Consider the following 57,671-nt stretch of genomic DNA (forward strand, 5'->3'; position numbering starts at 1 on the left):
ACCAAAACCAGTCCAAGCGCCAGCCAAATCGTTGAATTCATAACAACCCCTTTTCTCCGCATCAGGTTCGAGCAGGACCAACCCTTTGGATATCTCTCTGCCAGAAAACGGCAAAAAAAAGCCCGGAGAAAGAACCCGGGCTTGGTGAGACGTCAGTTAATGACTATCAGCGGCGTGGTGCCATGCTGCTGTCCGGTGACTTCATGTAGCGGAAGAAGTCGCTATCCGGGCTAAGAACCATGACGTCCTGATTACTACTGAAGCTGTTTTCGTACGCGCGCAAGCTACGAACGAAAGCATAGAAATCAGGATCTTCACTAAATGCGTTAGCAAACAGTTTCGCGGCTTCAGCATCCCCTTCACCGCGGGAAATTCGGCCCTGACGCTCAGCTTCAGCCAGTGTACGGGTAACTTCATAGTCTGCCGTCGCTTTCAGCTTTTCAGCTTCTTCCTGACCTTGTGAACGGTGGCGACGTGCTACCGCTTCACGCTCTGCACGCATACGTTGGTAAATTGCGTCAGAGACTTCAGTTGGCAGGTTGATTTGCTTAATTCGCACATCGATAACCTCAATACCCAGCGCAGCCATACTGTTAGGGTTGATATGAGGTTCGTTGGTCGTTGTCTCTTTCTCAACACGCGCAGCAGCAGAAGCAATCGCATTATCGGCTTCGGTCGTTTCACCGGTACCGGTATTCAGCGCTTCACGCACGTCAGACATCAGTTGACCACGCGAGTCGGTAACAATGCCTTTCACATCCAGACGACCAATCTCGGAACGCAGACGGTCACTGAATTTACGTTTCAGCAGCACTTCAGCCTGAGAGATGTCACCACCGCCCGTTGCCAAATAGTAGCGGCTGAAATCGCTGATACGCCATTTGAGGTAGGAATCGACAATCAGGTCTTTCTGCTCTTTAGTGATAAAGCGGTCAGCCTGGTTTTCCATCGTCTGGATACGTGCATCCAGCATTTTCACTGAGTCGATAAACGGAATCTTGAACTGCAATCCCGGTACATAGATCAGCGGCTTATTGTCGTCATCACGCAATACTTTGCCAAAACGCATCACAATGCCGCGCTGGCCTTCCTGCACCACAAACAGTGACGCATAGACCACCATCAGTACCAGGATCAAGATAAATAGTAAGGGCTTACGCATCGATTATTCTCTCCCTACTCGAGTGAGGTCATCACGCTGCGCATTTGCTCTGCGCTGATCCATGATATTTCCATTGTTACTGCTACGCGTTTGGTTGCTATTCGTCGCACCGCTGCTGTTGCTAGGCAAACGCAGTGGATTAGCACTGCTGTTGTTGCTTTGCGTATTTTCACCGCCTTGTCCGCGCAGCATCTGATCCAACGGCAGCACCATCAGGTTGCCCCCCTTATCATTGACCAGAACTTTACGGGTATGGCTCAGCACGCGTTCCATCGTTTCGATATATAAACGCTCGCGGGTGATTTCTGGCGCAGCTTTATATTCCGGTAAGACTCTGGCAAAACGGGCAACTTCACCCTGAGCTTCCAGAACGGTACGCGTTTTATAAGCGCGAGACTCTTCCAGAATACGTTGAGCCTGACCGTTTGCACGCGGCTGCACTTCGTTCGCGTACGCTTCCGCTTCACGAATATATTGCTGTTCGTTTTCACGTGCGGCAATCGCATCGTCAAACGCGGCCTTAACTTCTTCCGGCGGGCGCGCGGTCTGGAAGTTGACGTCCAGCAGCGTGATACCCATGTTGTACGGACGAACCGTTTCTTCCAGTACACGCTGGGTATCCGTACGCACGATGGTACGGCCTTCCGTCAAAATTTTGTCCATCGTGTATTTACCAATAACGCCGCGCAGCGCGCTGTCAGTTGCCTGACGCAGGCTGTCATCCGCATTGGTTACACTGAACAGATATTGTTCTGGCTGCGTGACACGATACTGCACGTTCATTTCAACGCGCACGACGTTTTCATCTGACGTCAACATCACGCCCGACGTCGCCAGTTCACGCACCGATTCAACGTTCACCGCGCGAACAGAATCGATAAAGGTCGGTTTCCAGTTAAGCCCCGGACCAACCAAATGGCTGAACTTACCAAAGCGCGTTACGACACCGCGTTCCGCTTCTTTAATGGTATAGAAACCAGTAGCAGCCCAGATGACAACCGCAGCGACGGCAGCGATACCGACGATCCGGCCACCCAATGCTGGGCCACCAGAATTTCCACTGTTGCTTGAGCCAGAACCTTTTCCGCCACCCAGATCGCTGAGTTTTTTGCTCAGTTTACGGAAGATGTCGTCCAGATCCGGAGGCCCCTGATCTCGGCCACCTTTATTGTTATTTCCGCCAGAGTTGCCGCCATTATTGCTGCTGCTCCCCCACGGGTCGCGGTCTTGTCCGTTATTACCGGGCTGATTCCACGCCATGTTTTAGCTCCATTCTTTATGATAGGTGTTCTTCAGGTTCAATATCCCAGAGTCCGTCAGACTATTTCACCGTTCAGACTGTTTATGCCAGTCAAATCAGACAATATAGTCCATCAGTTCCTGCTCTTTTTTGCAGAGGCGGCGCCAGTCAGCAATCGGCATACGAATAACCAGACCAATTTGCCCATCCTCTTCAATCCATTCTTTTTCTATTGCCTGAAGCTGGTAAAAACGACTACGCAAGCGTCCTGCCTGTGGGGGAAGATGCAAGGTATGTTGTGCGATTTCCCCGGAAAGCCGCTCAGTCAATGCCTGAAATAGCAACGGAATACCGTCGCCGGTCTGTGCTGAAAGCCAGACCCGCACCGGTAGATTCTCTTCGTTGCGATCGATACGCGGAACGAAATCATCCAGCATATCAATTTTGTTCATTACCAACAGCGCAGGTATTTCGTCCGCCTCAATTTCCGCCAATACGTCATCAACCGCTTCAATGTTCTCGTCAAGACGAGGATCGGCGGCATCAACAACGTGCAGCAGCAGCGAGGCCTGACGTGTTTCCTGTAATGTAGCCTTAAACGCAGCTACCAAATCATGGGGCAACTGCCGGATAAAACCTACGGTATCCGCCAACACCGTATCACCAACATCATCCACTTGAATGCGGCGCAATGTTGGGTCCAGTGTGGCAAATAACTGATCGGCGGCATAGACGCCCGCCGATGTAATCTTGTTAAACAGCGTGGATTTACCCGCATTGGTATAGCCCACCAGCGAAACGGTGGGGACATCGGCACGAACCCGTGACCGGCGCCCTTGTTCACGCTGTTTTTCTACCCGTTCAAGACGCGACAGTATCTGACTGATGCGGTTACGCAATAAACGACGGTCGGTTTCAAGCTGGGTTTCACCCGGGCCACGCAAACCGATACCGCCTTTCTGACGTTCAAGGTGCGTCCAACCGCGAACCAGTCGGGTCGCAAGGTGGCGCAGCTGTGCCAGTTCTACCTGTAATTTCCCCTCGTGCGTACGCGCACGCTGGGCAAAAATATCTAAAATCAGTCCGGTACGATCGATCACCCGGCACTCGCACAAACGCTCCAGGTTACGTTCCTGAGCAGGCGTCAGCGCATGATCAAACAGCACGACAAACGCGCCAGTTTCTTTTACTGCCTGAGCAATTTCTTCAGCTTTACCTTCCCCGACAAAATACTTGGGATGAGGCGATTTACGGCTGCCAGTAACAACCTGCAAGGATTCAATACCGGCAGAAGAAACCAGAGACTCAAACTCCAGTAGATCTTCCGTATCTCTATCTTGCGAAAAGAAAATATGAACTAATATAGCCCGTTCACCTGATTCATAACGGTCAAACAAGCGAATAACCTCTCAAACGAGCAAAAAACACCACAGCGAAGGAGCCGAGCGATGCGTCCAGCTCTCCCGCGCCGTGGTGAATTGACAATACGCCTTATTCGGCGTCATCAGCTTCCTGCGACTGCTGCTGAGCAGTCGTGTTACTACCGTGATAGTTGTTGCTGCCGCCTGGATTGTTGCTATGGTGAGAGACTGGGCGAGAGGGAACAACTGTAGAGATGGCGTGCTTATAAACCATCTGACTTACCGTGTTTTTCAACAAAATCACGAACTGATCGAAAGATTCGATCTGACCTTGCAACTTAATACCGTTCACCAAATAAATCGAAACCGGAACACGTTCACGACGCAAAGCGTTCAAGAACGGATCTTGCAAAGATTGCCCCTTAGCCATTCTATATTTTCCTTATTTGTATGTTGTTTGTAACAAAGAACCCTACGGCTCTAAAATAACGGTGTAAAAAAACTTGCACGCTGAGACTCACCGATTGTACACAATCACTCAACCTATGCACTAACAACCTGTATCACCTTGTCCAGTGCTTCAGTTGGTTTTTCGCTATCCAGCCAGCAGACGTCATCCCAACCGCGCAGCCAGGTCATTTGACGCTTCGCTAACTGACGCGTCGCACAAATTCCCCGATAAACCATCTCATCGTAATCAATTTCACCGGATAAGTATGACCACATCTGGCGATAACCAACACAACGAATAGAGGGCATATCCGTATGAAGGTCATGCCGGGCAAACAATGTCCGGGCTTCTGTCTCAAAACCTGCCGCCAACATCTGATGAAAACGCTGTTCAATCCGCTCATGCAACAATTCACGCGTCGCCGGGGCGATAGCAAACTGATGAACCTGATAGGGCAGCGCGTCGCCAGACGTTTTTGTCAGTTCAGTTAAAGTGTTACCTGAAACGAAAAAAACTTCCAGTGCTCGCGAGAGTCTCTGCGGATCATTTGGATGAATCCGAATGGCTGCTACCGGATCGATCTCACTGAGCTGCCGATGCATCGCTTCCCAGCCGATTTCTTTTGCCTGCTCTTCAATACGTTGACGCACGGCGGCATCGGCTGACGGCAGAGGAGAAAGTCCCTCCAGCAGCGCCTTGAAATACAGCATCGTCCCCCCGACTAACAGGGGAATGCGCCCGGCAGCGGTAATGTCCGCCATCTCACGTAACGCATCGCGGCGAAAATCGGCCGCAGAATAGGATTCTGTCGGATCGAGAATATCGATTAACCGATGCGGGGCCAGTGCCAGCTCTTCCGCACTCGGTTTCGCCGTCCCAATATCCATATCTTTATAGATGAGGGCGGAATCTACGCTAATCAACTCTACCGGCAAATATTCTCGTAACGCCATTGCCAATGCCGTTTTTCCTGACGCCGTCGGCCCCATGATAAAAATGGCGGGCGGCAACGACACTTGTTCTACATCACTCATGCTTTAAAGCCTTGATGGCATCCTGGATGTCCATCATCGATAAAAGTTCAGACGGCGGCGTTTTCGCCAACTGCGGACAAAGCCGCTCGACATCCGCCAGTAATTGTATGGCCTGAGAATGGCTCCAGCTTTCCTGCTCACTCTGCAATCGCGTTGCCATCCACGATGCCAATTCACCAGGTTCCACCTGCTGTGTCTCAACCGTCTGATAGCCGGCCAGATAGCCTATCAGTTCAGAGATCAAGTTTTGTAAATTTTGTTGGCGCAATGGTAAAGGTACGGCACGCAATGTGGCACGCTGTGACTCAACCACGACTTCAATACCAAAACGCGCCAGCAAAGCATGATGGGCAGACAAAACGTTCAGCTCAGATTTACTCAACGTCAGGCGCTGAGGAATCAGTAACGGCTGCGCCCGCAACCCTTCTTCCGACGGCGTCAACTGCACCGCTTTCAGATAACGCTCAGCAACGGAAAGCGACAGCATCGCCAATCCCTTATGGTACTCCAACAGCGCGTAGCACGGCGGATAAACCGTCAACACTCGCCCAAAGCCGTTCGATTGGCTTTCCAGCGGTGATTCAACCGGAGCACGTTGTTTGTTATTGCTGGCTGCTGTATCCGCCGTGGTTCGATTTGGCGGTGCGTCATGCGATACCGTGGATGGAACAACCCTATCCGACGACATCACCTGATTCGACGGTACAGAAATACGCTCGCCAGACGGCGGCGGTGCACTTGCTGCGTTATCCGTCGGTTGCAGCAATGTTTTATACAGCTCACCCTGCTTTTTCTGGTACGGATTCTCTGGCTGATAGCCGGAATAGGCAGATTCTCTCGCCTGACCGGAATGACCTGCGCGCGGCGTTTTCCCACCATACGATGGCGAACTATCGGTACGTGACGGCTGGGCAAAGTGGTTTTCACCTGCGGCGATGCGGTTTTCCTGCTGCCATTGCACGGGTTTCCCGGTCTCCGGCTCTGTCATGCCAAGCGCTGGTGAGGATGCCTGTTGCAGAACGGACATCACGGCCTGATAGATAAAGTCATGCACCAACCGAGCCTGATGGAACCGTACCTCATGCTTGGCAGGATGCACATTCACATCAACCTGATGCGGGTCGATCTCCAGATACAGCACATAGGCGGGCTGCTGATCGTCACTCAGTTGATCCTGATAAGCCTGCCGGATGGCATGGTTGATGAGCCGATCGCGCATCATGCGCTGGTTCACGTAGCAATACTGCATATCAGGCAGTTGCTTGGCGCCAACCGGATCGGCAACCCAGCCATGAATGGTGAGATCGCCGTGTTGCCATGACACCGCGAGCGCATGCTGTAAGAATGTCGCACCGCAAATGCTACCCAACCGGCGCTCATACTGGCTTTTATCCGGTGCTGCACGATACTGCCGCATCAGCTTACCGTTATGATGCAGCGTGATGGCAACATCAAAACGCGCCAGCGCGATGCGGCGTACCACCTCATCAATATGGGTGAATTCGGTTTTTTCCGTGCGCATAAATTTACGGCGGGCGGGCGTGTTATAAAACAGATCCAGCACTTCCAGCGTGGTGCCCACAGGATGGGCGGCTGGCTTGACTGTCACCGCCATGTCGCGCCCTTCGGCGTAGGCCTGCCAAGCCTCAGACTGTTCGGCGGTGCGCGATGTCAGCGTTAAACGGGAGACGGAACTGATACTTGCCAACGCTTCGCCACGGAACCCCATACTGACGATCGCTTCCAGATCGTCGAGCGTGGCAATTTTACTGGTCGCATGACGCGCCAACGCCAGCGTTAATTCATCCTTTCCGATACCCGAGCCATTGTCACGAATACGGATCAGCTTCGCGCCGCCGCGTTCTATGTCGATATCAATCCGGGTCGCGCCTGCATCCAGACTGTTTTCCACCAGCTCCTTCACGACCGAAGCCGGACGCTCAACCACTTCTCCGGCAGCGATCTGGTTAGCCAGTTGTGGTGGCAACACCTGAATCGGCATGGCGTATCCCTCTTACTATCCTCAATCTATCGACATCGTCAGCATGAAGAATCAGGCAGACGGAATAACCAGCGTTTGCCCCAGTTGTACCGTGCCAGAGCGCATATTATTCGCCTGTTGGATCTCTTTCATGCTGACACCGTAACGGGCAGCAATCGCACTCAGGCTATCACCCTTTACGACCTTATGCTTCACTGGTGCTGCCTTTTTGGGCGCAGGTGTTGATACCGTCTGCTTCGTTCCTGTCGCCGGAATATTCAAGCGCTGCCCAACCCAGACGATGTCCTTGTTCAGCTTATTCACGCCACGCATAGCGGCGAGACTGACGCCATAACTCCGAGCAATCGAAGAGAGCGTTTCGCCACGTGCAACGGTATGGCGTGTGCTGCCCGCACTCGCTTTTGCCGCAGTTACGTTACCGTCTGGCGTTTCTGTATCACTTGCCGCCGACTGTAGTGGGCGGCTTTCCTGCTTTGGGAGAGATTGCATCGGGTGTGTTTGGAAATAACTTCTCAGCCCCTGATAAATCGCATTGGCGAGTTTTTCCTGATAGTCGTTACTTCCCAAGAGCCGCTCTTCCGAGACATTAGTGATAAACCCGGTTTCCACCAGCAGAGAAGGAATATCTGGCGAGCGCAACACTCCCAGACTGGCGTGCTCAGGACGTCGTTTATGCAGCCCTCCAACACGCTGGAGCTCACGCAGCACCTTGGTCGCGACGTCATACCCAACGCGCTGGGAATGACCAAATTGCAGATCCAGCACCGCCTGGCTGAGGTAAGGGTCCGCGCTGCTGTTCGCCAGCAGATCGCCCGCGCCGCCCAACAGTTCAGACTGTTTCTCATGCTGTTCCAGCCAGTTTGCCATCTCGCTGTTTGCGCGGCGGTTGGACAGCACCCAGACAGAGGCACCTTTAGCATTGCGGTTCGGCGCAGCATCCGCGTGAATCGACACTAACAGGTTTGCTCCCTGCTTACGCGCCACGTCCGAACGCCCCATGACGGAGATAAAGTAGTCGCCATCGCGCGTCAGCACGCCTTTAAAGGCCGGATCGCTATTCAGTAAGGCTTGTAACTTACGCGCGATAGAAATGGTGACATTTTTCTCCCGCAGCCCGTTCGTCCCAATCGCACCAGGATCTTGTCCACCGTGACCGGCATCAATCGCCACAACAATCCGTTCATTACCCTGTCGGGCCGGCACTCGCGTAGTAGACGACGCATTGCTATTCACGACAACAGTAGGCTTGTTGGTAAACGGATTTTTGGCGGGTTCTGCCGGCGCACTATTTTGCTGTCGTGAAGCCGGAGGCGCTGAGGCTTGCACCGTTTTCGCTTTATCACCCGTGATGGTGAAGACAACAACGTAACCCGAGCCTTCTTTTTGCGTCACCGCCCGCGTTTTCGCCGCCTGAGTCAAATCCAGCACCAAACGCAGGCTTTGTGCGTCCTGCGCGTTACTGGTTCGCACACGCTTAATCAGATTTTGCCCGCTGAAATCCAACGGCAAGCCCTGAATGACGCCAGTCTGACGAATATCGATGACCACTCTGGCGGGGTTACTGAGCGGGAAAAAAGCATAAATAGGCTGACCGCTAAAGCTCAGGCGCACCGTGGCCTGACCTGACGCATTGTCCACCTTGATATCCGACAGATTGGCTGCCCACGCCGTTCCTGCCAGCAACAGCCATACGCCGATGAACAGCTTAACCATACGACTCATCATGATTCTGTTGTTCCTGGCTGAAGAGAAAAACGTTGTAACATCGCGTCTCCCGCCGCAGAAACAGCGGACAGTTCAGCCTGTCGGCCCTGATCCTGATAGCGCAAATGCAGCTCGATATCCGCATCGGGCAGCACGCCAGCACCCTGCTGCGGCCATTCAATCAGACAAATGGCATCCTGCGTCAGGTAATCGCGGATCCCCATAAACTCCAACTCTTCTGGGTCGGCCAATCGATAGAGGTCAAAATGGTAGACCGCCAGCGGCGATAACGCATAAGGCTCGACCAGCGTATAAGTGGGGCTTTTGACATTGCCCTGATGACCGCGCGCCTGTAAGAAACCGCGACTAAACGTCGTTTTCCCCGCACCGAGATCACCATAAAGGTGGATAACACAAGCACCGTCACAGGCTTTCGCCAGCGCCGTGCCTAAAGAGATCGTTGCTGCCTCATCCGGCAGAAGTAAGACTATTTTTTTCATTCTATCTATTGTTCTAAAAACATCGGTTCTAAAAACATCGGCTCTAGAAGCATCCGCTCGGGATTAACATATCGAAACAACACAGGCAGTAAATCGGTTGCCAGCATACCTCGGGTGCCGCGTCGCGCTGCCAACCAATCGGCCGCAGCGCCGTGAACGACACACCCTGCACAGGCAGCATCATACAGCGAGAGCTTTTGCGCCAGCAAACCGCCAACGATACCCGACAGCACATCACCCATACCGCCTGTCGCCATGCCAGGGTTTCCCACATCAGCAATGGCAACCTCGTCTCGCTCGCTGACAATCACCGTTCCCGCACCTTTCAATACGACAACGCCACCATAGCGTTTTGCCAACTTTCTGGCCGCAAGTAAGCGATCACTTTCAATATCAGAGACGCGGCAATTCAGTAAACGTGCCGCCTCGCCGGGGTGAGGTGTCAGCACGCGATTCTGCCGCTTATGCGGATTGATTGCCAGCAGGTTAAGCGCATCCGCATCCCATAACATGGGTTTGTTACAATTTTCTGCCAGACGCAGTGCCCTTTTACCCCAGTCATCCTGCCCTAAACCGGGTCCAATCACCACGACATCGGCCCATTCCAGCCCCTGCCGCAGCGTCTCTGTCGTCAATTCTTGCACCATCAACTCAGGCCGGGTCGTCAAAAACGCCGACTGATACTGTTTGTGAGTAAGCACTCGCACTAACCCTGCGCCGCAGTGTAACGCCGCATCAGCAGCCATCAATACCGCACCACCTAAGCCAGCGTTGCCACCTACCACCAGTAACCTGCCGTTATCACCCTTATGTTGTCCAGCCGGACGAGGTGACAGCCATTCGGGCAGTTGCGCCACGGTCAGCCGCCGTATCGGCGCGGTTTGATCGTCCAGCCACGCCTGCAATCCTAACGAATGATAATGTAATGTTCCGACGTGCTCACGGGCGCGACCGGTCAGTAGCCCCGGCTTCAGCGCGATAAACGTCACCGTCTGCGCCGCACCGATCGTTACACCCGCACAAGCGCCAGTTTCGGCATGTAAGCCAGAGGGAATATCCAGTGAAACAATGGGAGCGGGATAGGCATTCGCCTGCGTCATTAACGCCGCATAAGGCGCACGCGGTGCAGCGGACAGGCCGGTTCCTAACAGACCATCCACAGTGAGATCGATCCCGTCCGGCCACGACGTATCGCTATCCTGCACACTAATTTCTTGAACACGGCCACCCTGCTCCAGCCAGCGCTGCCGGGCAAGATGAGCCTCGTCAGGCAGCGGCTTATCACTGGCGCAAGCAACAACATCGACCTCAATGCCCGCCGCCAGCGCCAAACTGGCGACCACATATGCATCGCCGCCGTTATTGCCATGTCCGGCCAGCACCCGCCAGCGTCGAGCCGAGGGATAGCATTGGCGAGCCACCTGAAATGCGGCGTCTCCCGCACGCTGCATGAGTTCCCACAGCGAAATCCCCGACTCGCTGGCCGCTCTGGCTTCTTCACGGCGCACCCACTCGGCGTAAAACACCGAGTCAGGCAACTCATCCTCTCGTTTTTGGTCGTGATCCGTCATCATCTGCTCTTAGTTTTCATTACAATTTTTTCATTACAATGACTTAAAATTAGCAAGCAACCTAAACGACCGCCAGCATTCCGCGCATCTCAGCAGGCATCGGCTCTGCGGCACGAATATGGTAATATCAGCACGTCTTGTTTATTTCTGTGGCCCATCATGTCATACCCCTACGATCTCAACGAATTAGCGCAACACATCAAACAATGGGGACAGGCATTGGGGTTCCAGCAGGTCGGCATCTGCGACACCGATTTGTCCGCAGAAGAGCCTCGACTTCAGGATTGGCTGGATAAGCAATATCACGGGGAAATGGACTGGATGGCGCGCCACGGTATGCTACGGGCGCGTCCGCATGAGCTGCTGCCCGGTACACTGCGCGTCATCAGCGTACGTATGAATTATCTTCCCGCCAAAGCCGCCTTCGCCAGCACCTTAAAAAACCCAGAGCTCGGCTACGTTAGCCGCTATGCGCTGGGCCGCGACTATCACAAGCTGCTGCGCCAGCGTCTGAAAAAGCTCGGAGACCAGATTCAGGAATACTGCGGTGAATTGAATTTTCGCCCCTTTGTCGATTCTGCCCCCATGATGGAACGCCCTTTGGCTGCGAAAGCCGGACTTGGCTGGGTTGGTAAACACTCACTCATTCTGAACAGAGAAGCCGGTTCCTGGTTCTTTCTGGGTGAACTGCTGATCGATTTACCCCTGCCCGTCGATCGGCCACAGGAAGAACAGTGCGGCCGATGTGTCGCCTGCATGACCACCTGCCCAACTGGCGCGATTGTCGCCCCTTACACCGTTGATGCCCGCCGCTGCATTTCCTATCTGACCATCGAATTGGAAGGTCCGATTCCTGAAGAATTTCGTCCGCTCATGGGTAATCGCATCTATGGCTGTGATGACTGTCAGCTGATTTGCCCGTGGAATCGGTTTTCACAGCTTACCGACGAGGCGGATTTCAGCCCACGTGCCGCGCTGCATACGCCGGAACTGTTGGCATTATTTGGCTGGAATGAAGAGAAATTTCTGCGGATTACGGAAGGATCGCCGATCCGGCGCATCGGCCATCTCCGCTGGCTACGCAATATTGCCGTCGCACTGGGGAATGCCCCCTATCAGGATAGTATTGTGCTGGCACTGCAAGCCCGTCTGGGTGAAAGCGAACTGTTGGATGAACATATCCACTGGGCAATTCGTCAGCAGTTGAAACGCCGCGCGTCACTGGGAATTGACGTCCAATCCACACAGAAAAAGCGACTTATTCGTGCAGTAGAGAAAGGATTACCGCGTGATGCGTGAGCCGCTCAAACTATTGTCATCAGTTTGTCGCACGCGCTGTGAATAAATAAAAAAAACCGTTGCCAATCAACTGTCACAAAAAGTACAAGCGATCGTTATAACGTTTTATAAGTAAAATTTATGAATAGATATCAATAAGATACTCTACAGTATTTTATCAATAACATAGCGTGATTAATAAATAACCAACAGACAGCCTGTGGATAAGTCTGTTAAGAAGAATATGATTTTTTGTATTAACTGATAAAAAATGATGTGGATTGAGGTAACGCTTGTGCTCGAAATATGATGCTGTGTAGACAGTAAAAAACGGGCAACAGCACAAAGCGGCGTGCATTATGAATTTCTTATTGTCCTTTGGCAAGGGCTGAGATCTAATTTTTACGATCGAAAGAAAAATTCTACGATCAAAAGCAAAAACGCGGCGACACCTCTTGATGAGGCATCGCCGCGCAGGACGTTAAGATCGTCGTCAGAGAAGCAGAAGGATGGCAAATATGTCCACCTCCACCTCCGCCCTCAACCGGCCGATGTTATGCACGGGTTCTGATCAGGTAATCGAAGGCACTCAAGGACGCTTTTGCGCCTTCACCCGTCGCGATAATGATCTGCTTATACGGCACCGTCGTACAGTCACCGGCAGCAAATACCCCTTTTACGCTGGTTTCGCACTTGGCATCGATCTCAATTTCACCGATGCGGTTTCTGGCTACCGTACCTTCCAGCCAGTGGGTGTTAGGCAGCAGGCCAATCTGCACGAAGATCCCTTCCAGCGCTAAATCGTGTGCCGTATCGGTAATACGATCTTTATAGCTCAGCCCCGTCACCTTCTGCCCATCGCCTTTCACTTCTGTAGTCTGCGCATTCAGGATGATGTCAACGTTCGGCAGGCTACGCACTTTTTCCTGTAATACCGAATCCGCTTTCAGTTCCGGTGCAAACTCAAGCAACGTGACATGCTTCACTACACCAGCCAGATCGATAGCCGCTTCTACCCCAGAGTTTCCACCGCCAATCACCGCAACGTGCTTGCCTTTAAACAGCGGGCCATCACAGTGCGGGCAGTACGTTACGCCACGCGTACGGTACTGATCTTCGCCGGGGACATTCATGTTTCTCCAGCGTGCGCCGGTCGCAATGATCACACTGCGCGCTTTCAGCGTCGCGCCGGATACGGTGATCACCTGATGCGGTTTACCCGGTTCACCGCCAGGAATGAGGGCCTCTGCACTCTGCGCATCAATCACGTCGACATCGTAGTCATCAACATGGCTCTTCAGCGCGGTCGCCAATTTGGCACCTTCCGTTTTCGGCACGGAAATATAGTTTTCGATATCGACGGTATCCAGTACCTGACCACCAAAACGCTCACCGACCAAACCGGTACGGATGCCTTTACGCGCCGAATAGACCGCCGCTGCTACCCCCGCCGGACCGCTACCGATGATTAACACATCATAGACGTCACGCTGGTTCAGCTTCTCAACCTGTTTAGCGCCGGCGCCGGTATCGATTTTAGTCACAATCTCAGCCAGGCTCGTCCGCCCTTGACTGAAGTGTTCACCGTTCAGGAAAACGGTAGGAACGCCCATCACATTACGGCTTTGAATCTCATCCTGAAACACGCCGCCGTCAATCGCGGTATGGGTGATATTCGGATTCAACACCGCCATTAAATTCAGCGCCTGCACCACGTCCGGGCAGTTGTGGCAGGACAGCGAGTAATAGGTTTCAAAGTGGAACGAACCGTCAAGATGACGAATCTGATCGAGCAATTCTTTTGCTTCTTTCGACGGATGGCCGCCCACCTGCAATAACGCCAGAATCAAAGAAGTAAATTCGTGTCCCATCGGCGCACCAGCAAAACGCGGGCCGCTTTGGGAATCTGGATTGGTAATCAGGAATGAAGGCTTACGCACTGCCAGATCATTCTTTTCAATAAAACTTACCCGATCGGACAGCTCAGCAATCTCAGCCAGCAGGGTTTTGACTTCAGCAGATTTGGCGGAGTCATCCAGAGTCGCAATCAACTCAACAGGTTTGGTTAATTTTTCCAGATAGGCTTTCAACTGGACTTTCATCGTATTGTCGAGCATCGGTCGTCCTTAATTAGGCAAGTAGGTACAAAGGCAAAATCGTGCAGGGTGCTGGCCCCAAAAGCCGGGCCAGAAAAATCGGGTGCAACGCACCCGACAAAAAAGGCCATGTTTTCTACAGTTATGTTTTCCGAGGTGTTAGCTTAGATTTTGCCAACCAGATCCAGAGACGGAGCCAGCGTAGCCTCGCCTTCTTTCCACTTGGCTGGGCACACTTCGCCTGGGTGAGAAGCAACGTACTGAGCTGCTTTCACTTTGCGCAGCAGGTCAGATGCATCACGGCCAACACCTTCTGCCGTGATTTCTACCGCCTGAATGATGCCCTGTGGGTCAACGATGAAGGTACCGCGATCGGCCAGACCTTCTGCTTCGCGCATGTTTTCAAAGTTACGCGTCAGCTGGCCCGTTGGGTCACCGATCATGGTGTATTTGATTTTGCCAATGGTTTCAGAGCTGCTGTGCCACGCCTTGTGCGTGAAGTGGGTATCGGTGGAAACAGAGTAGATTTCCACGCCACGCTCTTGGAATTCGTCGTAATAGTCAGCGACATCACCCAGTTCGGTCGGGCAGACAAACGTAAAGTCAGCCGGATAGAAGAAGAACACGCTCCATTTGCCTTCGATGTTCTTCTCAGTCACTTCGATGAATTGACCGTCTTTGAAAGCCATGTTTTTGAATGGTTTAACTTGGGTATTAATTACTGACATCACTTTATCCTCATGTGTTTTCGCATGTGGCTAAAGTACAGAAATGTGACCACCATCACCAATCCGTTGTCTTTATCGAATCAATAAGTAATACCTAACGTAGCGTAAAATCAGGGATACGCTATCTCCAAGTTCTCCTCACCGATCCTGACCGTCTTGAAGCGTGGTGTAACAGCCTCGACCTTGCCGTCTTTAATCAGTTCAATCAGCTGCTCCGTGCCCACCGAGCCAAATAATCTGGCTGCAATCTGCCACTGCCCTTTTTCATCACGGGCGAGGATCTTGCCACCTCCACCCCAACCCGCTCTGGGGAAGATGAGCACTTCGTTACGGCCATCACCGGTCAAATCAATCGCGAAGAGCAGACAAGCTGCTTCTCTACATCGATTGCCTAGATTGTCGCCCTGCAACATGCTTTCTATCCCGTCCTCCAACGGACCAACCCATTCAACCTGAACAGGACGTACTTTTGCAGGGCGTCCCTGCAACCGATCGAGCAGTACCTGACGCGCGGTAGCGTCCAGTATTCGGTCTTGCTTCAATTCTTCAGCCAGCCAGGTAAACTGCTGCCTACCCGCTGTTCCTAAGTCATCGCGCAGCGCCCACAGGTCAAACTTATCAACCAGCGTTTTCCCGCTAAGCAGGCGCTGAACCTGATTTCTCGCACTAAATGCCTCTGGGTTTAATAACGGCGTATGCAGCAATATCACCAGAACACAGATGACGGCAGCGAGCAGCGGATTGCTCGTCCGCAAATGTCCCAGCCAGACGCCAGAACGACGAATGACGGCCCATACCATCGCCACGCTGTAAAGCATCGCGATCGCCACGACGAAGATCGACTGAAAGCGGAAAGGCGTCAGGCCATATTGTTCGATGCGCAGCCAGCTGGAATAGCCAGCTAATCCAACCAAAATCGGCAGGCACAGCACACTGGCGCTAACCAGCACGCGTAGCGCCGTCGGATAAGTGCGGCCCTCGTTATCATCCTGAGACGCACAGTTAATCAAAAATAAGTTCACGCCCATCAGGCATAGCAGAATGACGGTAGAACGGCCGGTATTCCATATCGGTTCCAGGCCGCTAAAAGGCAGCGTCAAGGTGAACACCACCGTGATCAGTGCACTAAACGGCAGCAGGAAACGGCAGGCCGACAGCAGAATTCCACGCAGCAGTCCGACTACCGCTTCTTTGGTCATTCCGATATACATGCCGATAGAAAACACCACCGGCAAGAGCAGCATATAGAAGCGGTAATGGCTGAATACTTTACTCACCTGCCGGAATCCCAACATGTTGAACAGCATGCCGCACAGCACGAGCAGCAACACGACCACCAAAACTAATAGCCAGGCTAATAGCACAGTAAAAATATTGATCCAGGCGTGTTTACAGAGTGAGTCATAGGACGGCCATCGCCCTTCACGGTCTGGCCAACTGCAAATGAACGTACAGCAGATATAACCGAGGAGGATGCCACATAGCACCCAGGAATCCAGCAACCGGAATAATCCACTTTCGGAGAGAACCCAGCCACTGATTGCCGTCATCAGCACAGTCAGCGCGCTGGCCAACAGCCACGTCTTTTTCACAAAGAGAGTGCGTTCCAGCAGTTGCAGGCTGATGCCGCCAACCGTCGCCATCGTTATCAACATTGCCTGAAGAACGCCTTCTTCCATTTCCAGCGCGGCAACAAGTAGCAGCCCCTGAAGCAGACCAATAGCCAGATAAAACTTTAACGATGGAGAATGGGCGGACATGGCAAATCCTTTTATCGACGTACATCACATGTCGGGCGGTGGTGTAGAAACTTTTTCACCACTCGAATGATGTGGGGTAGCAAGATGAGAATAGTACGAGCAGTCTACAAGCAAACGTTTCAGGTATCACGCTTCGGTGACAAGTTTGCAACACCCTGTTTTTCCGTAATAACACCACGAGACAGTACGCTAAAATTTAACGCATTCAGAATAGCCACATCAAAAAATTAGCAATAAATATAATTCAATGGAAATAATATTAAAATAAAACATCACTGGAATTAAATAATAACAAGCTCAGTAAAATAGCGTCCTGAATATATCAATACGGCCATAAACCTATTTCAACATAACCACAAAGAATTAAAGTTATTTAATTCAATTGCCGATTTTATACTAATACCCATATCGCGGTTTGTCTGAGTCTTATGGCTACAGCGCGCAGACGCTGTATTCCGCCCTATGGTATGAGTAAGGATAAAAGACTGTAGCCTCAGATGAAAATACATGGAGTTTTTCAAGTGAATACAAAGAAAGTATTGTTATCGTCTATTGTTGCAACAGCACTGTTAGCGTCAGCTGCCGCCAATGCAGGCCCGAAATTCAATGTAACATTTAAGAATTTAGGGTCGGCCTCCGCTCCAGCTGCAATATTCTCACCGACGACAACCGCAGAAGTCTTCTCACAAGCGAACGCATCCCCGACACCAATGGCTTCCGTCTTAGCTGGACAATCAAATGCTTATACGATCTCCAGCCCATACAATGACGTGAGTTCAATGCACGTTCGCTACAAGATTGGAACTAAAGTCTGTCAATTTGATATGACCTATACTGTAAAATACGTTCTGGGGAATAAAATCCCACAGTGGACGAAGAGTACAACGCCAAGCAACGGTGCTCGATGCGATCTGCGAGTCACTTATGCCAGTGTCACAACTTATGATTCAGATGTTGAAATCACCATGAGATAGAACCACTCAGGTGAAGCATTTACATGAGTAAATTGGATAAGCCACCTTTTAGCGTGGCTTATCCTTCAGATATCAGCCTGCTACCTGGAAACCTGAAGATGATTAATTTAAATAACCTTCCCGCCACCAAAAGCATTGATGTTAGAGACACGGCAAAAACAAACTCATCTGCGGTAACAGGCAACACGTCGAACAAAACGACGTCATCCGTATCCTCAAATGAATCAACAACAAAAGATAAAAGCAGCGTATCGTCGCTTGCACGACAGTTGAGTGATGCCGCAACACGCGCAGAAGCAAGGGATAGCAGCAATAGCCGTGGAAAACTGGCGTCATATGCACATTCAGTCATTGAGGAACTGGCTGGTAGCCGCTATGAAAGCCGCCGAAAAGCGCTAGCTGAAGAATTACCGGATACTGACGACCCGCAATTACTTGCTCGCGCAAAGCAAGCTAATGACTTCGCTAACGGTCATGGCTCAAACCCCTTTAAAGGACTCTCCCGCGATCAGCTCTCACTCATTATTTACGATGATAGCAATACTTTTACCGTCAACGAGCGCAGAGCAGCACTGCATGAATCAAATGAAATAGAAAGCGCCTGGAGCCATCGAGTCGTAGCGCAAAGCAAGCAAGAATGGAATCGAGGGGAATTTAAACAAACCGAGTTCTTCAAACTTGTTCTGGAACACTATGAAGGCTTGCCGTTAATCGAACAGGTACAGGCTCCCGCCAACTATGAATCTCGACTCAAACATCTAATCGAAATGGATTACAACTTTGTGACCGGCGAGCCAGGGAAAAATGCGAACCCGCTGAACAATCTGTTCGACCTGCTTTTACCACGTAATATCCCAATGGGGAGCAATACCCCCCCTGCGGGAAAGGCTGAATAAGCAAAATCAATTGTCCTACGGTCGCTAATTTTCGAGGCGGGTGTTCAGGGGAAATAAACGGCAAGCATGTGCTAACGCCCCTAACACCCACTTCTGCGTCAAAAAATAGAAACCGACACACTCACCATTATCGTTTCTAGTATCAGACACATACACATGCTTAAGCTGATAATTACGGAACCTGTACTTCACCCGCCTCCAGCCCGGAGATTTCTACGCCCTGCGCCACCGTTTTCCCTAACGTCACGTTAATTTTCTTTGACGGTGTGTCAGCAGTCGGACGGTAAACCACATAGGCATGACCATTCTCATCAGTCTGCACAGCCTGTGCAGGCACCGCGATACCGTGCTCATTACGATAGACAATAATAGCCAGCCGTGCGCTCATCCCCAGTCGAATATTTTGCCTTAAATCCGCCAACGGCGTATCAAGTGACACCACCACATCATAATAAGCGCCGCTGCCTAACATCTCAGCAGCATCGGCCTGCATATCAATCGAAGCAACCTTTCCTGTCAGGGTCTGTCCGGCAAACCCATCCCCGGTCACGTTAACCACCATCCCCTCTTGCAGTTGATGCAGATCAGTCTCTTCTACCCGAGTCGCCACCTGAAAACGGTCCTGAGCAATGACGCCAAACAACGGCGATCCCTGGCTGACCAGCAAACCAGGTTGGATGACTACAGGTTTGCTGTTATCAGGCGTAGCCGGGCGCACCACAAAACCGCTAAACGGAGCCTTGACGGTCTGTCGTTCAACCTGAGTAGCCAGCATCTGATAGCGTACCTGTGCGTTGGTCAACTCCATCTCCGCAATCTTACGATCTTCACCGTTCCCACGCGCCAGCACCGTTCGCAACTCCTCTTGTGCGGCGCTCAGGTCCTGCTCCTGCGAACGAATTTGCTGCTTTAACGTATCAACCTCCATACGCGCGACGATGCCACGTTCGAACAGCGCCTGTGTATCCCGAAGATTGGCTTGCGTATTGCTAAAAGTAGACCGAGCTGAGCTTACCGCACGCCGCGCACGTGATACCTCAGCACTTTGCTCCCACTGTCTGAGCGATTGTACCTCGCGCTGCGTCTTGAGTACTTCGGCCTGCGCCTGACGTAGCTGAATCTCAATTTGCTCGGGATCCAGTATCAGTAACGTTTGCCCTTGTTCGACTCGTTGTCCCTCACGCACCAATACCTCGCGGATAATGCCTTCAAAAGGAGCCGCCAGCGTTGTCTGCTTCGCGGCCTGAATGCGTCCAACCAACCCTAATTGATTCTCCAATAATTGAGGTTGGACAGGTAACCATTGCCCCTGAGGCGCGCTTTCCTGTTCATTCGCGCGCCCTGCCAGCAGGCAAGTGAGCATGCCTAGCGCCACAATCAACAGCAATACAATAAGGTGACGCCGGCGCAGTTGAGACCAAAAGTGATGCCTAATCATTGAGTGCGATATCCCAGCTTTGTAATGTGGTGCCCAGCGTCTCATCCAGTTCAGCTTGCGCATTGAGGTAGCCGATCAGAGCATTAAGACGGGCATTTTCTGCGTTGCGTAAATCGTTCTCGAAGCTCAGTACCTGAAAGTTACTGGAACGCCCAACCGTGAGCTTTTCTCGTTCAATTTCCAACTTTCGGCGCGACAAATCGCGTGCACGCTGGGAGATCTCGAACTGCCGCCAGCGCGTACCGATATCACGCACCGCATTGGCGACATCGCGTTCAAGTTGCTGCCTGACTTCATCCAGTTGAATGTGCTGGTTACGCACATTGACTCTCGCTTGTACCTCCGCCTGGCGGGTACTCAGATCGCCGATAGGGATCTCCACCTGCACGCCAACATAATTCTCCCAAGTTCGTGAGGTACTGCTCTGGGCTGCGCGGTCGCGCACCTGACTCGCGCCCCCGATTAGCGAGACATCCCACAGGCGATCGTTACGTGCCACCGCCAGACCGAGTGCAGCCTGCTCGTTAGCGATGAGCTGGGCGAGATAAGCCGGTCGGGAGGCTTCGGCCTGTTTCAATGCCTGTGCGGCGTTGACATCAACGCGCTGTGCCTGCATCGATTCCGTTGCCACAATCAGCGTATTTAAATCCAGCGCCAGAAGTTGCAACAGCGCAAGGCGCGCGGTATCCAGCTGGTTTCTGGCTTCCTCATGCGCCAGTTCCTGCGTGGCAACTTCAGCTTCGGTTTGCACAATTTCAAATTCAGCCATGCGCCCTGCGGCAATCATCGCACGGTTGACCTCAACCAATTGACGCGCACGAGCCAGCGCATCACGAGCGATTTGCAGTTGTTCCTGCGAGCGCAGCAGCTCCCGATAGGCGGAGATAATCTGGGTAATCGTCTGTGAAACGGTGGATTTCAGCGTCAGACGATTTAACTGCTCAGTCAACTGCGCAATATGAACGGGCGCGGTGGTGATCTCTTTACCGGCACCGCGAAGCAAAGGCTGAATCACTGTGATGTTCGCTCCATCATTACGTGACAGCCCCGCACTATCAGCCTGCGTGTGGCGGTAGGTCCAGCCCAGGCTAAAACGGGTGCCATAAGGCGTGAGCAGTGTCGACGTCGGCGTTAGATTGCCCTGCCGATAACGATCGCTTTGATTACGATTGGAAAGGTAGCTGCCCGTTAGCGACAGTTTGGGAGTAAAACGATCCTCCGCAACACGAAGATCAAATTTCTGCGCGATACGATCCAGATAGGCGCTACGGATCGCGCGATTGTCGCGCAATCCAAGATAAATAGCATCGCTCAGCGTGAGATCGATAGTTTGTGCATTCAGCGATGTGCTGACTGTCGCCTGCCCCTGTCGCGTCGCCTGAGAAGGAGTCAAATCCATTTCTGCATACCCTTGATGGGCAGAAAACAAAATCAGTAAACACAGGATAGATTTACGCATCGCGTAGCGCCTGTACGGGTTCGAGCCGAGCCGCAGTCATTGCTGGGTTAAGTCCAAAAAACAGACCAATCGCCAATGAACTGCCAATGCCAAGGGGAAGTGACAATCCGGAAAGTGAAAAGGCTGACCAGTCTGAAAAAAAGACAAACAGCCACGCCGCCACAACGCCACACACCGCCCCGATCAGAGCTCCACAGGCGGACAGCACGACGGCCTCCAGCAAAAACAGCCCCGCAATATCGCGCGGTCGTGCACCCAGCGCCATACGAACACCAATTTCACGACGGCGCTCAGACACATTCATCACCATGACATTCATCACTCCTACCCCACCTACCAGCAGGGAAATCCCTCCCAAACCCGCCAGCAGCCATGAAAACATTCGGGACTGCTGCGCCATTCCCTCCAGTAGCAGCTGTGGGATTTGCACACCGATATCAAACTTCGGCATCAGGGGGGACAAATAATCCTTTAACTGCGCTCCCGTTTGCATCAGCGTGTCACTGTTGCCATTACGCGCAATCACACTGACGATCTGCGGTGTTGGCATGACACGGCGCATACCTGAGATAGGCATCAGAATAGAATCATCAACTGAGATGGGAACCAGAGGGTTGTGTCCCTGTGGCTGAAGGATTCCCACAATCTCAAACAAGTATCCACTCACCTGCACGCGCTCACCTAAAGCAGCTACGCCACCCTGCGATGCCCACTGTTCCGCAACATTCGCCCCCAACACGATGTAAGTACTTTGCTCATCGAAATCACTCAGGTAGCGGCCTTGCGCAAGCTTCAGCTCTAATACGTCCGACAATTCCGCTCTGCTCCCCACCACCATAGTGCTGAGCGAACGGCCGCGCAGCCGCGCCTCGGTGGAGGTAACAATTAACGGGGTTGCCGCCTCGATATCAGGCAGATTTTTTCGCAAAACAGTGATATCCAGGTCAGCAGGAGCCGAACCGGTAGCATGGTTGCCCGCCCGATTCTGAACGGTGGCAACCAACAGATCGCTACCCATTCCTCTGAATACCCCCATGGCTTCGGCTTCCGCATTGTGGCCAACGTTAAGCAAAGCAACAACGGAGCCGCATCCCACGGCGATCCCCAGTAGGGCCAGAACAGCACGCCGTCCCAGAAGAATAAGACTGTTCAACGGCTCAAGCAGGCGCTGTTGCAGTGAAGGGCCATAGTGGTATCGGCGCACCTGACGATCTTTCACCCGTGAACGAGAATCAGACATGGTTTACCTCATGGATTCGGCCATCCTGCACATGAATGCGCCGAGCCATACGGCAGGCCATGCTTTCGTCATGCGTCACCATCACGAGCGTCGTCCCCTGCTCGCGGTTCAATGCCAGCAATAGCGTGATGATGTCATCAGCCGTTTGGCTGTCGAGGTTTCCAGTCGGTTCATCCGCTAGCAAAAGTGCGGGTTCACCAACCAGCGCACGCGCAATTGCCACCCTCTGACGTTGGCCGCCAGACAGATCGGCTGGCCGATGGTGGGTTCGCTCGGCAAGACCAACGCGCGCTAACTGTACTTGCGCGGCTTGTCGGGCAGCCTGCCGCGAGACGCCACGATAGGTCAAGGGAAGCGCAACGTTATCCAACGCATCCAGACGCGGCAGTAAATTAAAACTCTGGAAGACGAAACCAATGACTTGATTACGCACGATGGCACGATCATCAGCACTCGCCTGAGACATATCTTGCCCAGCGATCAATAAACGGCCAGATACAGGCTGATCGAGCAAACCGATGATATTGAGCAAGGTACTTTTGCCGGAACCCGATGCGCCCACGATCGCACAACTTTGCCCGGCAGGAATGGACAGTGAAATATCGTGCAGCACCGATTGAGAGGAAGCACCGGTACTGTAGAGGTGTGAAATACCTTGTAAACAGATCAGATCCGTTACTCTTTCATTAGACATCCTTGCCTCTTTACTGATCCCCGAAAGCATCACAGTAGTCGAATTATCCTACTGTTTGTGCTTTAGGAAAAGCCGCCCAAGGCACTTTCTCCATCGTTGGTAGATTGCTCATGAATTTTCGATGAAGGAATCTATCCTCATATAGGCTTATGCCCAAATTCATACTCACGTTACTGCAAAAGATTCTGCCACCAGCGTCGAATACTTGTCTCGCTGGTTTCAGCGGCACGTAAGATATCGATAATGGAATGAGAGCCTTCGACAAGGCGTTGAACAGGTTCACCATTAACCATCTCAAACCCATTTTTTCGCCCAGTATCTGTAATGATGAAAACACCATCTACAGAACGTACATCCGGTTCTTCGACAGAAAGCACAACTTCATTGGAAGTTTCGATAACAAAGTTATCCTTCCTCTCATGTGTATAAGTAGAAAATTTCGCATCAATAGATTGGCCCGCTTCAACGGTTCCCGAACCAAATTTATTGACCACCTGTTCAAGAAACGAAAAATCTGTCCGGTGATTGAATGAAAAACCGGGATCGAGCTGATAACGCAGAAATCCCTGATCCAAACTCGTAGATGATATACCTTGCCCCGTTAGAATTCGCGTGGCAATCGCATCGTCGGAATCAGTGAAATGAAAACGTTGCGCATGCCCGTTCACATCGTACATGCCCCCAGAGTTTACATTCGCCATCACACCACCGAACATACGATAACTCCCTAGATCGCTGGCAAGATCATCAACATAGCTCAAATCTACGCCCTGTTGTTGTGCTTGAGAATAGAGTTCGGAGAGCACCTCACGATCACTACGGGTAAGAAAATGGCTGGAAGGCAAAGACATGGTGGCCTGTGTCAATTGCGTTTGCACTGATGGCTCTGAATTCGAATCGCCAAACAATCGGGACAGCATAATCGCTTTACCGCTGAGTGTAATTTGCCCAGAGGTTGAGGAGGCTTGGCCTTGCGCACTTTCCACTTGTGAAGCCGGTGATATTTTTGATTTTTTAATAGTATTTTCTGAATTCGTCGTCTGAGTATAAGCCGTTGCCGCCGTACTGACTTTCATGGTGTATATCTCTTTGTATTTTGGCCGAAATTAAGTGGCAATAGCAGCACTATCGCCACAGACGAATGCGAGCAGAAGCTCAGTAGCTATAATCCCACGTCACACTTTCTTTACGAGAAGGCCGAACATTATCACCAGGACGGCCAGTAACCTCATGCCGAATTTGTAGACCCACGCCAGTATCAAAACGTAGATCATTGAACTGTGTGGTCGTGCCAGACGAGCCACTTGGTACTGTAATACATCTTGTCGGCAGACTTTGATAAGGTTGTAAGTAGCATAATTGAACAGAATCCGTAAGAGACTGAGGATAAGCAGCTACCTCATATCTTACTTGTGTCAACGTCTTGGGCTTGTTAAGCGTACCTGGAGTGAAATTTCCTGAATTAGCGAAAAACCCATTCAGCCCTGATAACCCCTCGCCAGTTGAGAGAATAAAAATGATTTTTGCCGACTCTGATTTCGTAATGCTGCCAGTAGCGGCTTGTGCAGGGAAAGTAATAGCAGCAGCAATAATAAGCGAAGGCAGAGAAAGTAATTTTTGTTTCATGAACCATCCATTGATTAGCTTTTTACGTTACTCATTATATCTAAAAATAATTTTTAGATATAAGACCCGAAACAAATAAACGGCATAATTAAAAAAAACCTTAGGAAAAAATAACTTTCAATACCGAATAACATTAATCACGCTTATTATTAATAAGCTAATTAAATTAACATATTACTGATACTAATAAAAAGTGGCTATGGCTATATCTTATTGTTAAATTTAGTTTATTTAGTCGATAACAGTGATAAACGCCATACCAACATATCAGTACAATAAGAGAAGTAACTATATTCGTAGAGCCAGTATATTTTTATCTATATACCTATTATCAGGTAGGTAGCCGCTTCATTTCGGCGCGGAAATCTCGAACGTTTGATGAAGATAAACAAAGCATTATAAGCAATAAAAGACAGATATGAGATTGGGAGGGAGAGTATGAAGACGATAAAAAATTTTGGAGCGGGAAACGAGACTCGAACTCGCGACCCCGACCTTGGCAAGGTCGTGCTCTACCAACTGAGCTATTCCCGCAGAGAATCGGATTTATTATCTTTTACTTTCAGCAAAAAGTGCCGAAACCAAAATCCATTAAATCCTGCCAAATCACATGTAACACAATGAATTTAATCACTATTTACTGACTAAGTAATTCGACGGTCAGCATTATGTACCAATCAACTTAACGTGGCAAGCCCTTTTCACTAAAAACCTTACCCCCAGCTTCAACCAGCTATGCGCGGTGGTGGCAGAGCCATGAGGCCACCTACAACAAGGCCGCCCGAGGTTAAGGCGGCCTGATCTTTCATTGGCTTGTGAGTATCAGGATTTTACGCTTTTCAGCAAAGTTTGCTTACAGATGTGCCCAAATGTGACGTGAGTAGAGTTGTTACCCCCCACACCAACACCGCTTTGATCTGGGACTTCAATACGCCATGCGCCCACATCGTAAGTTGTTCTCCACGTATTAATATAGCCCTGACTGTAGTCCTGGAACTGTGTCGTGTAATCAGCATAACAGTTATCCAATTTCACAGACCCAGAAGCCTTGCCGTTCGCATCAGTGATTATTCCGTGGGCATTGGCAGCATTAAACTCTAACTCACCGTTGTTTTCTCGTTGGTCGAGTATAAGAATCGCCACGATGTTTGGAATACCCGCTCCGGTGGAATCCTCCATCGTCACTCCCCAGGTAACATCCCGATAGGCTTGCGTGGTCATAAAACCAAAAGCTGTCGGTGCAGCATTTGGGATACGCAGGACGGTACTTTCCCCCGTAACAGAGTGGCTAAATCGGACAATTTTGGAGCCCAACGTTAACTTATATTTCTGAGACACTGTCGGTAATTTTGATGGATTAGGCAACACTCTCACCAAAATATTCTCATTAGGCTGAGATGGAATGATCGTAATTTCCTGTCCGGTATTACGGGTTGTCCAGGTAGTACCGCCATCAGAGGAAGACGCCAGTAACCAGTTGTTATTTGTTCCACTCGTCACGCCATTTAAGCGAAGTAAAACATGCTGACCACGAGTTGCGGTAAATACGTAGTAATCCGCATCGGAATCACTATCAGAGTTGCCTTCAATGTCCCTCAGATTATCGGATAAAGGATATGCCAGAGAAGGAATATCATTTAACTCATAGGCATCAACATTTGTATTAACGATAGCGCCAAAATTAAAACCGGAGCCATCTGCCGTATTGGCCTCCATAAACCAGTAATAGTGCCCCGGTGGAGTTAAATCCAACGTAGCTTCATCAGCATTCCCTGCTTGGTTTGAATAATTAATTGCCGTCACATTATTCTGGCCATCGTCCCGCATCAAACTAAGAGCAATATCGGTTTCAGGGCTCATGCCTACAACGAAAGCGGTTGTTTTAGAACGCTGAGTGATCTCAAAGTGATAGCAGGCGCTACCTCCGCTTTGCAGTCCATCCAGCGTATAGATTGAGTTTACTGCAAGGGTTGGACACAGCGGGGTGAATGAACTGTCATTGGCCAGAGCCTGACTGCTTGATAACGACTTTTTTTGTGCGCTGTTTGCATCAGCCTTCGCAGCTGGTGCATTGGGAGTAATAACGACAACTCCCTCATTTTCAGCTTTGTGGAATTTATAATTACTTGCGGCATGTGCTTGTATACTATTGGGAGCATCAAATACAGAAACCGTGCCTTTCTTTTGTAGTTTCCCAATATCCTTCACTTCGACAGAAACGCTGGTTTCAGCGATCGCTGAACCCATGCAGAATGCCAATCCGGCAGCCGCAAGATATACATTTAAACGATGGTATTTCATCCCAATATTTCCTTATCTTTGAGTATTCTCAAATAGAATGCAGACTTATTATTTAATATTTAACAAATACTGAACGTTAAGCGGAGGTAGTATTACACCGACACGACGTATAATCTCAATAAGATCTTACAAAAATATTTAAAATGAAATGTTTTAAATGAGCGAATTAAAATTATTATCAAATACAATTAATTCACTCATTAATTATTTAATAAATAATTATTTAATACTCGCGACTAAAATCCACCTCGCCACGCAGCGTATTATCAGCCTGGAAACGAGCAAGATTCTCCAGGAATAATCGTCCCATCAGTCCAGGCACCATCGGCCCAGCAATGTGTGCCGTCAACGTCAGGTTCGGCGTTTTCCAGAACGGATGGCTGTACGGCAACGGCTCTTGCCTGAATACATCCAGCACTGCTCCCGCAATCTGCGCATCACATAGCGCCGCCCGTAAATCATCATCCACCACGGCACTCCCGCGACCGACATTGATAAACAGCGCCGAAGGCTTCATGGCGGCAAACAGACTTGCATCATAGATATCGGTGGTTGCCGAGGTGTCCGGCAGAAGGTTGATCACATAATCGGCCTCCGGTACCGCAGCGGGTAACTCCGCTAAGCTCATGATCCGTTTAAAATCAGGCCTCTGTCTTGGCGTACTGACAATGCCGTATAGCTCAACGCCAAAAGGCCGTAAAAAACCAGCAACCTCGCAGCCGATCTCTCCCGCACCGACAATCAGCACCTTTTTGTCCGCCAGCGATCCCGGTAAACGGTGATCCCAGCGCCGCTCTTCCTGACTGATTTGCCGCTCCCCTAGACGCAATTCATGCCTGAGCATATAGGCAATCACATATTCGGCTATCGGCTGACCAAACACGCCAACGGCGCGGCTTAAGCGGTAATCTCGCGGTAGCCCCTCGGCCAACAGTGGTTTGAACCCTGCCCAGGTAGACTGTAGCCACTGTGGTTTGGCTCCCTGAGCCAGCAATGCGGCGGCGGTATCAGGCTCACCCAGCCAAATCGGGCAGTTCGCGGCCTGCTCTGCCGTACCGTTTGAGAGCACCAGCTCAAGCTCCGGCGCAGCATGATGTAAGACAGAGCCAATCTCATCGGCACGCGAGTCCAGCAGCAGAATAGCGGTCATAAGCACGTTCCTTAATAGGGTAAAGCACCTTCGGCCTCACCCTAATTATTGTCGTCATTGCGTTTAGGATTAGGCAGAAGCCTGAATAAGCGACGTCAATAACGCGCCGCGCTTCGCTTCCGACTTTTTCACCAACGCCGCGAGTTTCTTGGTATTGTCCCAGATGAGATACAAAATATGTTCTATCACAGCAGGTTCTCGCATCCGAACTTCGTCGACCAGTTGTTCGAACAGCGCGTCATCTTCTAGCGCAGGCAGCATATTCAGCTTTAGCCTTTCCGTCGCATGGCTCAGGCAAGCAACCAAAGTCGCCACGTTCTGTGCCGTCACACCATGCTTATCGAAAAATGCACGAATGAAGGCATCTTGTACCGATTGATGTTCGTCATCCACGCTTTCCATATATTCTTTTACGAGTGGGAAATACCCAGCATCGGTCAGACCCAGCCCGAATACCGCATAGCTTCCCGGCATGCAGCACTTTTCGCCTTCCGAATCCGCGTACCATTCAAATTCCTCAATCGCGGTACGCGCATAATCCTCAAGAAGCGGATAGTTCGATGCATATTGCAACGCGTTAGCAAAAAAGCGGTGGGTATCCGATTTTGCCAGCCCCTTGATGGGAAGATACTGTCGCGCCGACGATTTCAGAACGATCTTGTAGCTCTTTGGAAAACCGAGCGTCAGTAAGCGCGTAATGAAAAGCAGCGCCTGCTCATACGCTTCGGCGCTTTCCTTACGAATACGTACCGTGATGGTCGAAAACACATCATTCGCCACGCATTCGACCGATTCGTTCTTCAGGTTAATCTGCGCGTTCTCAAACGCACCACTTCCCTCTTCCATGATGCTTAGCGCACGCGGATAGCCCAACTGCTTCGCGATATCCAGATATTCCAGCGCCTGAGACTTACTGTAGGAAGGCTCATAACGCAGAATCATGATGGCCGCATAGAGGACTAATTCAACGGGATGAAGCGTTTGTGAATCCTGCACATCCAGTGCGATGCCAGGTTTGAGGGTATAACTATCCGGCTCAAAAAAATGCTCAGGCTGGGACACATCGCAGTAGCGCAACAAAAACTGCTGATCAACCCACGTTCTTAACACGCGGGTAATCGTGCGTCGATGCTCAGACAATTCGGCACTCCCTGCGTTTCGCTGCTGAATCTGCTCAAGCAGAGTCATGATCCAACGGATATCCAGCGAGGGAAAGAGATGCACATCAAGCAAATGACGAACCAGAAAGAACGTTTGTAACGGTTCTGTCGGCGCAGTGCCATGAGTAAGATACTGCTCGATATAGGCGTGAATAAACTCAAGTAGCCGCTGTTTTTTCACGTCGTTAGTGAACGTAAACAGCGTAATCAGCAGCCGGCCTTCGGTTGCTGGGAAGATGGCGCGAAAGCAAAACCGATAGTCAATCACCGCAGTCTCTGCCAGTTTCTCAACACGCTGCGCGATAGCCTGAGTCAACACAGGAACGAGATTTTCCTGTATCTGCGCGACGCTCAATGCCCCTTTTCTGCTACCGATCGATAGCCCATCAGCATCACGCTTCGACTTAGCGGATATCGACGTCCGCCCGGGCGCATAATCCAGTATCACATCGTTATGGATGCCCGCCTGCAGCGTTGTTCGCAATACGACCTTATCGACATCGACTCTTTTCTCCAGCGCATCAAACCATTCGCTGATTATCGCCAGCATTTCATCCTGCATAGGTCGTTCGTGTGGTAGTGATACCCCAGCTTCGTTTGAATGCCTATCCGTCATTTTTCTCTTTTTCCTTATTATTTATCGCAGATGAAACGTTGCCCCAAAACACGGTATTGATGAGATTTACCAACCGCCAAAAAGGTAGCACGAAAGCACTATTTTTTGCCTTTCTCGTCATTCCGTAGCAGTGAAATGTAGCGAACATAGCAGGAGGGCGAAATCAGGATAAATGCTTATCTTAAACTGTCTTTTCGCTGTGATAGAGAAGGAAAATCAACGCATTGGCATAAAGACATGACGATAAATAGTACCGCATTCACGCGTCGTTGGTGACAGGAAATTACGATGGTGTGGTTTTTCTCATGATGCAGAGAAGGCGTGATAAATCATGTCATGACAGCCCCACAGCACGGGGAAATCCGTGCTGTGGGAACAGGCCAATCAGGCGTTCAGCGTGGCGTTATCAATGACGAAGCGGTATTTCACATCGCCTTTAAGCATCCGCTCGTAGGCCTCATTGATCTCGTCGGCGCGAATAAGCTCAATATCGGAAACAATCCCGTGCTCGGCACAGAAATCCAGCATTTCCTGCGTTTCAGGAATGCCACCGATCATCGATCCCGCCACCGTACGGCGTTTCATGATCAGATTGAACACGTTCGGAGAAGGATGCGGTGACGCAGGCGCACCGACCAGCGTTAGCGCGCCATCGCGCTTCAGCAGAACCAGAAACGCATCCAGATCGTGCGGCGCAGCAACGGTATTCAGGATTAAATCGAAACTGCCCGCGTGCGCTGCCATTTCTTCTGCGTTACGAGACACCACGACTTCATTTGCCCCCAGCGCCTTCGCATCTTCACGTTTGGATTCAGACGTGGTGAACGCCACAACATAAGCGCCCATGGCATGCGCCAGTTTGATCCCCATGTGACCAAGCCCGCCGATACCCACAACGCCGACCTTCTTACCCGGCCCAGCATTCCAGTGGCGCAGCGGGGAATAGGTGGTAATCCCTGCACACAGCAGCGGTGCGACCGCAGCCAGTTCCGCCTCTGAATGACGAACGCGCAGCACATAGCGCTCATGCACGACGATCTGCTGGGAGTAGCCGCCAAGCGTCCAGCCGGGTTCATCCGCAGACGGGCCGTTATACGTGCCGACCATGCCATCACAGTAGTTTTCTAAGCCATCATCACATTCTTCGCAGTGTCGACAGCTGTCCACGATGCAGCCAATACCGACCAGATCGCCCGCCTTAAAGGCGGAGACATGTGCCCCTACCGCAGATACCCGTCCGACGATTTCATGGCCGGGCACGCAGGGAAACTGTGTTCCTGCCCATTCCGCACGTACCTGATGCAGGTCCGAGTGGCAGATACCACAGTACGCAATCTCAATCTGGACATCGTGGGCTCCCGGCGCACGACGGACGATCTGCAACGGTTCAAGAGGTTTATCGCCCGCATGGGCCCCATACGCATGTACAAGCATGGCTATTTCCTTTTCTGTTGAGAAACCGATCATGTTGAGAATCGATCATGTTAAGAAATCGACTATTTTCCTAAATCCCTCAGCAGACAGGTATAGCATTCCGATGGTTTTCTTGCCCGATCCGATGAATCTCACCTCATCAGAGGGTAATTTTGGTCAATGCCAGAGACGCGCCTAATGCAATCAGGGCAACACCGATACCTTTATCGACCAAATGTTGACGATCGATCAGTCGGCGACGCATGGCCGGTGCAGCAAAAAACAGCGCAACAAGACTGAACCAGACCCAGTGCGCCACCGACATGAATAACCCATAGCCAAAATTATGGCTCATTGGGCTACCGGGCTGCACGACCTGAGTATACGTAGCGACGACAAACAGCATGGTTTTTGGGTTAAGTGCATTGGTGAGAAAACCCATGCGAAACGCAGCAAGCGATGACGGCGCATTACCGGACGCTTCTTCTAATTTTATTTTTGTCTTATTGGTTAATGACTTATACCCCAGATAAATCAGATATGACGCTCCCAGAATTTTCATCGCCATAAATATCATCGGAGAGTTAACAATGAATACCGCGATGCCAAAAACGGTATACATCACATGGATCTGGACGCCGCAGGCAATGCCAAACGCGCTGAGTAAACCGGCACGCGAACCAAAGGCATAGCTGTTGCGGGTCACCATAGCAAAATCAGGCCCCGGACTGATCACCGCCAAAATAGTGATCGTCGCGACAGCAATTAACTCATTCATTAACGTTTTCCTTGTTCGGCAAGCTATCGCTTTCACGATGATTTTGCACAGATGGGTAACAAACAGGCTAAAAGAGGAATGCAAAAATCACTGACGCAATACGACTAGCAAAGGTACGGCCCTCACGATATTTCCTCACGATTTAGGCTATTAGGCCTTATTCACCTGAAGTGAAGTGTGATTATTCAGCGTTTGCATGTGGCAAAAAAGCGATTTATCTTGGTATAAATCTGTCAAATTTCATCGTGTATATGAAAATTCCCTCGTTAGCCTCTTTTCGCTTCTTTGAAGCGGCCGCACAAACCGGTAGCTTTGTTAAAGCCGCCGAGTCCCTGCATGTCACGCATGGTGCCGTCAGCAGGCAGATCAGATTGCTGGAAGAGGCGCTGGGGGTTGAGCTATTTGAACGACGCAACCGCGCGATCTTTTTAAACGCAGCGGGCCGTTCTTTGCATACGGTCACGCAGTCCGTTTTTGAACAGCTTGAAGGCGCGGTTTATCGGCTACAGCAAAGTGCACAGGATGACGTGCTGACACTGTCATGCGAGCCCACGATTGCCATGAAATGGCTGATTCCGCGGCTACCGGCTTTTAATCAGGCGCATCCCGATATCAAACTTCATCTGGTGGCTGCGGGCGGGCCGATTGATTTTGTGCGTAGCGGCGTTGACCTCGCGCTGCGGCGTGACGATTTTCACTGGGATCCGCAAACGCATGCGGTAAAGGTGTGTGACGAATGGATGGGGCCAGTAAGCCGTGACAAAACCGAGCGCAAAAACAGTTTGGAAGGGATGCGTTTGCTCTATACCGGAACGCGACCGAAAGCGTGGGCAACCTGGCAGCGGCAGACACATGTGTCACTCAAAGGCAGCACCAGAGCGGACTATGAGCACTTTTATCTGTGCATTCAGGCCGCCGTTTCGGGATTAGGCATCGCAATGGCGTCTTTCCTGATGGTGCAGGACGAGATTGCAAACGGGCAACTGCATGCACCGTATGGATTTGCGCGGGAAGGTTCTGCTTATTATTTGTTATCGCCTATCCCCCTTGAGCAAAATGAAAAATATGTACGATTTCATACCTGGCTGATGCAGGAAATTTCCACCGGCCTTTCAGGGGTCGAGAATGCTTGTTAAACCCACACTGGAAGTACAATGACAGCACATTCCCGTGAATCAAACTTCACAACACTGAACATGATTATCGCCGCCTCACTCGTGGGATTGGTGACAGGGTACACGCTACCGCTGATCAGCCTGAAGCTGGCCGAGCACGGGCACAGCACGGCGACGCTCGGTATTCTGGCGGCCCTTCCGGCGGCGGGGATGATGCTCTCCTCATTCGTTACGCCGTGGCTCAGCCGTCACCTGCACGCTAGCCATCTGTTATCCGGCAGCCTGATTATTCTGGCAGCCTCAACCGTTGCCTCATTCCTGCTGTCACACCCTATCTCGCTCATTTTACCGCGCCTGTTAACCGGGCTGGCCTCGGGGGTTTTGGTGGTGCTGGGAGAAACGTGGGTTACCAGTCGGGCTTCAGACAAACACAAAGCGACGCTGACGGGGCTGTATGCTTCCGTTTTCACAGGGTGCCAACTGATAGGGCCGCTGCTTATTGCCGCTGGTGAGTCGATGCAAACCTATGCGCTATGGCTGATTTGCGCAATATCCGGCGCGTGTGCGTTCATGCTGAGGAACTGCGCCAGTATGGCTCAGGCAGATGAATCGTCTTCAGCGTCTTATCGGGATCTTATCCCTTTTCTCCCGGCAATCGCCTCTGGCGTGCTCTGCTTCTCCTTCTTCGATGCCAGTATCCTTTCACTCTTTCCGCTTTACGGCATGGAACAGGGCTTAGACGAAAAATCTGCGATCTTACTGGTCACACTCATTTTTCTGGGCGATGCCGTATTTCAGACGCCGATTGGCTGGCTGGCAGACAAATGCGGCATCATCAAAATCCATATCAGCTGCGGCATCCTGTTCTGTGTGATGCTGGTATTGATCACCTTCTCATTTTCCTCCCCTGCACTTCTGGTTCCCGTCTGTATCGTACTGGGCGCAGCGGCAGGCGGACTTTACACGCTGTCTCTGGTGCGGGCAGGTCAGAAATTTGCTGGTCAGCGGCTAATTGTGATGAATTCACTTCTGGGGCTGGTGTGGTCTGCGGGCAGTATCAGCGGGCCGCTGTTCTCCGGTGCAGCCATCACGTTTTACGGTTACGACGGTCTCATCGCCATCTTGCTGCTAACCGGCGTGCTGTTTGTTGGCATACAGGGCGTATTAAGAAAAGAGAACGTATCGCGTTCGCTGGGTGAAGAGTGAATGTAGGCATCAGGCTCACCAAGCCAGCTACGGCTTGGTAAACCTGAAATAGATACAGCAGATGGGCTGCTTATGCGGCCATTTCGCGTTTGAATACCTCCAGCGTGTGCGCCTTGACGCGAATAAACTCAGGATCGCTCATCGCCTCCGCACCACGTGGACGCGCTAAATCAAACGGAACAATCTCCGACACCGTCGTTGGCCGACGCGTCAACAGCAGGATTTCATCCGCCAGAAACACCGCATCTTCTAAATCATGTGACACGATGACCATCGTCACGCCGGTCGCCAACTGAACCTCTTGCAGCTTGTCGCGGATGAACAGCGTCATTTCAAAATCCAGCGCGGAGAACGGTTCATCCAAAAACATCACCTCTGGCCCCGTCGCCAGCGCCCGCATGATACAGACCGTCTGCTGCTGTCCACCTGAAAGCTCATACGGATAACGCTGAAGATCGAAGCGAATATCAAACATCGCAATCAGTTCATCCATCCGTGCCTGAACGTCTTGCTTGCGCATTCCGCTGCGCACCAGCGGATAAGCAATATTCTTCCAGGCGCTCATCCAGGGAAAAAGCGCATCACGATAGTTTTGAAACACATACCCAATCTTGGTTTCTGACAGCGTTTTGCCATCAAACAAGATATCGCCACTATCAACGGGAATCAGCCCGGCAATCATGTTCATCAGCGTCGATTTACCACAGCCATTCGGCCCGAAAATAGACACGATCTTGCCACGCGGTAAATCCAGATTCAGATCGGTATAGAGCGGCTGACCCGCAAACGACTTGTTCAAGCCGCGAATGGTGACGTGGGTGTTCGGTGCCGGATAAGGCGGCAACGCGGTATCCGGTTTTTCCACTTGTGCGATACGAGGTGTCATCATGCTTTGCCACTCCAGTGAACAATTCGTTTTTCTACCACCAAAAACAATACGTTAAGCAGATACCCCAGTGCGCCCGTAATCAGGATAGAGGCATACATATCCCGAATGTTGAACACCTGCTGCGCATCAATGATGCGGTGCCCCAACCCCGTTTCCGAACCAATAAACATCTCCGCGACAATCACGATCACCAACGCCATCGACACACCGGTGCGCAGGCCGACAAAGGTTTGCGCCAGACTTTCCAGCAGCATAATGTCTTTAAAAATATGCCAGCGGGAAATCCCCATGACCTGCGCCGCCATCAGACGGGTTTTCTTTGCATTCATCACGCCATAGGCGCTGTTGAACAGAATCACCAGCACGGCTGCAAAAGCCGAAATGGCAATCTTATTCGCGTCGGTTATGCCAAAAATCAGCAAAAACAACGGAATCAGCGCCGATGACGGCGTAGAACGAAAGAAGTCGATCAAGAATTCCAGACTGCGGTAGATCTTTTCGTTGCTACCTAAAATGACGCCGAGTGGCACGCCAATCAGTGCAGCAAAACCAAACGCCACAAGCGTACGGTATAGCGTCGCGCCGATATCGGTACGCATGCTGGCATCCGCGAAAGACTGGAACATATAGCCCAGCGTCTCAACGGGCGAGGGTAATAAAATGGGGTTCAGCCATTTCGCGCTGACGGCCAATTGCCAAAAGAGAAACAGCAGAATCGGGCCGACAGCGGGTAATAATTTAGACGTCCAATGCTGGCGCATAATCGAGCACCTCCCTTAAGGCTGATAAATCAGGCTGCTGACATCCACCGGCTGCCGGAAGATTTTTCTTTCGGTGAACACGTCATAAAACTTCTGGAACCACGCCAGATTGTCGCCTTTTAGCTCGTCGTACATGACAAACCCCGGCAGCGGCACTTCTTTACTCAATTCGGCCTCAATGCTGGTGTAACCCGTGATGTGATCGCGAGCGGCTTCTGGATTCTGCTGAATAAACTGCACCGATTTGGCATAGGCCTGCGTGAAGCGTTTTGCATCCGCCGCCCGACTTTCGATAAAACCGCTATTTAACGCCGCCGCACCACCAAACCACGGCGCATCGGGATTATCGAGTACATAACGCGAGATCACGCCTGTTTCCAAGGTTCGCGACAACCCTTTCAGCCGACCGACAGTTCCCGTCGGTTCCAGCGTATAAACCCCGTCAATCTGACCAGCAGCCAGCGCAGCCACGTGCTGCCCGACTGGCAATTCCGTCACGCGCAGCTCGTCCGCCGTAAAGCCATTTTTCTCCAGAATGATTTTGGTCATCACCACATTCTGAATACCCGGCCCACAGGCGATACGTTTGCCTTTCAGTTCCGCGATACTTTTTACGTCGCTGTTTAACGGCACCAGAAATTCATCCAATACCATCTGATGATTAGAAGGATTCGAGCAAATGATCTTGAACAGGCCGGGTGAGGTAATCGCCCCTAATCCCAATGCGCCGGTGGCCGTACCGTTGGCGCATCCGTGTATGCGGCCCGTGATCATCCCCTCGACAATCTGTTGCGGGCTGGCGAATTTCACCGCTCGCACATTCAGCCCAGCCTCTTTGAAAAAGCCCCGCTCAACGCCCACATATAAAGGCAAGCCGCCCACAATCGGCCAGTAACCAATGCGAATTTCTTCACCTTCGGCTGCAAAAGCCATTCCCGGCAGCAAGCTGCTTAGCGTCAACGCACTCGCACTAATGGCTGACCATTGCATTAACTGCCTGCGTTTACGATCGATCTTGTCATTGTTATTTTTCATGGTGTTCCCCCTTCAACGGTGAGCTAACAACAGCCGATAACCACCAGCCTGAAAAAACCGATCAGGTCGATTGCCTGAGTCGCCCCATCTTGTACACAAGATGGTATGTAAGACTAAGCACAGGCCGTGCCATGTTTATCGGCACTACAAAACCCAGCAAATACGCTGTTCCGGCAGCGTTAGCGCACCAAAAAAAAGCAAAACGTTACAAAAATGCATTGCGAGTGATGCAGAGTGACGAGCCGTCAGTACATCGTCTTCTTGCTGAAGCAGACAAATGTGGCATCATAAAAAACCACATCAGAGGCGATATTCTTTTCTACGTTAGGGATTGTCATGCCAATCATGCACACGGACGTTTTATCCATCGATTTCCCCCCGAGTTTCACTTCCGTTGAGCAAATCGGACAAGGTGCTCTCGGCCAGTATTCCACCGATGACAGTCTCGTCGTGCTGGATATTTATCCGATCGACAGGGAATTGCTACACAAAACAGAAACGGGACAGACCGAGCGATATCGCACCTTCTGCGGAAAAATTTATGGGGAGCTCACCTGGCTTGAAGAAAAAACATTAGCCCTTGAAAACTACAGCGCATTGTTAATGACGGCCGAAGGGGTTTACGGCTTAGCTTACCTGTTCGCGTTTATCCGCTTAACCGACACAGTTTGCCTTTTCGCTGGGGGATACTGCCCGCTGGAACAGCAACAAGAGCACTTCATCACAATAGAAACTGCGCTGCGCAGCTTGCGAATTGTCACTGCAACACCAGAAACGGCATTGCACAGCCACCTAAAAGCGAAGGGAGCAGAGGCAGAGACTGATACCGCACAAGACAACGAGATGAAAGCAAAGCAGGTAAACATCGCAGAGACACCAGCCTATCTCCCTATAATGCAAGATCCTGCCCTGCACCCGTTGCTGGCGGAGCATTCTCCACAGCGACAACATCTCATAAATATGTTGCTCTCGGCTGACGCCATCGTCCCCATCGCCGATTCCGTGGCTGGTACCTTACGCAGTAGTATCGATTTCTATCATGGTGCAGAAGACGACCACACTGCGCTGGGCAATCATCGGCTGGGCGGCCTGCCGGATTTACCTATCGATATCCCCTACCCTTGCGTCAGCACCACCGAAGACACCTTGCTCGAATACAAGGAGTGCTGGCAAGAACGCGAGGACGAAAAAGACATATGTATTTTTCCCTGGGACGATGTCACACAAAGCTATTGTGTACCGTTGGAATTTATTGCGCAGATAGACTGCCGCGATTTGGCCACATTGCAAGACTATCTGCCGCGCGAAGGTACGTTATTCTTCTTTCTGGAATGCGGAAGCAGCCCTTTAACGGCCAGAGGAAAGGTGATTTATGTGCAGGACGCCGCAAGCCTGTGCAGCGGTACACGCTTTGCCGATCTTGCTTTCAATGACGAGAAAACGCTCGGGCAAAAGCCTGCCTTTACACTGCATCCCAGAGCCAGCGTCACCGTACCCAGTTTTTACGCATTGCGTCAAAACCCCCATCTTGGCTCCATACTCTGCTCACGCCTGAGTCTGGAACAGCAGGTTGAGTTGGACGATGATGAATACGACGATGCGTTATCCCATCTCGGCTTCGCACAATATTACGCCTGGCAGTTACGGCAACTGGGCGCATTCAATCTGTTGCCTGATAGTAAAGTGACTAAAGAGCAACTCGCCTGGATGATCGAAAAGGACATGCTGCCGTCAGACTTTTCGCCTGATGTCTCATTGCCCGAGTATCAGGGTATTGCCCGAATCAACGGTTGTGGCTTCAGCCAGCATGAATTACCAGAGTTGCAGGCAGCACAGGCGTTAGGCGGTGAAGCACAGGACTGGCTGGTGCTGTTTCAGGTCTGTCTGGATGGACAATTTCAGTGGGATGATGGCACGCTGAATTTCATCATTCACCGTACCGACCTCGCAGCCCAACGCTTCGATCGGGTATTCATGGTCTGCGATTACTGAGAATTTGCGCTGATTAGCAGGTAAGTACGACGACAACCCATTGCTGGCTAATGATGGTGATTGTCGTCGATGTTGCGTGGTACAGGCTCAAGACCTGGCGCTGATCTGCGTGAAGACATCTTGTAGAGTGGCAGCCTCATAGGTTGGCGCGATGTCCGAATCGTTGGCGGCTCCACCTGCATTGAACCAGCAGCTGTCTATGCCGTACAGGTTCGCCCCAAGAATATCGGCATCGAGTCTGTCGCCCACAATGACCGCCTCGGCTTTTTTGAACGAGCTGAACTTGCTGGCGGAGAACTCGAAGAAACGCGCATCCGGCTTGGCGAAGCCGCAAGCTTCAGAGGTGGCGACAAACGAAAGCCAATCTGCCAGACCCGAATTCGCCACTCGCTGCGCCTGCACATGCTCAATACCGTTGGTAATAATGCCAACTTCACCAATCTCGGCAAGCGCTTCACAGATCTGAACCGCGCCATCCACCAGCACCACGGTCTCAGGCAGGCATTCCAGATAGAGATTGCTCGCTTTGTGAGGATCGATATCGATGCTATGCAGGGAAAAAGTGCGACGGAATCGTTCTACTTTCAGTAAATCCTTGGTGATTTCCCCCTTCTCAAATTCACTCCATAACAGGGAATTCTCACGCTGATAGTCTGCGAACAGGGTCGTATTTTCAATATCGACGCCGAGGTTCGTCAGCGTACGCACGAACGAAAGACGCTCGGAGGCTTTGAAGTCCAACAGCGTGTCGTCAAGATCAAACAGGAAATGGCGGTATTTCATAAATGTTGGTTACTCTGCATCAAGGAATCGCTTCTGACAGGGACGGACTGCGCTGGCTTAGCTGCTGTCAGCGCGCGGTTAACCCCCAGAAGCACGACGAGGAATGATAGCGTCAATAGCCCGATCATCACCCACGGAAACGCGCCCGGGCCTGCGCTGCTGAGGAGCAATCCTCCGATGACGCCCCCTGAGGCCACCGCGGTGTTCCACGATGTGGTCGACATCGATTGTGCGACGTCCACGGCATCAGAGGAAAGGTGAGTCATTGCCGTTTGCGTGACGACGGAGAATCCCCCAAAGGAGATGCCCCACATAAAGACTGCCAGAATCAGAATGGCCTGTACATCGGACCAAAGGCCCAGAAGGAGCGTCGCAGCGGCGAATAATAACACCTCGGCAGGGCCGAGACGCTTGAGATTTCCATCGACGATAATGCCTGACAGTACGAGGCCAAACACCGCCCCCGCGCCGAAAATGAACAGCACGCCGTTGAGCCAGTCTCCCATGGCGGAAGCCACGAGGAAAGGCTCGATGTAAATATACAGAATGTTGTGCGTGACGATGTAGGTGAGGATCAACGCAAGCGTCGCCCCGACGCCACGCTTGGCTGCGACCTGAGGCAGCGATAGCCGCTTATCGGCCGATTCACCTGGGAAATCGGGAGCAAAGAGCGCGATCCAGACGGCAAGGAGCACCGCGATAACCGACACGAGCCCAAAGGCGCCCTGCCAGCCAATCGCCGAGCCGAGAAGGCCGCCAATGGGTACGCCGAGGACCAGCGCTGCCGTAGAGCCCGCACCGACAATCGCGATTGCACGCCCGAGTAACCACCTGGGGACCATACGGGAGGCGTACCCGGCCAGCATCGACCAGACCACACCACCGAACAGGCCAGCGACAAAGCGGGCAGCCAGTGATAAAGCGTAGTTGTCTGAAACGGCGGTCACCGCATTAACAACGGCAAATCCGCTAATCGCGACGAGCAGCAGAGGCTTGCGTCTCAGCCCTCGCGTCAGCGCTGTCGCGGGGATCGCAGATAACAACGCCCCCAGAGCAAACGCCGTGATGAACTGGCCGGCCAGACTTTCGGATACATCAAGGCCCGTCGCGATCGAACTGAGGAGCCCTGCCGGCATGATCTCAGTCAGTAAGGTCAGAAACGCGGCTGTCGCAAGTGCGAGGAGCTTTAACACGGGGAGAGACGGGGTTTGGATTCGATTTGCACTCAAAATAATTATTTACCTGTAACGCTGGCCTGTCGTAACACACGGAATGGAGTAACACACTGAACTTGGCCATCTGAATAGCGATGATATCATCACATTCTTATACAACAGGTAACATAATGTTCGACACGGGCTGGCATCAACGTATCCGCAGAACGCATTCTGAAATAATATGCCAATGACGTTGTTCAGCATAAAAAGAGATAAATAGCGCATCTCGACAGCAGCGAAACACGCTACACATAAAATGGAATAATGATGCAATTACCAAACTGGGATGAGTTTTCTGATTTTTTTGCGGCTCAAGATGATGAGCCAGCCTGTGCAAGACGCAGAGCATTTTTGGAACAGCACGGGGAATACTGGCAGGTAGAGTCCGAGCTCAATGACTATCAGTCAACGTTTATGAGCGTCTACGGTATTCATATCGATTGGAAAGAAGGCATTTTCAGCCTGTTGGAGGAACTCTCGCAGATACTGGGTGAAAGGGTTTTCTCCGCTGAGCTCGACTATGACAGTGACATCGAAACCGCAACAATAGACTTCTCTGGCGGTCAGCATGTGTTTCGTCATTATTCAATAGGCAGTGCTGGGTACAGTACAGAATTTGCTCGGATTGAGCATCTGTTACTTCTTGGCGGATATGCACTGCGTGTACACAGGGAAAGCATGTTGAGCGATACCTTGTCTTTCTTGCTCATGCCCTTAAGCAAGTGGCAACGCGCCGAGCAGCAGTACGGTGCAGAATCAACCTCAACATACTTCACTTCGTATGAAAGCCTGTCTCTCGCACTTGACGACGAAGAACCGACAACCAGCGATACCCGAGTCAATCACCAAACATCACCCTATTTGCCGGAGCCTGACCTTCTTAACGTCTGGATGGTCCGCGCCTTTCTTTGGTGCGCACTTCCCGTGTTAACTATGTTCATAATTTATGTTTTGTGGGGTGTACTGACGAGAACAGAGCCGCTCCCCACGCCTCAACCTGAGGGCTGTGGAAACGTAGAAAAAATGCACTCGAACTTACGCCCTGAAGTAGCAGAACAGCTACAAGCCAACATGCGAAAAAGTTTAGGATGTAAATGATGTGGTTCGAAATAGGAACACGATATTCACAACAAAATTAAGCGTTTTGATTAGAAATTAATTAGAAGAGGTAACGAAAGATTGGAGCGGGAAACGAGACTCGAACTCGCGACCCCGACCTTGGCAAGGTCGTGCTCTACCAACTGAGCTATTCCCGCATATCGAACAGACACTAACAGGCGTTACGTCTGATTACTGCACACTGCCTGTATGGTGACAAACAGTGATAAAACTTGGAGCGGGAAACGAGACTCGAACTCGCGACCCCGACCTTGGCAAGGTCGTGCTCTACCAACTGAGCTATTCCCGCCCGGGAATCTTTACACGATGCTGAAGTTCTTTAATTGAAATTCTTCATCGGTATGGGGTGCGCATTATACGAGAAATCCGTTTAACCGCAAGCCCCCAAAAATGAAAAATTGTCTGACTGCTGATAAAAAAAACAATGCGCTGACAAAACAGGCGTTATGGCGTAAATAGCAGCAGATAGCTGGACATCACGCCCTGCCTGTTTTGCGTCACCGACTACAGTCGCAGAAAGTTCTCACGGTAATAGGCCAATTCCGCCAGTGATTCGCGAATATCGTCCATCGCCTGATGCGTGCCTTGCTTCTTAAAACCCGTCAGGATTTCTGGCTTCCAGCGTCGCGCCAGTTCTTTGAGCGTGCTGACATCCAGATAGCGATAGTGGAAGTAAGCTTCCAACTCTGGCATATAGCGGAACAGGAAGCGGCGATCCTGACCGATGCTGTTGCCACAGATCGGCGATTTACCCGCTGGTACCCATTTTTGTAGAAACGCCAGCGTTTCCAACTCGGCAGCGCGTTCATCCGTGGTGCTGGCTTTGACGCGATCCGTCAGGCCGCTGGCGCCGTGCGTACGCACATTCCAGTCATCCATCAGCGCCAGCTGGCTATCTGACTGGTGCACCGCCATTACCGGTCCTTCGGCCAACACATTCAAGTTTGCATCCGTCACCAGCGTTGCGATCTCAATGATGCGATCGTGATCCGGGTTCAGACCGGTCATCTCGAGATCGATCCAGATCAGGTTATTTTCATCTACCATCGTGGGAATTCCTGTTGCATTGTGCCCTGTCGTCGAGGCAAGGATACCAGTATCAATCTCAATGCTGATACCGATAAGGTGGTATCAGTTAATTAAAATCAAATAGGGTGTATTATAGTCTGTTCAAACGCGGCGAGCGACAACCCGCTGTCGTGAACGATAAATCGTCTTAAGTGAGGCTCAGTGAGCAAAAAGAAACTGTCGAAAGGTCAGCAGCGTCGGGTTAGCGCAAACCACCAGCGCCGCCTGAAAAAAACGGAAAGCAAAGTCGAATGGGAAGATAACCAACTGGGCGATGCGCAGGAAGGTATTATCATCAGCCGATTCGGTATGCACGCCGATGTGGAAGCCACCGATGGCGTGGTGCACCGCTGCAACATTCGTCGGACCATTTCATCGCTGGTCACGGGCGACCGCGTCGTCTGGCGACCCGGCCATGAATCACTCGCTGGTATCAGCGGGATCGTGGAAGCCGTTCACCCTCGCCATTCAGTCCTGACCCGCCCCGACTATTACGATGGCATTAAACCGATCGCCGCCAATATCGATCAGATCGTGATCGTCTCAGCGATCTTGCCAGAGCTGTCGCTGAACATTATCGATCGCTATCTGGTCGCCTGCGAAACGCTGGAGATAGATCCGCTGATCGTGCTGAACAAAATTGACCTGCTGGATGACAAATCCCGCCAGTTTGTTGATAAACAAATGGATATCTACCGCGCCCTCGACTATCGCGTACTGATGGTTTCCAGCCATACTCAACAGGGTATCCCTGAACTGGAACAGGCACTCACTGACCGTATCAGTATTTTCGCCGGACAGTCAGGTGTCGGGAAATCCAGCCTGCTTAATGCGCTGCTCGCACTGGGTGAAGAACGCATTCTGGTGAATGAGGTTTCTGATAACTCAGGATTGGGGCAACACACCACCACCGCCTCTCGGCTTTATCACTTCCCGCATGGCGGTGACGTGATCGACTCACCGGGCGTACGTGAATTTGGTCTGTGGCATCTGGAACCTGAACAGGTGACGAGTGGTTTCATTGAGTTACGTAAACACATCGGCTCGTGTAAGTTCCGCGACTGTAAACATGAAAACGATCCAGGTTGCGCGATCAATGCCGCACTTGCGCGTGGAGAGATTGCCACAGAGCGCTTTGATAACTATCACCGGATTCTGGAGAGCATGGCGCAAGTAAAAACGCGTAAAGGCTTTTCGGATACAGATAACTGACATTTATCATAACCGTCGCTACAATGCGCCCCTTTGAGGATAAGTGAATCCGCTTATTCTCTCTGGGCTACCGCTGACAGCGCTAAGCTAAGCGTGTTCCCCAGAAAGCTTGTTTTATGGCGCACTATTAATCCAAGAGGCTCACAGTGCTGGATAATATCAAAATCAAATTACAGTATTGGCTTCCCAAGATCTGGCTGACCCGCTTAGCGGGCTGGGGAGCAAATAAGCGTGCAGGAAAACTCACCAAGCTGGTGATCGATCTGTTTGTTCGCCAATACAACGTCAACATGCAGGAAGCACAGCAGCCGGATACCGCCTCCTACCGCACGTTTAACGAATTTTTCGTTCGCCCTCTGCGCCCAGGCATTCGCCCTGTCGATCCCCACGCGCACCGTCTGGTGCAGCCCGCAGACGGCGTACTGTCGCAGTTTGGCCCCATTACCGACGGCAAGCTGATTCAGGCGAAGCATCACGACTACACGCTGGAAGCGTTGCTGGCAGGTAACTATGTGATGGCCGATCTGTTCCGCGACGGCCTGTTTGCCACCATTTATCTTTCTCCACGTGATTATCACCGCCTCCACATGCCGTGCGACGGCGTGCTGCGCGAGATGATTTATGTGCCGGGTGACCTGTTCTCCGTCAATCTGCTGACGGCCGATAACGTGCCGAATCTGTTTGCACGTAACGAACGCGTCATTTGCCTGTTTGATACTGAATTCGGCCCAGTGGCACAGATTCTGGTCGGTGCGACCATTGTCGGCAGCATCGAAACCGTGTGGTCAGGCGTGGTGACGCCACCGCGTGAAGGCATCATCAAGCGTTGGACTTACCCACAGGCGGGTGAAGAAGGTGCAGTCGTGCTGGCGAAAGGCGAGGAAATGGGTCGCTTCAAGCTCGGCTCAACCGTGATTAACCTGTTTGCTGCAGGCAATAATCTCCAGTTTGCTGCACACCTGAATACCCTAAGCGTGACGCGTATGGGCGAACCGTTTGCCGAAGTCCGTCAGGATGAGCAAGCGCCTGTTGTCTTCCCGGAAGGAACCGAGCTGGAAGCCAACGACGCCGCACCGTCGCCTGCTGCTGTAACATCTGAACCAGCTCAGGTTGAGGGACAACATCCTGCAACTGATGCATCCGGCCAGACGGGCCACAAACCCGACGCGACGTAAATAACGTCAGATTTTTGTTGTTTGTAATACTGTAATAAAGGTAGCTAACGTGCGTCTGATTCTGACTTTTCTTTTGGGATGTTTATTATCAACTGCTGCGTTGGCTGCCACTGCGCCCAATGAGGCGCAGTTACGCCAGCAGCTACAGCAGGCGGAAGCCAACAAAGGTGCAGCCGATCAGGCGAAAGTCGTTGAAGAATATCAGGCTGCACTGAATACCCTGCAGGACCGCAAAGAGTCACTGGAGCGCGCCACACAGTATCAGCGCGTCATTGATGATTTCCCCAAACTGGTTCAAGAGCTGCGTCGCCAGCTTAATGCTGAAGACGGCAAACCGTCGTCTATTTCAGAAAGTCTCTCCAGCAACGATCTCGAACAACAGTTACTGCAAACCAGCAGCCAGCTTTTGGAACAGGCCCGCCAGCTCCAGCAAGAACAGGATCGGCTGCGTGAAATCAGTGATTCACTGAGTCAGCTTCCGCAGCAGCAAACTGAAGCCAGCCGCATGCAAAGCGAGGCGGAACGCCGTATTCAGTCTCTCGGTACTCCTGTTACCCCGCTGGGGCAAGCGCAGCTTGTCGCGCTTCAGGCCGAATCAGCCCTGCGCAAAAGCCGGGTCGACGAACTGGAGCTGGCACAGCTGTCAGCCAGCAATCGTCAAGAGTTGTCTCGGCTACGCGTCGAACTGTATAAAAAGCGTCACGACAGGCTGGATCTGCTGCAACAGGATTTACGCAGCAGACTCAACAACCTGCGCCAGCGCGAAGCCGAACAGGCATTAGAACGTACAGAACTACTCGCGGAACAAAGTGGCGATTTACCCAGCGTCATCAGCAAGCAGCTACAGGTTAACCGCGAGCTATCCGTCGCGCTGAATCAACAAGCGCAGCGGATGGATCTCATCGCCTCTCAGCAGCGTCAGGCTGCCACGCACACCATTCAGGTTCGTCAGGCGCTGAGCACCATCCGCGAACAGGCGCAGTGGCTTGGCGTCTCACCGATATTGGGTGAAACCTTACGGGCACAGATCGCCCGCTTGCCGGAAATGCCCAAACCTCAGTTGCTGGATAGCGACATGGCGCAGCTGCGCGTACAGCGCCTGCACTTTGAAGACCTGATCAACAAACCTCAGGATCTTGATAATGCCAAGCAGGATAACGGCGATCCGCTGACCAGCGCACAGCAGCGTATTCTGGCCGATCAGATGCGAACCCAGCGCGACCTGCTGACGTCACTGATCTCCGGCTGTGATTCACAGATACTCGAACTGACCAAACTCAAAGTCGCCAATAACCAGCTGGCGGATGCGCTAACCGAAACACGGGAAGCAGCCCATCGCGACCTGTTCTGGGTGGCGGATGTCGATCCCGTAACGTTCGCCTATCCGCTCAAACTGGTACAGGATCTAACCCGCCTGCTGTCATTAGATACGCTGACGCAGCTGGGTAGCGCGCTGGTGATGATGGTGACCAGTCAGGAAACCGTGCTGCCGCTGCTAGGCGCACTGCTGCTGGTTGGTTTTAGTATCAGCTCACGCCGCCACTATCATGCGTTTATGGAGCGTGCCAGCAGTCGTGTCGGCAAGGTCACGCTCGATCACTTTATGCTGACGCTGCGTACCGTGTTCTGGTCCATCCTTACCGCCCTGCCGCTGCCAGTGCTCTGGGCCGCGTTGGGATACGGGCTGCAAAACGCCTGGCCTTACCCGATTGCCGTCGCCATCGGCGACAGCGTGACCGCAACCGTGCCGCTGATGTGGCTGGTGATGATCAGTGCCTCATTCTCGCATCCGCAGGGGCTGTTCATTGTCCACTTCCGCTGGTCGCCGGAGCGCGTAGCCAGAGCGATGCGCTACTATCGTCTCTCCATCGCCTTTATCGTGCCGCTGATTATGGCGCTGATTACTTTCGATAAGCTCAACGATCGCGAGTTCTCTAGCACGCTCGGGCGGCTCTGTTTCATCCTGCTTTGTATGGCGTTGAGTTTGGTCACAACCGGATTAAAACGCGCGGGTATCCCGCTGTATCTGGATAAAGAAGGCTCGGGGGAAAACTCCGTTAACCGTGCGATGTGGAACATCCTGATCGCCATGCCGCTCGTTGCCGCGCTGGCCTCCTGCATCGGCTATCTGGCAACCGCACAGGCGCTGTTAGCCCGTCTGGAAACCTCCGTTTCTATCTGGTTCTTCCTGCTGGTGGTTTACCACATTATCCGCCGTTGGATGCTGATTCAGCGCCGCCGCATCGCCTTCGACCGCGCCAAACAGCGACGTTCGGAAATTCTGGCGCAGCGTGCCAAAGGTGAGGAAGACACGCCGTCTACGTCATCTCATGAAAGCAGTTCGGAAGCGGTGGAAGAACCCGTTGTCGATCTGGACGCCATCAGCGCCAAATCCTTGCAGTTGGTGCGTTCCATCCTGACGTTGATCGCACTGGTTTCCGTTATCGCACTGTGGTCGGAAATTCATTCCGCCTTCGCGTTCATGGAAAATATTAGCCTGTGGGATGTCTCCAGCACGGTCAAAGGCGTGGAAAGCGTGCAGGCGATTACGCTGGGATCGGTGCTGATCGCGATTCTGATCTTCATTATCACCGCGCAGCTGGTACGTAACCTGCCCGCCCTGCTGGAGCTGGCGATCTTACAGCACCTGGATCTATCGCCGGGCAGCGGCTACGCCATTACCACCATCAGCAAATATATTCTGATGCTGATCGGCTGTCTGATGGGGTTCTCGTTGATCGGGATCGAATGGTCGAAACTGCAATGGCTGGTTGCTGCACTGGGTGTGGGGCTCGGGTTCGGTTTACAGGAGATCTTCGCCAACTTTATCTCCGGCCTGATCATCCTGTTCGAGAAACCGATCCGTATCGGCGATACGGTCACGATCCGCGATCTCACGGGTAGCGTCATGCGGATTAACACCCGTGCTACCACCATTTCAGACTGGGACCGTAAAGAGATCATCGTGCCGAACAAGGCCTTTATCACCGAGCAGTTTATCAACTGGTCGCTGTCGGATTCGGTCACGCGTGTGGTGATGACGGTGCCTGCTCCCGCGAACGCGAACAGTCAGGAAGTCACGGAGCTGTTGATGGATGCAGTGAAGCGCTGTTCGCTGATTCTGGATACGCCAGAACCGGAAGTCTTTTTGGTCGACCTGCAACAGGGGATTCAGATTTTCGAGCTGCGTATTTTTGCCGCCGAAATGGGGCACCGTATGCCGCTGCGTCACGAACTGCATCAGCTGATTCTGGAAAACTACCGCAAACACAATCTGGAGCTTCCTTTCCCACCATTCCAGGTGAAAATGGACAATCTGTCGCGCAGTGGAAAAACGCTGACGCCACGGCAGCGGACGCCGGGCAGCTTATAAGAAAGGAAAACGGGCGGTGCCCAGATGTGGCACCGCCCTTATATCAGACCGGTTACGCGCGCTCTACGGAGAATGCAATCACGTCACTCAGCTTCTCGGCATTCAGCGCCAGCATAATCAAACGATCCACGCCCAACGCCACACCGGCACAATCCGGCAGACCGTGTTTCAGCGCCGCCAGCAGGTTTTCATCGATCGGCTGCTGTGGCAAACCACGCGCGGCACGCTTGCGGTTATCCTGCTCAAAGCGCTGACGTTGCTCATCGGCATCGGTCAATTCACGGAAGCCATTCGCCAGCTCGATCCCCTTGAAATAGACTTCAAAACGTTCGGCGACGCGATGGTCTTCCGAACTGATCTCTGCCAGCGAGGCCTGTGTTGCTGGGAAATGGTAGACAAACGCCGGTTTGTCACGCCCGATGTGCGGCTCAACGCCAAAGGTAAACAGCATCTGCACCAGCGAATCGCGATCGTCTTCACGGCAGGCGATATCGCCCAGCCCGAGTTTTTCTGCCGCTTCACGCAGTTGCGCTTTATCAACAGACAGAGGGTCGATCTCCAGATGGCGTAAAAACGCCTGCTGATAGGAGAGCATTTCCGCACTTTCACAATCCAGTACCTGCTGCAACAGGTCGTCGACCTCATTCATCAGGCGGTACATATCATAGTGAGGACGATACCATTCCAGCATAGTGAATTCTGGGTTGTGGTGCCGGCCTGATTCTTCATTGCGGAAACTGCGGCACAGCTGAAATATCGGTCCACTGCCAGCAGCCAGCAGACGCTTCATGTGGTATTCCGGGCTGGTCATCAAATACAGCGTCATACCATCCGCAGCACCAGGGCCAACGAAGCGGGTCTGGAACGGGTATAAGAAAACATCCGTTACCGTAGCCTGGCTCATCGCGGGCGTTTCAACCTCCAGTACACCACGATCGGTGAAGAAACGTCGGATAGCAGCAATGATCGACGCTCGTTTCAACAAATTAGCGACAGAAGCACTAGGTTGCCAACTTGTCGTCTCGCTCATGGTTCTTACTCCAAAGTCAAACAGGGGGTGCAGTCTACCCGCATCAGCCCAAATTTCCAGCGGAAAAAAGGCCAGACGCGCTTTTCAGCAACACATGATCTACCCTCTAAGAAGGCGCGGTCAGGATAGCAGCCATCAATTATATCCAGTGGATCATTTTCTTATATCCACCCCAAAAGGGTTATTAAAGAAATAAAAGCATTATTCCCCCCTAAATAAGTCTTTCGATCACGTTTTTATCAATAAATACGCGACCCACTAAAAAAACCGCAAAATGCAGGATCACATCAAATTTCATCTACCCATAATTCGGTATAATCATTCCCACACAAAAATTATAGGTTTATCTATTCTTTATACATCTATCACATAATTTTCAGCGGGTTTGATATTAAGCTCGGATATAAAGACAGAAACGAATAGATATTATTTTTTTATTTTAACTTAATTAACTTAAGTAACTGGAGGAATGCATTGCAAACCTTTAACGCCGATTTAGCCATTATCGGGGCTGGAGGCGCTGGCCTACGAGCAGCAATTGCTGCCGCGGAAGCTAACCCTCAACTGAAAATTGCGCTGATCTCAAAAGTCTACCCAATGCGTAGCCATACCGTGGCGGCAGAAGGTGGGTCAGCAGCAGTGACTCAGGAACACGATAGCTTCGATTATCACTTCAATGACACCGTGTCTGGTGGCGACTGGCTGTGTGAACAAGACGTTGTTGAGCACTTCGTCAAGCGCTGCCCGGAAGAGATGATTCAACTGGAACAGTGGGGCTGCCCCTGGAGCCGTAAACCGGATGGTTCTGTCAACGTTCGCCGTTTTGGCGGGATGAAGATCGAACGCACCTGGTTTGCCGCCGATAAGACCGGCTTCCACATGCTGCATACCCTGTTCCAAACGTCCCTTAAATATCCGCAAATCCAACGCTTCGATGAGCATTTTGTCCTCGACGTTCTGGTCGATGACGGCCAGGCACGCGGCCTCGTTGCCATCAATATGATGGAAGGTTCGCTGATTCAGATCCGCGCTAACGCCGTGGTGCTGGCGACAGGCGGCGCAGGTCGCGTGTACCGTTACAATACCAACGGCGGCATCGTCACAGGCGACGGCATGGGCATGGCGTTCCGCCACGGTGTTCCACTGCGTGATATGGAATTCGTTCAATATCACCCGACCGGTTTACCCGGCTCCGGTATCCTGATGACCGAAGGCTGCCGTGGCGAAGGCGGCATCATGGTCAACAAAGATGGCTACCGCTATCTGCAAGACTACGGCATGGGCCCGGAAACGCCGCTCGGCGAACCGAAAAACAAATACATGGAGCTGGGGCCGCGCGATAAAGTCTCGCAGGCGTTCTGGCACGAATGGCGCGCAGGCCGCACCGTCTCAACCCCGTTGGGCGACGTGGTTTACCTTGATCTGCGCCATCTCGGCGAGAAGAAGCTTCTGGAACGTTTACCGTTTATCTGTGAACTGGCAAAAGCCTATGTCGGCGTCGATCCAGTGAAAGAGCCGATTCCTATCCGTCCTACCGCGCACTATACGATGGGCGGTATTGAAACCGATCAAAACTGCGAGACCCGCATCAAAGGTCTATTTGCCGTCGGCGAATGTTCCTCGGTTGGTCTGCACGGTGCGAACCGTCTCGGTTCCAACTCGCTGGCCGAACTGGTGGTCTTCGGTCGCGTTGCAGGTGAACACGCCGTACAGCGCGCGCAGGCGGCAGCACCAGCCAACGGCACGGCACTGGACGCACAAACCCGCGATATCGAACAGCGTCTGCATGACCTGATGAATCAGGAAGGCACAGAAAGCTGGGCGAAAATCCGCGATGAGATGGGCATGTCGATGGAAGAAGGCTGTGGTATTTACCGCACCACCGACCTGATGCAGAAAACCGTCGATAAGATGGCTGAGCTAAAAGAACGCTTCAAACGCGTGAAAATCACCGACCGCTCCAGCGTGTTCAACACCGACCTGCTGTACACCGTTGAGCTGGGCCATAGTCTGGATGTTGCGGAATGTATGGCGCACTCGGCGATCAACCGTAAAGAATCCCGCGGCGCCCACCAGCGTCTGGATGAAGGTTGCACCGAGCGTGATGACGTTAACTTCCTGAAGCATACGCTGGCGTTCTATAACCCAGAAGGCGCACCTCGTCTGGAGTATAGCGATGTGAAGATTACCAAACTTCCACCGGCCAAACGCGTATACGGTGCAGAAGGTGATGCGCAGGAAGGCAGCAAGAAGGAGCAGGCGAATGGCTGAGATGATCAAAACCCTGAAAATGGAAGTCATGCGCTATAACCCTGAACAGGACAGCGAACCGTATTTTGAGGCGTTCGATGTTCCGTACAACACGCAGACGTCCCTGCTGGATGCGCTGGGTTATATCAAAGATAACCTGGCACCGGACCTCTCCTACCGTTGGTCCTGCCGCATGGCGATCTGTGGTTCCTGCGGCATGATGGTGAATAACGTCCCTAAACTGGCCTGTAAAACCTTTCTGCGTGAATACACGAACGGTCTGAAGGTCGAAGCGCTGGGCAACTTCCCCATCGAGCGCGATTTAGTGGTCGATATGACCCACTTCATCGAGAGTCTGGAAGCCATCAAGCCGTATATCATCGGCAACGATCGTAAACCGGCTGACGGCCCGAACAAACAGACTCCGGCGCAAATGGCGAAGTATCACCAGTTCTCCGGCTGTATTAACTGTGGTCTGTGCTACGCGGCATGCCCGCAGTTCGGCCTGAACCCTGAGTTCATCGGCCCGGCGGCAATTACGCTGGCACACCGTTATAACCTGGACAACCGCGATCACGGTAAGAAAGAGCGTATGGCGCAGTTGAACGGGAATAATGGCGTCTGGACCTGTACGTTTGTGGGCTACTGCTCAGAAGTGTGTCCGAAGCACGTCGACCCTGCCGCGGCTATCCAGCAAGGCAAAGTCGAAAGCGCGAAAGACTTCATGATCGCGATGCTGAAACCACAATAAGGGAGGGACAATGATGACATCTAAACGTAAAGCGTATGTTCGCGGTATGTCGCCGACCTGGTGGAAAAAGCTGGGGTTCTACCGCTTTTATATGGTGCGTGAAGGGACTGCCGTCCCTGCCGTCTGGTTCAGCATCGTACTGATGTTTGGCGTTTTCGCGCTGAAAAATGGGCCGGAAGGCTGGGCAAACTTCGTCAGCTTCCTGCAAAACCCGCTGGTACTGCTGATTAATATCGTTGCTCTGCTGGCCGCCGCGCTGCATACCAAAACCTGGTTTGAACTGGCACCGAAGGCCAGCATCATCGTGATTAAAGATGAAAAAATGGGGCCGGAGCCAATCATTAAAGGGCTGTGGGCTGTCACCGTGGTGGTAACCGTAGCCGTTCTGGCGATCGCCTTACTATTCTGAACAGGAGAAATAACGTGATTAACCCAACGCCAAAACGTTCTGACGAACCACCTTTCTGGGGCCTGTTCGGCGCCGGTGGGATGTGGAGCGCGTTCTTCGCTCCGGTGATCATCCTGCTGGTCGGTGTGATGCTGCCTCTGGGCTTGTTCCCGGACGCGTTAACCTATGAGCGCATCGCCGCGTTCAGCCAGAGCTTCATCGGCCGCGTCTTTTTACTGCTGATGATTGTACCGCCGCTCTGGTGTGGCCTGCACCGTATCCACCATGCAATGCATGACCTGAAAATCCACGTTCCTGCTGGGAAATGGGTGTTCTACGGCTTGGCGGCAATCCTGACTGTGGTTACCGTCATCGGTGTTGTCACTCTGTAGATACAACGCTGTAGATGTGAATCTGTACTTAACGGCCTGCACGATATTGCAGGCCGTTTTATTTTCCCCGCCTGGCCACATCCATCGTCTACACTGGAACAGAGATGAAAACGATGAGATGTCAATATGATGCCCTTTAACGCTATTCGCTTTAACACCACGTTATTCAAAAGCCTTCTATTCAAAATCAGACGATGTGGGAAAGCGTGCATTGCCGCACTGGTGGCACTCTTTTCTGTTGCCTGTAGCGTGACGCCTCCCGATAACGTCACCGTCGTGGAAAATTTTGACGTTAATCGCTACCTCGGCACATGGTATGAGATCGCCCGCCTCGACCACCGTTTTGAACGCAATATGGAACGTGTGACGGCAACCTACAGCCCGCGGGATGACGGCGGCATCAAGGTGATCAATCGCGGATTTAACGTCGAAAAACAGGAATGGAAAGAGAGCATCGGGAAAGCGTATTTCACGAGTTCGTCTCAGCGGGGCGCACTAAAAGTGTCGTTCTTCGGGCCGTTCTATGGCGGTTACAACATTATTGAACTGGACGAAGACTACCGTTACGCCCTGATTTGTGGGCCGAACCGCGACTACCTGTGGATTCTCTCGCGCACGCCAACGTTGGATGCTGCGACACGCAACAAACTCGTCGCGACAGCCAAACGCTACGGCTTCCCGACAGAGGCGCTTATCTGGGTCAATCAGTAATCGGTGCATATCGACCGCAACAATGGGATAACCGGTGGGTCATCCCATAATCTTATCGCGGAACATAAAGAAAACCGCGCCCAGCAGGCACAGCCCCGCCCAAATATAATCGGTGCGGAACGGTTCTTTTAAAATGAACATGGAGAAAGGGATAAATACGGAAAGGCTGATCACTTCCTGTAATATTTTCAATTGACCGGCAGAGGCAACCTGATAACCAATCCGATTTGCTGGCACCTGCAAGAGGTATTCAAATAATGCGATCCCCCAACTGATCAACGCAGCAATTATCCAGGTTCGGCCACTGAAATAGCGTAGATGCCCGTACCAGGCAAACGTCATAAATATATTACTCAACGTCAGCATGCCGACAGTAATGAAAAGAGGCGACATTATTACTTCTCCGAGTGATCCACTTTCACATTATCTCGCCGCGGGGAAGAAAACACCATCACGGTATTTTCTTCCACTCGGAAAAGTTATTACGATTTATTTCCCAAAACATACCCTAAATAATTCGAGTTGCATGCAGGCGGCGACACAGTGAATCCCCAGGAGCTTACATCAGTAAGTGACTGGGGTGAGCGAGGAAAGCCAACGCACATGCAGCGTGAAGTATGACGGGTATGGGCTATTGGGCGCTGCGCTGAATGGCCTTCCCGCCCGCTTCAACATCTTGCCCAACACCTCTGGTGGTATTGCACCCAACCACCGCAGAGAGAATAACCAGAGAGAAAATGGCAACAAACGCTTTCTTCAACATACTCGGTTCCTTCTTTATGAGAGTAGGATTTCAACGGTACGAAAGTGACTGCTTTCTAAGCGTAGCCAATTTTGATTGTTGTGGAAGACTTTATAAGGCGGGGAAATAAAAAAGGAAGACTGAAATGAGGAGTAAACCAAAAGGCCGCCCTCACAGAAGGCGGCCTTTTTCGCATTCATTACTTAACGCGTGATACGTATTCGCCAGAACGCGTGTCAACTTTGACAACTTCGCCGATCTGCACGAACAATGGCACTTTAACGACGGCGCCAGTGCTCAGCGTTGCTGGCTTACCACCAGTACCGGCAGTGTCGCCTTTCAGGCCTGGATCGGTATCGGTGATTTCAGCTTCGATGAAATTCGGTGGCTGAACGGTGATTGGGCTACCGTTCCACAGAGTAACGATACATTCTGCGTTGTCTTGCAGCCATTTTGCGGCATCACCAACGGTCTTCTCTTCAACCTGATGCTGTTCAAACGTCTCAGGGTGCATGAAGTGGTAGAACTCACCGTCGTTGTACAGGTAGTTCATGTTGGTATCAACGACATCTGCGCCTTCTGCAGAATCGGTAGACTTGAAGGTTTTTTCAACGCGAGAGCCCGTCAACAGGCGACGCATTTTTACGCGAGCAAAAGCCTGGCCTTTACCCGGCTTAACAAACTCACTGGATTCGACAGCATACGGCTCGCCTTCGAATATGATTTTAAGACCGGAACGGAAATCGTTGCTAGAATAAGTCGCCATAAAGGCCCTCTATAATTTTAATACTGGTACGAAGCCAAAAAATGGCACACATTGTAACCCTAAATATACCTTCCAGAGAAGATTGGTTGCAGCAACTTGCGGACGTAATTACCGATCCTGATGAATTACTGCAACTTTTGGCACTGAACGATCACGCTAAACTTCGGCAAGGCAGTGATGCGCGCAGGCTTTTTGCGCTGCGTGTGCCACGCGCATTCGCTGCACGGATGCAAAAAGGCAATCCTGACGATCCGTTGCTGCTACAGGTCTTGACCGCGCGTGAGGAGTTTATCGCCACCCCAGGCTTCACCCATGACCCGCTTGATGAACAACACAGCGTCGTGCCGGGGTTACTGCACAAATATCACAACCGTGCCCTGCTGCTGGTAAAAGGCGGCTGTGCGGTAAACTGCCGCTACTGCTTCCGCCGCCATTTCCCCTATCAGGATAATCAGGGCAACAAGGCAAACTGGCGTCAGGCGCTGGATTATATCCGCCAGCACCCAGAACTGGATGAAATTATTTTTTCCGGTGGCGACCCGCTGATGGCCAAAGACCATGAACTGGACTGGCTGATCACCGAATTGGAACACATCCCACACCTGAAACGCCTACGCATTCACAGCCGTTTGCCTGTGGTGATCCCTGCGCGCATTACCGACGCGCTGTGCGATCGCCTGTCACGCAGTTCGCTTCAGGTGCTGTTGGTGACGCATATTAATCATCCGCAGGAAATTGATCCTGATTTAACACAAAGTATGGCGCGTTTGCGCCGTGCAGGCGTGACGCTGCTCAACCAAAGCGTGCTGCTGCGCGGGGTGAATGACAGCGCGGAGACACTCGCCCGACTCAGCAATGCGCTATTTGACGCAGGGATTTTGCCTTATTACCTGCACGTACTGGATAAGGTTCAGGGTGCCGCTCATTTTCTGGTAGATGACAACGAGGCGCGCGTCTTAGTTAAAGCGCTGCTGAAGAAGGTATCCGGCTATCTGGTGCCCCGTCTGGCGCGGGAAATCGGTGGGGAAGCCAGCAAAACACCGTTGGATTTAGGGATGAAGCAG

50 protein-coding genes and 3 tRNA genes (2 of these 53 only partly in view) are annotated in these 57,671 nt (G+C 51.8%); 16 read left to right on the forward strand and 37 right to left on the reverse strand.

From position 1 onward, the window contains the following. From EIP93_RS19535 to nnr, 10 genes are all read right to left on the reverse strand, one after another. A protein-coding gene (locus EIP93_RS19535; RefSeq protein ID WP_010295436.1) for a DUF2065 domain-containing protein crosses the window boundary here: on the reverse strand, positions 1–41 show its 5' portion. Its footprint begins 160 nt before the window's first position; only the first 41 of its 201 coding nucleotides appear in the window; it begins with the start codon at positions 39–41; its stop codon lies off the left edge, out of view. Between the two features lie 125 nt (positions 42–166). Further along, entirely contained in the window at positions 167–1,162 is a 996-nt protein-coding gene (hflC, locus tag EIP93_RS19540; protein WP_103861934.1) for a protease modulator HflC, read from the reverse strand. Positions 1,163–1,165: 3 nt separating this feature from the next. Next, complete coding sequence (gene hflK / locus EIP93_RS19545) at positions 1,166–2,422, reverse strand: FtsH protease activity modulator HflK (RefSeq protein WP_103861935.1); 1,257 nt, start codon at positions 2,420–2,422, stop codon at positions 1,166–1,168. Positions 2,423–2,518: 96 nt separating this feature from the next. Continuing rightward, the gene (gene hflX / locus EIP93_RS19550; RefSeq protein WP_103861936.1) at positions 2,519–3,799 is read right to left on the reverse strand and encodes a ribosome rescue GTPase HflX; all 1,281 of its coding nucleotides are present in this window, start codon (positions 3,797–3,799) and stop codon (positions 2,519–2,521) included. A 94-nt stretch (positions 3,800–3,893) separates the two neighbouring features. After that, a complete protein-coding gene (gene hfq, locus EIP93_RS19555) occupies positions 3,894–4,193 on the reverse strand; it encodes an RNA chaperone Hfq (RefSeq protein ID WP_010285823.1) in 300 nt (99 codons plus the stop codon). 113 nt (positions 4,194–4,306) lie between these two features. Next, positions 4,307–5,248 (reverse strand): tRNA (adenosine(37)-N6)-dimethylallyltransferase MiaA, encoded by a 942-nt coding sequence (gene miaA / locus EIP93_RS19560; protein ID WP_125233147.1) that lies wholly within the window; start codon positions 5,246–5,248, stop codon positions 4,307–4,309. Next, entirely contained in the window at positions 5,241–7,250 is a 2,010-nt protein-coding gene (mutL, locus tag EIP93_RS19565; protein ID WP_125233148.1) for a DNA mismatch repair endonuclease MutL, read from the reverse strand. Before mutL ends, miaA begins: the two co-directional genes overlap by 8 nt. Before the next feature lie 51 nt (positions 7,251–7,301). Next, the gene (gene amiB / locus EIP93_RS19570; RefSeq protein ID WP_107333495.1) at positions 7,302–8,975 is read right to left on the reverse strand and encodes an N-acetylmuramoyl-L-alanine amidase AmiB; all 1,674 of its coding nucleotides are present in this window, start codon (positions 8,973–8,975) and stop codon (positions 7,302–7,304) included. After that, complete coding sequence (tsaE, locus tag EIP93_RS19575) at positions 8,972–9,454, reverse strand: tRNA (adenosine(37)-N6)-threonylcarbamoyltransferase complex ATPase subunit type 1 TsaE (RefSeq protein WP_095700697.1); 483 nt, start codon at positions 9,452–9,454, stop codon at positions 8,972–8,974. The genes amiB and tsaE overlap by 4 nt, the downstream gene beginning before the upstream one ends. A gap of 5 nt (positions 9,455–9,459) precedes the next feature. After that, positions 9,460–11,028 (reverse strand): bifunctional ADP-dependent NAD(P)H-hydrate dehydratase/NAD(P)H-hydrate epimerase, encoded by a 1,569-nt coding sequence (gene nnr / locus EIP93_RS19580; RefSeq protein ID WP_125233149.1) that lies wholly within the window; start codon positions 11,026–11,028, stop codon positions 9,460–9,462. 156 nt (positions 11,029–11,184) lie between these two features. Between nnr and queG the strand changes: the two genes are divergently transcribed. Then, on the forward strand, positions 11,185–12,324 hold the full coding sequence (queG, locus tag EIP93_RS19585; protein ID WP_125233150.1) for a tRNA epoxyqueuosine(34) reductase QueG: 1,140 nt from the start codon (positions 11,185–11,187) through the stop codon (positions 12,322–12,324). A 533-nt stretch (positions 12,325–12,857) separates the two neighbouring features. Here the strand turns inward: queG and ahpF are convergent. The 3 genes from ahpF to EIP93_RS19600 all read right to left on the reverse strand — a co-directional run bounded on the left by ahpF (position 12,858) and on the right by EIP93_RS19600 (position 16,887). Then, positions 12,858–14,420, reverse strand: a complete 1,563-nt coding sequence (gene ahpF, locus EIP93_RS19590) for an alkyl hydroperoxide reductase subunit F (protein ID WP_125233151.1) — start codon at positions 14,418–14,420, stop codon at positions 12,858–12,860. 143 nt (positions 14,421–14,563) lie between these two features. Continuing rightward, a complete protein-coding gene (ahpC, locus tag EIP93_RS19595; RefSeq protein WP_125233152.1) occupies positions 14,564–15,127 on the reverse strand; it encodes an alkyl hydroperoxide reductase subunit C in 564 nt (187 codons plus the stop codon). Positions 15,128–15,237: 110 nt separating this feature from the next. Then, a complete protein-coding gene (locus EIP93_RS19600) occupies positions 15,238–16,887 on the reverse strand; it encodes a DUF4153 domain-containing protein (protein ID WP_116586463.1) in 1,650 nt (549 codons plus the stop codon). Positions 16,888–17,408: 521 nt separating this feature from the next. Between EIP93_RS19600 and EIP93_RS19605 the strand changes: the two genes are divergently transcribed. Next, positions 17,409–17,861, forward strand: coding sequence for a hypothetical protein (locus EIP93_RS19605; RefSeq protein ID WP_103861990.1), 453 nt, complete (start codon positions 17,409–17,411; stop codon positions 17,859–17,861). A 98-nt stretch (positions 17,862–17,959) separates the two neighbouring features. Beyond that, positions 17,960–18,757: a hypothetical protein gene (locus tag EIP93_RS19610; RefSeq protein ID WP_125233365.1), complete on the forward strand. Its 798-nt coding sequence runs from the start codon at positions 17,960–17,962 to the stop codon at positions 18,755–18,757. Positions 18,758–18,929: 172 nt separating this feature from the next. On the opposite strand, the gene EIP93_RS19615 is transcribed toward EIP93_RS19610, so the two are convergent. From EIP93_RS19615 to EIP93_RS19670, 12 genes are all read right to left on the reverse strand, one after another. Further along, a complete protein-coding gene (locus EIP93_RS19615; protein WP_109225556.1) occupies positions 18,930–20,195 on the reverse strand; it encodes an efflux RND transporter periplasmic adaptor subunit in 1,266 nt (421 codons plus the stop codon). Beyond that, positions 20,188–21,654 carry a TolC family protein gene (locus EIP93_RS19620; protein ID WP_125233153.1) on the reverse strand — a complete coding sequence of 489 codons (1,467 nt, stop codon included), beginning with the start codon at positions 21,652–21,654 and terminating at the stop codon, positions 20,188–20,190. Before EIP93_RS19620 ends, EIP93_RS19615 begins: the two co-directional genes overlap by 8 nt. Continuing rightward, positions 21,647–22,894, reverse strand: coding sequence for an ABC transporter permease (locus EIP93_RS19625; protein WP_125233154.1), 1,248 nt, complete (start codon positions 22,892–22,894; stop codon positions 21,647–21,649). The genes EIP93_RS19620 and EIP93_RS19625 overlap by 8 nt, the downstream gene beginning before the upstream one ends. Beyond that, complete coding sequence (locus EIP93_RS19630; protein ID WP_125233155.1) at positions 22,887–23,588, reverse strand: ABC transporter ATP-binding protein; 702 nt, start codon at positions 23,586–23,588, stop codon at positions 22,887–22,889. The genes EIP93_RS19625 and EIP93_RS19630 overlap by 8 nt, the downstream gene beginning before the upstream one ends. 170 nt (positions 23,589–23,758) lie before the next feature. Then, entirely contained in the window at positions 23,759–24,664 is a 906-nt protein-coding gene (locus EIP93_RS19635) for a hypothetical protein (protein ID WP_125233156.1), read from the reverse strand. Between the two features lie 79 nt (positions 24,665–24,743). Beyond that, positions 24,744–25,214, reverse strand: coding sequence for a hypothetical protein (locus EIP93_RS19640; protein WP_125233157.1), 471 nt, complete (start codon positions 25,212–25,214; stop codon positions 24,744–24,746). A 458-nt stretch (positions 25,215–25,672) separates the two neighbouring features. Further along, positions 25,673–25,748 (reverse strand) — tRNA-Gly (locus EIP93_RS19645). Positions 25,749–26,036: 288 nt separating this feature from the next. Next, on the reverse strand, positions 26,037–27,515 hold the full coding sequence (locus EIP93_RS19650) for a hypothetical protein (protein ID WP_125233158.1): 1,479 nt from the start codon (positions 27,513–27,515) through the stop codon (positions 26,037–26,039). A gap of 223 nt (positions 27,516–27,738) precedes the next feature. Beyond that, the gene (locus EIP93_RS19655; RefSeq protein WP_125233159.1) at positions 27,739–28,665 is read right to left on the reverse strand and encodes a D-2-hydroxyacid dehydrogenase; all 927 of its coding nucleotides are present in this window, start codon (positions 28,663–28,665) and stop codon (positions 27,739–27,741) included. Between the two features lie 69 nt (positions 28,666–28,734). Beyond that, positions 28,735–30,441: a DUF6138 family protein gene (locus EIP93_RS19660; RefSeq protein ID WP_103861953.1), complete on the reverse strand. Its 1,707-nt coding sequence runs from the start codon at positions 30,439–30,441 to the stop codon at positions 28,735–28,737. Positions 30,442–30,825: 384 nt separating this feature from the next. Continuing rightward, entirely contained in the window at positions 30,826–31,875 is a 1,050-nt protein-coding gene (locus tag EIP93_RS19665) for an NAD(P)-dependent alcohol dehydrogenase (RefSeq protein ID WP_103861954.1), read from the reverse strand. 139 nt (positions 31,876–32,014) lie between these two features. Continuing rightward, entirely contained in the window at positions 32,015–32,632 is a 618-nt protein-coding gene (locus tag EIP93_RS19670; RefSeq protein WP_125233160.1) for a LysE family translocator, read from the reverse strand. A gap of 251 nt (positions 32,633–32,883) precedes the next feature. Between EIP93_RS19670 and EIP93_RS19675 the strand changes: the two genes are divergently transcribed. Both EIP93_RS19675 and EIP93_RS19680 read left to right on the forward strand, forming a co-directional pair. Then, on the forward strand, positions 32,884–33,768 hold the full coding sequence (locus EIP93_RS19675) for a LysR substrate-binding domain-containing protein (protein WP_125233161.1): 885 nt from the start codon (positions 32,884–32,886) through the stop codon (positions 33,766–33,768). An 18-nt stretch (positions 33,769–33,786) separates the two neighbouring features. Then, positions 33,787–34,953 carry an MFS transporter gene (locus EIP93_RS19680; RefSeq protein ID WP_125233162.1) on the forward strand — a complete coding sequence of 389 codons (1,167 nt, stop codon included), beginning with the start codon at positions 33,787–33,789 and terminating at the stop codon, positions 34,951–34,953. 70 nt (positions 34,954–35,023) lie between these two features. On the opposite strand, the gene EIP93_RS19685 is transcribed toward EIP93_RS19680, so the two are convergent. From EIP93_RS19685 to EIP93_RS19695, 3 genes are read right to left on the reverse strand one after another with little or no spacing between them, the layout of a single operon-like run. Beyond that, on the reverse strand, positions 35,024–35,842 hold the full coding sequence (locus EIP93_RS19685) for an ABC transporter ATP-binding protein (RefSeq protein WP_125233163.1): 819 nt from the start codon (positions 35,840–35,842) through the stop codon (positions 35,024–35,026). Further along, positions 35,839–36,603: an ABC transporter permease gene (locus tag EIP93_RS19690; RefSeq protein ID WP_095992971.1), complete on the reverse strand. Its 765-nt coding sequence runs from the start codon at positions 36,601–36,603 to the stop codon at positions 35,839–35,841. Before EIP93_RS19690 ends, EIP93_RS19685 begins: the two co-directional genes overlap by 4 nt. Before the next feature lie 15 nt (positions 36,604–36,618). Continuing rightward, positions 36,619–37,638 carry an ABC transporter substrate-binding protein gene (locus EIP93_RS19695; protein ID WP_125233164.1) on the reverse strand — a complete coding sequence of 340 codons (1,020 nt, stop codon included), beginning with the start codon at positions 37,636–37,638 and terminating at the stop codon, positions 36,619–36,621. A gap of 336 nt (positions 37,639–37,974) precedes the next feature. Here EIP93_RS19695 and EIP93_RS19700 point away from each other — a divergent pair, with 336 nt between their 5' ends. Further along, positions 37,975–39,630, forward strand: coding sequence for a DUF1963 domain-containing protein (locus EIP93_RS19700; RefSeq protein WP_125233165.1), 1,656 nt, complete (start codon positions 37,975–37,977; stop codon positions 39,628–39,630). Between the two features lie 87 nt (positions 39,631–39,717). On the opposite strand, the gene EIP93_RS19705 is transcribed toward EIP93_RS19700, so the two are convergent. Both EIP93_RS19705 and EIP93_RS19710 read right to left on the reverse strand, forming a co-directional pair. Then, on the reverse strand, positions 39,718–40,413 hold the full coding sequence (locus EIP93_RS19705) for a YjjG family noncanonical pyrimidine nucleotidase (RefSeq protein ID WP_103861959.1): 696 nt from the start codon (positions 40,411–40,413) through the stop codon (positions 39,718–39,720). Continuing rightward, on the reverse strand, positions 40,410–41,642 hold the full coding sequence (locus EIP93_RS19710) for an MFS transporter (protein WP_125233166.1): 1,233 nt from the start codon (positions 41,640–41,642) through the stop codon (positions 40,410–40,412). Before EIP93_RS19710 ends, EIP93_RS19705 begins: the two co-directional genes overlap by 4 nt. A gap of 252 nt (positions 41,643–41,894) precedes the next feature. Here EIP93_RS19710 and EIP93_RS19715 point away from each other — a divergent pair, with 252 nt between their 5' ends. Beyond that, a complete protein-coding gene (locus EIP93_RS19715; RefSeq protein ID WP_306172965.1) occupies positions 41,895–42,728 on the forward strand; it encodes a hypothetical protein in 834 nt (277 codons plus the stop codon). 82 nt (positions 42,729–42,810) lie between these two features. On the opposite strand, the gene EIP93_RS19720 is transcribed toward EIP93_RS19715, so the two are convergent. The 3 genes from EIP93_RS19720 to orn all read right to left on the reverse strand — a co-directional run bounded on the left by EIP93_RS19720 (position 42,811) and on the right by orn (position 43,796). Next, positions 42,811–42,886: transfer RNA gene (locus EIP93_RS19720), tRNA-Gly, on the reverse strand. A gap of 76 nt (positions 42,887–42,962) precedes the next feature. After that, positions 42,963–43,038, reverse strand: a tRNA-Gly gene (locus tag EIP93_RS19725). A gap of 215 nt (positions 43,039–43,253) precedes the next feature. After that, positions 43,254–43,796, reverse strand: a complete 543-nt coding sequence (gene orn / locus EIP93_RS19730; RefSeq protein WP_010283124.1) for an oligoribonuclease — start codon at positions 43,794–43,796, stop codon at positions 43,254–43,256. 183 nt (positions 43,797–43,979) lie between these two features. Between orn and rsgA the strand changes: the two genes are divergently transcribed. The 3 genes from rsgA (at position 43,980) to mscM (ending at position 49,577) form a co-directional block, all read left to right on the forward strand. Then, positions 43,980–45,029, forward strand: a complete 1,050-nt coding sequence (rsgA, locus tag EIP93_RS19735; RefSeq protein WP_044202676.1) for a small ribosomal subunit biogenesis GTPase RsgA — start codon at positions 43,980–43,982, stop codon at positions 45,027–45,029. Between the two features lie 146 nt (positions 45,030–45,175). Next, entirely contained in the window at positions 45,176–46,204 is a 1,029-nt protein-coding gene (asd, locus tag EIP93_RS19740; protein ID WP_125233167.1) for an archaetidylserine decarboxylase, read from the forward strand. Between the two features lie 49 nt (positions 46,205–46,253). Continuing rightward, positions 46,254–49,577 carry a miniconductance mechanosensitive channel MscM gene (gene mscM, locus EIP93_RS19745; protein ID WP_125233168.1) on the forward strand — a complete coding sequence of 1,108 codons (3,324 nt, stop codon included), beginning with the start codon at positions 46,254–46,256 and terminating at the stop codon, positions 49,575–49,577. A 52-nt stretch (positions 49,578–49,629) separates the two neighbouring features. Here the strand turns inward: mscM and epmA are convergent, their stop codons facing one another. Then, positions 49,630–50,607, reverse strand: a complete 978-nt coding sequence (gene epmA, locus EIP93_RS19750) for an elongation factor P--(R)-beta-lysine ligase (RefSeq protein WP_103861963.1) — start codon at positions 50,605–50,607, stop codon at positions 49,630–49,632. A 474-nt stretch (positions 50,608–51,081) separates the two neighbouring features. Between epmA and frdA the strand changes: the two genes are divergently transcribed. The 5 genes from frdA to blc all read left to right on the forward strand — a co-directional run bounded on the left by frdA (position 51,082) and on the right by blc (position 55,099). Continuing rightward, positions 51,082–52,878, forward strand: a complete 1,797-nt coding sequence (frdA, locus tag EIP93_RS19755) for a fumarate reductase (quinol) flavoprotein subunit (protein ID WP_103972638.1) — start codon at positions 51,082–51,084, stop codon at positions 52,876–52,878. Next, positions 52,871–53,608 (forward strand): succinate dehydrogenase/fumarate reductase iron-sulfur subunit, encoded by a 738-nt coding sequence (locus EIP93_RS19760; RefSeq protein ID WP_039490639.1) that lies wholly within the window; start codon positions 52,871–52,873, stop codon positions 53,606–53,608. Before frdA ends, EIP93_RS19760 begins: the two co-directional genes overlap by 8 nt. A gap of 13 nt (positions 53,609–53,621) precedes the next feature. Beyond that, a complete protein-coding gene (frdC, locus tag EIP93_RS19765; RefSeq protein WP_103861992.1) occupies positions 53,622–54,017 on the forward strand; it encodes a fumarate reductase subunit FrdC in 396 nt (131 codons plus the stop codon). Between the two features lie 14 nt (positions 54,018–54,031). Next, positions 54,032–54,388 (forward strand): fumarate reductase subunit FrdD, encoded by a 357-nt coding sequence (frdD, locus tag EIP93_RS19770; RefSeq protein ID WP_125233169.1) that lies wholly within the window; start codon positions 54,032–54,034, stop codon positions 54,386–54,388. 126 nt (positions 54,389–54,514) lie between these two features. Beyond that, on the forward strand, positions 54,515–55,099 hold the full coding sequence (blc, locus tag EIP93_RS19775; RefSeq protein WP_125233170.1) for an outer membrane lipoprotein Blc: 585 nt from the start codon (positions 54,515–54,517) through the stop codon (positions 55,097–55,099). A 39-nt stretch (positions 55,100–55,138) separates the two neighbouring features. Here blc and EIP93_RS19780 read toward each other — a convergent pair whose 3' ends face one another. The 3 genes from EIP93_RS19780 to efp all read right to left on the reverse strand — a co-directional run bounded on the left by EIP93_RS19780 (position 55,139) and on the right by efp (position 56,607). Then, positions 55,139–55,492, reverse strand: a complete 354-nt coding sequence (locus EIP93_RS19780) for a DMT family protein (protein WP_005972979.1) — start codon at positions 55,490–55,492, stop codon at positions 55,139–55,141. Between the two features lie 238 nt (positions 55,493–55,730). Continuing rightward, positions 55,731–55,862 (reverse strand): entericidin A/B family lipoprotein, encoded by a 132-nt coding sequence (locus EIP93_RS19785; protein WP_005972977.1) that lies wholly within the window; start codon positions 55,860–55,862, stop codon positions 55,731–55,733. Positions 55,863–56,040: 178 nt separating this feature from the next. Next, positions 56,041–56,607: an elongation factor P gene (gene efp, locus EIP93_RS19790; protein ID WP_039279757.1), complete on the reverse strand. Its 567-nt coding sequence runs from the start codon at positions 56,605–56,607 to the stop codon at positions 56,041–56,043. 41 nt (positions 56,608–56,648) lie between these two features. Here efp and epmB point away from each other — a divergent pair, with 41 nt between their 5' ends. Then, on the forward strand, positions 56,649–57,671 hold the 5' portion of the coding sequence (gene epmB, locus EIP93_RS19795; RefSeq protein WP_125233171.1) for an EF-P beta-lysylation protein EpmB. 30 nt of this gene lie beyond the right edge of the window; only the first 1,023 of its 1,053 coding nucleotides appear in the window; its start codon is at positions 56,649–56,651; its stop codon lies off the right edge, out of view.

Origin of the sequence: Pectobacterium versatile (assembly GCF_003932035.1) — a bacterium.
GTDB lineage: Bacteria > Pseudomonadota > Gammaproteobacteria > Enterobacterales > Enterobacteriaceae > Pectobacterium > Pectobacterium versatile.

Coding starts and splice junctions, on each gene's coding strand:
- hflC (WP_103861934.1), bottom strand. CDS start 1,162: ATGCGTAAGCCCTTACTATTTATCTTGATCCTGGTACTGATGGTGGTC.
- hflK (WP_103861935.1), bottom strand. CDS start 2,422: ATGGCGTGGAATCAGCCCGGTAATAACGGACAAGACCGCGACCCGTGG.
- hfq (WP_010285823.1), bottom strand. CDS start 4,193: ATGGCTAAGGGGCAATCTTTGCAAGATCCGTTCTTGAACGCTTTGCGT.
- miaA (WP_125233147.1), bottom strand. CDS start 5,248: ATGAGTGATGTAGAACAAGTGTCGTTGCCGCCCGCCATTTTTATCATG.
- mutL (WP_125233148.1), bottom strand. CDS start 7,250: ATGCCGATTCAGGTGTTGCCACCACAACTGGCTAACCAGATCGCTGCC.
- amiB (WP_107333495.1), bottom strand. CDS start 8,975: ATGATGAGTCGTATGGTTAAGCTGTTCATCGGCGTATGGCTGTTGCTG.
- tsaE (WP_095700697.1), bottom strand. CDS start 9,454: ATGAAAAAAATAGTCTTACTTCTGCCGGATGAGGCAGCAACGATCTCT.
- nnr (WP_125233149.1), bottom strand. CDS start 11,028: ATGATGACGGATCACGACCAAAAACGAGAGGATGAGTTGCCTGACTCG.
- queG (WP_125233150.1), top strand. CDS start 11,185: ATGTCATACCCCTACGATCTCAACGAATTAGCGCAACACATCAAACAA.
- ahpF (WP_125233151.1), bottom strand. CDS start 14,420: ATGCTCGACAATACGATGAAAGTCCAGTTGAAAGCCTATCTGGAAAAA.
- ahpC (WP_125233152.1), bottom strand. CDS start 15,127: ATGTCAGTAATTAATACCCAAGTTAAACCATTCAAAAACATGGCTTTC.
- EIP93_RS19600 (WP_116586463.1), bottom strand. CDS start 16,887: ATGTCCGCCCATTCTCCATCGTTAAAGTTTTATCTGGCTATTGGTCTG.
- EIP93_RS19610 (WP_125233365.1), top strand. CDS start 17,960: ATGATTAATTTAAATAACCTTCCCGCCACCAAAAGCATTGATGTTAGA.
- EIP93_RS19615 (WP_109225556.1), bottom strand. CDS start 20,195: ATGATTAGGCATCACTTTTGGTCTCAACTGCGCCGGCGTCACCTTATT.
- EIP93_RS19620 (WP_125233153.1), bottom strand. CDS start 21,654: ATGCGTAAATCTATCCTGTGTTTACTGATTTTGTTTTCTGCCCATCAA.
- EIP93_RS19625 (WP_125233154.1), bottom strand. CDS start 22,894: ATGTCTGATTCTCGTTCACGGGTGAAAGATCGTCAGGTGCGCCGATAC.
- EIP93_RS19630 (WP_125233155.1), bottom strand. CDS start 23,588: ATGTCTAATGAAAGAGTAACGGATCTGATCTGTTTACAAGGTATTTCA.
- EIP93_RS19635 (WP_125233156.1), bottom strand. CDS start 24,664: ATGAAAGTCAGTACGGCGGCAACGGCTTATACTCAGACGACGAATTCA.
- EIP93_RS19640 (WP_125233157.1), bottom strand. CDS start 25,214: ATGAAACAAAAATTACTTTCTCTGCCTTCGCTTATTATTGCTGCTGCT.
- EIP93_RS19650 (WP_125233158.1), bottom strand. CDS start 27,515: ATGAAATACCATCGTTTAAATGTATATCTTGCGGCTGCCGGATTGGCA.
- EIP93_RS19655 (WP_125233159.1), bottom strand. CDS start 28,665: ATGACCGCTATTCTGCTGCTGGACTCGCGTGCCGATGAGATTGGCTCT.
- EIP93_RS19660 (WP_103861953.1), bottom strand. CDS start 30,441: ATGACGGATAGGCATTCAAACGAAGCTGGGGTATCACTACCACACGAA.
- EIP93_RS19665 (WP_103861954.1), bottom strand. CDS start 31,875: ATGCTTGTACATGCGTATGGGGCCCATGCGGGCGATAAACCTCTTGAA.
- EIP93_RS19670 (WP_125233160.1), bottom strand. CDS start 32,632: ATGAATGAGTTAATTGCTGTCGCGACGATCACTATTTTGGCGGTGATC.
- EIP93_RS19675 (WP_125233161.1), top strand. CDS start 32,884: ATGAAAATTCCCTCGTTAGCCTCTTTTCGCTTCTTTGAAGCGGCCGCA.
- EIP93_RS19680 (WP_125233162.1), top strand. CDS start 33,787: ATGACAGCACATTCCCGTGAATCAAACTTCACAACACTGAACATGATT.
- EIP93_RS19685 (WP_125233163.1), bottom strand. CDS start 35,842: ATGATGACACCTCGTATCGCACAAGTGGAAAAACCGGATACCGCGTTG.
- EIP93_RS19690 (WP_095992971.1), bottom strand. CDS start 36,603: ATGCGCCAGCATTGGACGTCTAAATTATTACCCGCTGTCGGCCCGATT.
- EIP93_RS19695 (WP_125233164.1), bottom strand. CDS start 37,638: ATGAAAAATAACAATGACAAGATCGATCGTAAACGCAGGCAGTTAATG.
- EIP93_RS19700 (WP_125233165.1), top strand. CDS start 37,975: ATGCCAATCATGCACACGGACGTTTTATCCATCGATTTCCCCCCGAGT.
- EIP93_RS19705 (WP_103861959.1), bottom strand. CDS start 40,413: ATGAAATACCGCCATTTCCTGTTTGATCTTGACGACACGCTGTTGGAC.
- EIP93_RS19715 (WP_306172965.1), top strand. CDS start 41,895: ATGATGCAATTACCAAACTGGGATGAGTTTTCTGATTTTTTTGCGGCT.
- orn (WP_010283124.1), bottom strand. CDS start 43,796: ATGGTAGATGAAAATAACCTGATCTGGATCGATCTCGAGATGACCGGT.
- epmA (WP_103861963.1), bottom strand. CDS start 50,607: ATGAGCGAGACGACAAGTTGGCAACCTAGTGCTTCTGTCGCTAATTTG.
- EIP93_RS19760 (WP_039490639.1), top strand. CDS start 52,871: ATGGCTGAGATGATCAAAACCCTGAAAATGGAAGTCATGCGCTATAAC.
- frdC (WP_103861992.1), top strand. CDS start 53,622: ATGACATCTAAACGTAAAGCGTATGTTCGCGGTATGTCGCCGACCTGG.
- blc (WP_125233170.1), top strand. CDS start 54,515: ATGATGCCCTTTAACGCTATTCGCTTTAACACCACGTTATTCAAAAGC.
- EIP93_RS19780 (WP_005972979.1), bottom strand. CDS start 55,492: ATGTCGCCTCTTTTCATTACTGTCGGCATGCTGACGTTGAGTAATATA.
- EIP93_RS19785 (WP_005972977.1), bottom strand. CDS start 55,862: ATGTTGAAGAAAGCGTTTGTTGCCATTTTCTCTCTGGTTATTCTCTCT.
- efp (WP_039279757.1), bottom strand. CDS start 56,607: ATGGCGACTTATTCTAGCAACGATTTCCGTTCCGGTCTTAAAATCATA.